Annotated in this window: 54 protein-coding genes and 2 pseudogenes (1 of these 56 running past the window's edge); 44 read left to right on the plus strand and 12 right to left on the minus strand. The window is 38.8% G+C overall.

Features of this window, described 5'->3' with window-relative positions:
• Window positions 1–116 precede the first annotated feature (116 nt).
• Together GVV20_RS04195 and GVV20_RS10625 are read left to right on the plus strand one after the other, a co-directional pair.
• Window positions 117–1,367 (plus strand): hypothetical protein, encoded by a 1,251-nt coding sequence (locus tag GVV20_RS04195; RefSeq protein ID WP_159740260.1) that lies wholly within the window; start codon window positions 117–119, stop codon window positions 1,365–1,367.
• Between the two features lie 55 nt (window positions 1,368–1,422).
• The gene (locus GVV20_RS10625) at window positions 1,423–1,545 is read left to right on the plus strand and encodes a hypothetical protein (protein ID WP_268891080.1); all 123 of its coding nucleotides are present in this window, start codon (window positions 1,423–1,425) and stop codon (window positions 1,543–1,545) included.
• 20 nt (window positions 1,546–1,565) lie between these two features.
• Here the strand turns inward: GVV20_RS10625 and GVV20_RS10675 are convergent.
• Window positions 1,566–2,006, minus strand: a pseudogene (locus GVV20_RS10675) (prepilin peptidase); the annotation flags it as partial.
• Between the two features lie 61 nt (window positions 2,007–2,067).
• The gene (locus GVV20_RS04200; protein ID WP_159740258.1) at window positions 2,068–3,312 is read right to left on the minus strand and encodes a hydroxymethylglutaryl-CoA reductase, degradative; all 1,245 of its coding nucleotides are present in this window, start codon (window positions 3,310–3,312) and stop codon (window positions 2,068–2,070) included.
• A gap of 111 nt (window positions 3,313–3,423) precedes the next feature.
• On the opposite strand from GVV20_RS04200, the gene GVV20_RS04205 reads away from it, so the two are divergent.
• The 4 genes from GVV20_RS04205 (at window position 3,424) to GVV20_RS04220 (ending at window position 9,016) form a co-directional block, all read left to right on the plus strand.
• Window positions 3,424–4,365 (plus strand): L-lactate dehydrogenase, encoded by a 942-nt coding sequence (locus tag GVV20_RS04205; RefSeq protein WP_159740257.1) that lies wholly within the window; start codon window positions 3,424–3,426, stop codon window positions 4,363–4,365.
• 213 nt (window positions 4,366–4,578) lie between these two features.
• Window positions 4,579–6,390 carry a translational GTPase TypA gene (typA, locus tag GVV20_RS04210; RefSeq protein WP_159740256.1) on the plus strand — a complete coding sequence of 604 codons (1,812 nt, stop codon included), beginning with the start codon at window positions 4,579–4,581 and terminating at the stop codon, window positions 6,388–6,390.
• A 22-nt stretch (window positions 6,391–6,412) separates the two neighbouring features.
• Window positions 6,413–7,567 carry a tRNA guanosine(34) transglycosylase Tgt gene (gene tgt / locus GVV20_RS04215; RefSeq protein ID WP_159634539.1) on the plus strand — a complete coding sequence of 385 codons (1,155 nt, stop codon included), beginning with the start codon at window positions 6,413–6,415 and terminating at the stop codon, window positions 7,565–7,567.
• A 141-nt stretch (window positions 7,568–7,708) separates the two neighbouring features.
• Entirely contained in the window at window positions 7,709–9,016 is a 1,308-nt protein-coding gene (locus GVV20_RS04220; protein WP_159740255.1) for a PTS sugar transporter subunit IIC, read from the plus strand.
• Window positions 9,017–9,070: 54 nt separating this feature from the next.
• Here the strand turns inward: GVV20_RS04220 and GVV20_RS04225 are convergent, their stop codons facing one another.
• Complete coding sequence (locus GVV20_RS04225; RefSeq protein ID WP_159740254.1) at window positions 9,071–11,254, minus strand: internalin N-terminal domain-containing protein; 2,184 nt, start codon at window positions 11,252–11,254, stop codon at window positions 9,071–9,073.
• Window positions 11,255–11,484: 230 nt separating this feature from the next.
• The gene (locus GVV20_RS04230) at window positions 11,485–12,294 is read right to left on the minus strand and encodes a MerR family transcriptional regulator (RefSeq protein ID WP_159740253.1); all 810 of its coding nucleotides are present in this window, start codon (window positions 12,292–12,294) and stop codon (window positions 11,485–11,487) included.
• 83 nt (window positions 12,295–12,377) lie between these two features.
• Here GVV20_RS04230 and GVV20_RS04235 point away from each other — a divergent pair, with 83 nt between their 5' ends.
• The 20 genes from GVV20_RS04235 (at window position 12,378) to GVV20_RS04330 (ending at window position 32,041) form a co-directional block, all read left to right on the plus strand.
• A complete protein-coding gene (locus GVV20_RS04235) occupies window positions 12,378–13,004 on the plus strand; it encodes a YitT family protein (protein ID WP_159740252.1) in 627 nt (208 codons plus the stop codon).
• Between the two features lie 76 nt (window positions 13,005–13,080).
• Entirely contained in the window at window positions 13,081–13,524 is a 444-nt protein-coding gene (locus tag GVV20_RS04240; RefSeq protein ID WP_159740251.1) for an NUDIX hydrolase, read from the plus strand.
• A gap of 95 nt (window positions 13,525–13,619) precedes the next feature.
• Entirely contained in the window at window positions 13,620–14,468 is an 849-nt protein-coding gene (locus GVV20_RS04245; RefSeq protein ID WP_159740250.1) for a PRD domain-containing protein, read from the plus strand.
• 109 nt (window positions 14,469–14,577) lie between these two features.
• Window positions 14,578–15,987, plus strand: coding sequence for a PTS system trehalose-specific EIIBC component (gene treP / locus GVV20_RS04250; protein WP_159740249.1), 1,410 nt, complete (start codon window positions 14,578–14,580; stop codon window positions 15,985–15,987).
• Window positions 15,977–17,602, plus strand: a complete 1,626-nt coding sequence (locus GVV20_RS04255) for an alpha,alpha-phosphotrehalase (protein ID WP_159740248.1) — start codon at window positions 15,977–15,979, stop codon at window positions 17,600–17,602. The genes treP and GVV20_RS04255 overlap by 11 nt, the downstream gene beginning before the upstream one ends.
• Window positions 17,603–17,764: 162 nt before the next feature.
• The gene (locus GVV20_RS04260; RefSeq protein WP_159740247.1) at window positions 17,765–18,244 is read left to right on the plus strand and encodes a PTS sugar transporter subunit IIA; all 480 of its coding nucleotides are present in this window, start codon (window positions 17,765–17,767) and stop codon (window positions 18,242–18,244) included.
• Window positions 18,245–18,302: 58 nt separating this feature from the next.
• Entirely contained in the window at window positions 18,303–18,698 is a 396-nt protein-coding gene (locus GVV20_RS04265; protein WP_201287522.1) for an NUDIX hydrolase, read from the plus strand.
• Window positions 18,699–18,797: 99 nt separating this feature from the next.
• On the plus strand, window positions 18,798–19,823 hold the full coding sequence (queA, locus tag GVV20_RS04270) for a tRNA preQ1(34) S-adenosylmethionine ribosyltransferase-isomerase QueA (RefSeq protein WP_159740246.1): 1,026 nt from the start codon (window positions 18,798–18,800) through the stop codon (window positions 19,821–19,823).
• A gap of 12 nt (window positions 19,824–19,835) precedes the next feature.
• Window positions 19,836–20,342 (plus strand): hypothetical protein, encoded by a 507-nt coding sequence (locus tag GVV20_RS04275; protein ID WP_159740245.1) that lies wholly within the window; start codon window positions 19,836–19,838, stop codon window positions 20,340–20,342.
• Window positions 20,339–20,677, plus strand: coding sequence for a hypothetical protein (locus tag GVV20_RS04280; protein WP_159634506.1), 339 nt, complete (start codon window positions 20,339–20,341; stop codon window positions 20,675–20,677). Before GVV20_RS04275 ends, GVV20_RS04280 begins: the two co-directional genes overlap by 4 nt.
• Window positions 20,678–20,740: 63 nt before the next feature.
• Entirely contained in the window at window positions 20,741–21,337 is a 597-nt protein-coding gene (locus GVV20_RS04285; protein WP_159740244.1) for an SGNH/GDSL hydrolase family protein, read from the plus strand.
• A complete protein-coding gene (locus tag GVV20_RS04290) occupies window positions 21,334–22,047 on the plus strand; it encodes a TrmH family RNA methyltransferase (RefSeq protein ID WP_159740243.1) in 714 nt (237 codons plus the stop codon). Before GVV20_RS04285 ends, GVV20_RS04290 begins: the two co-directional genes overlap by 4 nt.
• Window positions 22,044–23,798: an NAD(+) synthase gene (gene nadE / locus GVV20_RS04295; RefSeq protein ID WP_159740242.1), complete on the plus strand. Its 1,755-nt coding sequence runs from the start codon at window positions 22,044–22,046 to the stop codon at window positions 23,796–23,798. Before GVV20_RS04290 ends, nadE begins: the two co-directional genes overlap by 4 nt.
• Window positions 23,799–24,062: 264 nt before the next feature.
• A complete protein-coding gene (locus GVV20_RS04300) occupies window positions 24,063–24,779 on the plus strand; it encodes a CAP domain-containing protein (protein ID WP_159740241.1) in 717 nt (238 codons plus the stop codon).
• Between the two features lie 269 nt (window positions 24,780–25,048).
• The gene (locus tag GVV20_RS04305; protein WP_159740240.1) at window positions 25,049–27,205 is read left to right on the plus strand and encodes an ABC transporter ATP-binding protein; all 2,157 of its coding nucleotides are present in this window, start codon (window positions 25,049–25,051) and stop codon (window positions 27,203–27,205) included.
• Window positions 27,192–28,994 (plus strand): ABC transporter ATP-binding protein, encoded by a 1,803-nt coding sequence (locus tag GVV20_RS04310; RefSeq protein WP_159740239.1) that lies wholly within the window; start codon window positions 27,192–27,194, stop codon window positions 28,992–28,994. Before GVV20_RS04305 ends, GVV20_RS04310 begins: the two co-directional genes overlap by 14 nt.
• A gap of 103 nt (window positions 28,995–29,097) precedes the next feature.
• Window positions 29,098–29,781: a YjjG family noncanonical pyrimidine nucleotidase gene (locus GVV20_RS04315; RefSeq protein WP_159740238.1), complete on the plus strand. Its 684-nt coding sequence runs from the start codon at window positions 29,098–29,100 to the stop codon at window positions 29,779–29,781.
• An 8-nt stretch (window positions 29,782–29,789) separates the two neighbouring features.
• Window positions 29,790–29,996, plus strand: coding sequence for a hypothetical protein (locus tag GVV20_RS04320; RefSeq protein WP_159740237.1), 207 nt, complete (start codon window positions 29,790–29,792; stop codon window positions 29,994–29,996).
• Window positions 29,997–30,027: 31 nt separating this feature from the next.
• Window positions 30,028–31,701 carry a MutS-related protein gene (locus tag GVV20_RS04325; RefSeq protein WP_159740236.1) on the plus strand — a complete coding sequence of 558 codons (1,674 nt, stop codon included), beginning with the start codon at window positions 30,028–30,030 and terminating at the stop codon, window positions 31,699–31,701.
• Between the two features lie 109 nt (window positions 31,702–31,810).
• On the plus strand, window positions 31,811–32,041 hold the full coding sequence (locus GVV20_RS04330) for a hypothetical protein (RefSeq protein ID WP_159740235.1): 231 nt from the start codon (window positions 31,811–31,813) through the stop codon (window positions 32,039–32,041).
• A 121-nt stretch (window positions 32,042–32,162) separates the two neighbouring features.
• On the opposite strand, the gene GVV20_RS04335 is transcribed toward GVV20_RS04330, so the two are convergent.
• Both GVV20_RS04335 and GVV20_RS04340 read right to left on the minus strand, forming a co-directional pair.
• Window positions 32,163–32,402 carry a NifU family protein gene (locus GVV20_RS04335; protein ID WP_159740234.1) on the minus strand — a complete coding sequence of 80 codons (240 nt, stop codon included), beginning with the start codon at window positions 32,400–32,402 and terminating at the stop codon, window positions 32,163–32,165.
• 5 nt (window positions 32,403–32,407) lie between these two features.
• A complete protein-coding gene (locus GVV20_RS04340) occupies window positions 32,408–32,866 on the minus strand; it encodes a divergent PAP2 family protein (RefSeq protein ID WP_159634470.1) in 459 nt (152 codons plus the stop codon).
• A gap of 75 nt (window positions 32,867–32,941) precedes the next feature.
• Here GVV20_RS04340 and GVV20_RS04345 point away from each other — a divergent pair.
• Together GVV20_RS04345 and GVV20_RS04350 are read left to right on the plus strand one after the other, a co-directional pair.
• Window positions 32,942–33,112 (plus strand): annotated as a pseudogene (locus GVV20_RS04345) (S1 RNA-binding domain-containing protein); the annotation flags it as partial.
• 192 nt (window positions 33,113–33,304) lie between these two features.
• Window positions 33,305–34,573 (plus strand): glucose-6-phosphate isomerase, encoded by a 1,269-nt coding sequence (locus GVV20_RS04350; RefSeq protein ID WP_236261786.1) that lies wholly within the window; start codon window positions 33,305–33,307, stop codon window positions 34,571–34,573.
• A 380-nt stretch (window positions 34,574–34,953) separates the two neighbouring features.
• Here GVV20_RS04350 and msrA read toward each other — a convergent pair whose 3' ends face one another.
• Window positions 34,954–35,478 (minus strand): peptide-methionine (S)-S-oxide reductase MsrA, encoded by a 525-nt coding sequence (gene msrA, locus GVV20_RS04355; protein ID WP_349252233.1) that lies wholly within the window; start codon window positions 35,476–35,478, stop codon window positions 34,954–34,956.
• Between the two features lie 273 nt (window positions 35,479–35,751).
• Between msrA and GVV20_RS04360 the strand changes: the two genes are divergently transcribed.
• A complete protein-coding gene (locus GVV20_RS04360) occupies window positions 35,752–36,489 on the plus strand; it encodes a tyrosine-protein phosphatase (protein ID WP_159740231.1) in 738 nt (245 codons plus the stop codon).
• A gap of 50 nt (window positions 36,490–36,539) precedes the next feature.
• Here GVV20_RS04360 and nrdG read toward each other — a convergent pair whose 3' ends face one another.
• Window positions 36,540–37,085 (minus strand): anaerobic ribonucleoside-triphosphate reductase activating protein, encoded by a 546-nt coding sequence (gene nrdG, locus GVV20_RS04365; protein WP_159740230.1) that lies wholly within the window; start codon window positions 37,083–37,085, stop codon window positions 36,540–36,542.
• The gene (locus GVV20_RS04370) at window positions 37,082–39,409 is read right to left on the minus strand and encodes an anaerobic ribonucleoside triphosphate reductase (RefSeq protein WP_159740229.1); all 2,328 of its coding nucleotides are present in this window, start codon (window positions 39,407–39,409) and stop codon (window positions 37,082–37,084) included. Before GVV20_RS04370 ends, nrdG begins: the two co-directional genes overlap by 4 nt.
• Window positions 39,410–39,574: 165 nt before the next feature.
• Between GVV20_RS04370 and GVV20_RS04375 the strand changes: the two genes are divergently transcribed.
• Window positions 39,575–39,781 (plus strand): helix-turn-helix domain-containing protein, encoded by a 207-nt coding sequence (locus GVV20_RS04375; RefSeq protein ID WP_236261783.1) that lies wholly within the window; start codon window positions 39,575–39,577, stop codon window positions 39,779–39,781.
• On the opposite strand, the gene GVV20_RS04380 is transcribed toward GVV20_RS04375, so the two are convergent.
• Window positions 39,758–40,918 (minus strand): MalY/PatB family protein, encoded by a 1,161-nt coding sequence (locus GVV20_RS04380; protein WP_159740228.1) that lies wholly within the window; start codon window positions 40,916–40,918, stop codon window positions 39,758–39,760. The two genes, GVV20_RS04375 and GVV20_RS04380, sit on opposite strands and share 24 nt — an antisense overlap.
• Before the next feature lie 106 nt (window positions 40,919–41,024).
• On the opposite strand from GVV20_RS04380, the gene GVV20_RS04385 reads away from it, so the two are divergent.
• On the plus strand, window positions 41,025–41,411 hold the full coding sequence (locus GVV20_RS04385) for a VOC family protein (protein ID WP_159740227.1): 387 nt from the start codon (window positions 41,025–41,027) through the stop codon (window positions 41,409–41,411).
• 2 nt (window positions 41,412–41,413) lie between these two features.
• Here GVV20_RS04385 and GVV20_RS04390 read toward each other — a convergent pair whose 3' ends face one another.
• Both GVV20_RS04390 and GVV20_RS04395 read right to left on the minus strand, forming a co-directional pair.
• Window positions 41,414–41,716, minus strand: coding sequence for a hypothetical protein (locus GVV20_RS04390; RefSeq protein ID WP_159740226.1), 303 nt, complete (start codon window positions 41,714–41,716; stop codon window positions 41,414–41,416).
• The gene (locus GVV20_RS04395) at window positions 41,713–42,099 is read right to left on the minus strand and encodes a MerR family transcriptional regulator (protein ID WP_159740225.1); all 387 of its coding nucleotides are present in this window, start codon (window positions 42,097–42,099) and stop codon (window positions 41,713–41,715) included. The genes GVV20_RS04390 and GVV20_RS04395 overlap by 4 nt, the downstream gene beginning before the upstream one ends.
• A gap of 172 nt (window positions 42,100–42,271) precedes the next feature.
• Here GVV20_RS04395 and secG point away from each other — a divergent pair, with 172 nt between their 5' ends.
• From secG to GVV20_RS04460, 13 genes are all read left to right on the plus strand, one after another.
• Window positions 42,272–42,496: a preprotein translocase subunit SecG gene (gene secG, locus GVV20_RS04400; RefSeq protein ID WP_159634440.1), complete on the plus strand. Its 225-nt coding sequence runs from the start codon at window positions 42,272–42,274 to the stop codon at window positions 42,494–42,496.
• 40 nt (window positions 42,497–42,536) lie between these two features.
• A complete protein-coding gene (gene rnr / locus GVV20_RS04405) occupies window positions 42,537–44,651 on the plus strand; it encodes a ribonuclease R (protein WP_159812763.1) in 2,115 nt (704 codons plus the stop codon).
• Window positions 44,614–45,060 (plus strand): SsrA-binding protein SmpB, encoded by a 447-nt coding sequence (gene smpB, locus GVV20_RS04410; protein ID WP_159634434.1) that lies wholly within the window; start codon window positions 44,614–44,616, stop codon window positions 45,058–45,060. Before rnr ends, smpB begins: the two co-directional genes overlap by 38 nt.
• 83 nt (window positions 45,061–45,143) lie before the next feature.
• On the plus strand, window positions 45,144–45,698 hold the full coding sequence (locus GVV20_RS04415; RefSeq protein WP_159634431.1) for a LemA family protein: 555 nt from the start codon (window positions 45,144–45,146) through the stop codon (window positions 45,696–45,698).
• 42 nt (window positions 45,699–45,740) lie between these two features.
• Complete coding sequence (locus GVV20_RS04420) at window positions 45,741–47,615, plus strand: DUF2207 domain-containing protein (RefSeq protein ID WP_159741436.1); 1,875 nt, start codon at window positions 45,741–45,743, stop codon at window positions 47,613–47,615.
• A 77-nt stretch (window positions 47,616–47,692) separates the two neighbouring features.
• Entirely contained in the window at window positions 47,693–49,408 is a 1,716-nt protein-coding gene (locus GVV20_RS04425; protein ID WP_159741435.1) for an ABC transporter ATP-binding protein, read from the plus strand.
• On the plus strand, window positions 49,377–51,065 hold the full coding sequence (locus GVV20_RS04430) for an ABC transporter ATP-binding protein (protein WP_159741434.1): 1,689 nt from the start codon (window positions 49,377–49,379) through the stop codon (window positions 51,063–51,065). Before GVV20_RS04425 ends, GVV20_RS04430 begins: the two co-directional genes overlap by 32 nt.
• A gap of 109 nt (window positions 51,066–51,174) precedes the next feature.
• Window positions 51,175–52,608 (plus strand): diadenylate cyclase CdaA, encoded by a 1,434-nt coding sequence (cdaA, locus tag GVV20_RS04435; RefSeq protein ID WP_159812761.1) that lies wholly within the window; start codon window positions 51,175–51,177, stop codon window positions 52,606–52,608.
• Window positions 52,601–53,992 carry a CdaR family protein gene (locus GVV20_RS04440; protein ID WP_159812759.1) on the plus strand — a complete coding sequence of 464 codons (1,392 nt, stop codon included), beginning with the start codon at window positions 52,601–52,603 and terminating at the stop codon, window positions 53,990–53,992. Before cdaA ends, GVV20_RS04440 begins: the two co-directional genes overlap by 8 nt.
• 29 nt (window positions 53,993–54,021) lie before the next feature.
• Window positions 54,022–55,344, plus strand: coding sequence for a phosphoglucosamine mutase (gene glmM / locus GVV20_RS04445; RefSeq protein WP_159741249.1), 1,323 nt, complete (start codon window positions 54,022–54,024; stop codon window positions 55,342–55,344).
• 10 nt (window positions 55,345–55,354) lie between these two features.
• Window positions 55,355–56,011 carry a response regulator transcription factor gene (locus GVV20_RS04450; protein ID WP_159634410.1) on the plus strand — a complete coding sequence of 219 codons (657 nt, stop codon included), beginning with the start codon at window positions 55,355–55,357 and terminating at the stop codon, window positions 56,009–56,011.
• A complete protein-coding gene (locus tag GVV20_RS04455; protein ID WP_236261781.1) occupies window positions 56,011–57,330 on the plus strand; it encodes a sensor histidine kinase in 1,320 nt (439 codons plus the stop codon). Before GVV20_RS04450 ends, GVV20_RS04455 begins: the two co-directional genes overlap by 1 nt.
• A gap of 5 nt (window positions 57,331–57,335) precedes the next feature.
• Window positions 57,336–57,671: the 5' end (the start) of an NYN domain-containing protein gene (locus GVV20_RS04460; RefSeq protein WP_159741250.1), read on the plus strand. Its footprint extends 387 nt past the window's final position; only the first 336 of its 723 coding nucleotides appear in the window; its start codon is at window positions 57,336–57,338; the stop codon falls past the right edge of the window.

The raw sequence follows: 57,671 nt of genomic DNA on the forward strand, positions 1-57,671 counted from the left end.
TATGTATACAATATTTGAAAATTTATAAGAATATGAGAGTATGCACTGAAAATGTATATGCGATTTTCGACGACGAGGGTATCTTTCGATGATATAATAAAACAAAGAGGTATTGTATGAAACATGTGTTTTCACGGGAAGAAAAATCAGTTTTATGGATACAGATACTCATATCTGTAGTTTTAATCGTTATTGGGGTCCTTTTTATTTATCGTGATAACCTCATGTGGTCACTTATCTATCTCGCCATCCGGATTGCGTTGATTGCATCGTTTGTGGTTTCGATTTATCAAAGTATCCGAAATCGAAATGTCTTTAATGGGTTGATTGGATTAGGTGCATTGGGGCTTTTTATACTGCTGGGATTAACGGAGTATCTCTATATTGAGATTATTGCAATTATTTTTGGGATGTGGGCAATGTTTAATGCAGCAGTCCATGGACTTGAACTTTATGTAAAAATTAAGGACAACGAACCAGGGAAGTTTGGAAAGATTATTGCATTTCTAATTTCATTTGGGATGGGTTTATTACTGATTTTTAGTGGTGTTGAAAACCGTTTTATTATTAATTTACAAGTTGGATCATATATTATTTTATATGGCATAGTGGAAGGTTTCTCGGCAGTTCAAGTACTATTCCGCAATAAAATTAAGATTAGTTTTTCTTTACCTGTATTCTTTGCTGCATTAATTCCGAATTTTTTAATAAAGAGTATTAATCGTATTGAGTTGGAAAATCCAGGTAGTTTTTCTAGCGAAGTTGAACCATCAACGGGTACAATGTTATCAGTATACCTTTATGCAAAAGATGAAGGACATAGCCGAATTGGACACCTTGATATAGGATATCGCGGTAGTATTTATTCATATGGGGCTCATGATAACTTTAACCGTGCAAAATCAATGGCATATGGCGATGGTGTTATGATTATCGGGAGTGAAAAAGACTTTGTTCAATATGCAGTTGATACAGGTACAACAGTCTTTCGTTTCTTTATTCATCTAACACAAGAACAAGCGAGTCAAATAGAAGCACGAATTGACACAATTTTAGAAGATGCGTTTTACTATGATTACCCTTATCAGGAAGATCCTGAAGGTGAGAACTATTTAACGCGGCTACGCCAGGCCAATCTAAAAGTAGATTTCTACAAGTTTAAGCGCGGTAAGTTCAAGACATACAATGTATTTACGACCAATTGTGTACTTGTCGCGGATCAAATTATTGAATCGAGTGGAATGCGGCTAATACAAATAAGTGGTGTAGCAACTCCAGGTGCTTACTATGAATATCTTGAAAGCCAACTCAAGAAACCTGGTTCAGGTGTAATTCAGAAAAAAATATATACATCAAAGAGCTCGTAAGAGCTTTTTTTATTGAAAACCAAACCATATTGGTGCGTCAAAAAATAAGGTCATAATGAATCCTAAAGTGATAAATGGAACAAAGGGGATGCCATCACGCATTGAACGACGATGTAAGGCAATGAGTAATATAGAGCAACCGGTAGCACTCATTACTGCGATTACAAATGTGATGTAAAATGAAACTAAGTTTAGATAAAGTGAACAGATGAGTAGCAAAATAACATCACCAAAACCCATATACTTACTATTTTTTAATACGATTAATAATAAGGGGACAACACAGATTAAGAGGATGAAGTGGTTTGGGGATAAAGGGTTTATGGCACGCTGAAATAGTGATATCATGAAGCAAATGAGTAGATGTTGGTTCGATATACAACAGGTATAAGTATCAATTAAACTCATCAACACAAGGATAACTATAAACAAACCGTGGGCTATCCGAACAAACCATGGAATGTCCATTTCCATCAAACGACGGAAAAGCAAGAACAGGTTGAATGCTATGAAAATAAAGACTGAAAAATGTCGTTGAACCTGTAATCGGTTGTTGATTGCGTGGATTGTATGGAATCCCTGGCACCATACTAAAAATGTCAGGAATATGCAAAAAATAGAAGTTAATACAGATTGCATTGATTTCACCTCTATCTTATAAATAGCGGGAATTGCCAATAAATCCTAAAAAAAGCAGAGATTATTCTCTGCTTGCATACTTCATAACTATTTTGTTGGCTGCTTCCAGATTCATGGGTTGTGTTTGTGTCAGTTCGATCACGATTGCGTCAAGATATTCAGTCGGCGCACCGGCTTGAAGAGCGAGTGATCGTGCTTGAAGTGCCATGTGCCCTTTTTGAATGCCATCGGTCGTTAATGCATAGATGGCTGCGAAGTTTTGGGCAAGGCCGACACTCGCAATTATCATCATGAGTTCTTGAGCATTCTCAAATTTCATAATTTTGCGTGCTAATTGAGCTTTTGGATGAATACCCATCGAACCACCAACCGAACCAATTGGCATCGGTAAAGTTATAGAACCAAGGATATCACCATTTTCGGCTACAGACCATTTCGTTAAGGGTTGATATGTTCCTGAAAGTGAAGCGTAGCTGTGTACTGCAGCTTCGATTGCACGCCAATCATTGCCACTTGCCAAGACGACAGCATCAACGCCGTTCATAATACCCTTATTATGTGTTGCTGCTCGATATGGGTCTACCATCGCAAGATCGGATGCCTGTTTAATGCGTGAGGCAATCAGATTGGAATGTTTAAGTGTACCAGGATTTAAACGGACGGAAGCATGAACAATGGACTCCGTTGTAAGGTTTGATAAAATCCCCATTAAGGCATCTGTCTCAAATTTTTCGGCTAAGTAACCTTTTACGGCTTCCAACATTGTATTTATCATGTTTGCACCCATAGCTTCTTGAGTATCTACAATTAAATAAACAATTAAGAAGTGTGTTTTATCGGGATTCATCACATACTTGGACTCTATTTTGTGAAGTCCTCCGCCCCTTTTCACAATCGATGGGTAAGCAGTGTGGGCGATATGCTGTAATTCTGAGAAATTATTCTCAAGATAATGCATCATTTCGTGCGGGTTTTCGGGATTAGAAAATGCAATTTGCCCCCGCATGAACCGACTTTCTACATGACTCGTTATACCGCCATTACGTTGGAATATTTTTGCGGCATTACTAGCGGCGGCAATCACTGATGGTTCTTCTGTGACCATAGCCATCACAACATCTTTTCCATTGATTAGAAATCCAGGAGCAACTCCCATTGGAAGTTCATAGGTGGTAATTGCATTTTCAATCATATTGTCGTAAACGGATTCTGGTAAAGGCGTATCCAAGGTTACGTCGTAACGCTCGTCTTGAACAAGGACAGCTTTCCGAGCTGCAATATCTTTCTTATAAAATTTTGTATACATGTGAATCACCTCATAGATTAAGAATAACTTATCACGATGAAAATGCAAGCAAACTCTACCGCTTCTTAACGCAGTTTTGGTATGATGAAGACAGACAAAAGGAGAGATTCTATGAAAGCAAATAAAGTTTCAATAATTGGTGCAGGTTTTGTTGGTTCAACCACTGCATTTGCGTTAATGAATAGTAATGTCGTATCCGAAATTGTGATTGTTGATATCAACAAAGATAAAGCGAAAGGTGAAGCAATGGATCTGGATCAAGGTCAAGTATTTGTTTCTCCCGTAAAGGTTGTAGCTGGTGATTATCCGGAGACAGCAGGTTCTGATATCGTAATTATCACCGCAGGTTTGGCACAAAAACCTGGGGAAACACGAATTGATCTTGTAAATCGAAATATTGAAATCTATAAGCAGTTAATTCCAAGTATCGTTGAGTACAATCCCGATGCAATTCTCTTGGTTGTTTCGAATCCAGTTGATATTTTGGCACAAATAACCTACCAACTTTCAGGTTTCCCAGCGAATCGCGTTATTGGTTCAGGAACAGTTCTTGATACCGCGCGTTTCCAATCAATCTTAGCAAATAAGTTTGCTGTTGATCCTCGTAATATCCACGCGAACATTATTGGTGAACATGGTGACAGTGAGATTGCTACATGGTCACTCGCGACAATTGCAGGACTTACAATCGAGCAGTATTCACGCAATATGAACATCGAATTTAATGACGCAATGCGTGATCAAATTACACATGATGTCAAAACGGCTGCATACGAAATTATTGATCGTAAGGGATATACAAATTATGCAGTCGCACTTGCAGTAACACATATTGTGAAAGCAATCCTACGTGATGAAAAATCAATTCTAACCGTATCTACATTGCAAAGTGGTGATTACGGAATTGAAGATGTTTATATTTCAGTACCAACAGTCGTGGGTCGTCAAGGCGTTCTTAATACTGTCGAAGTTCCATACAGTACAAACGAAGTGTCAGCCCTTCGAGAATCTGCAGATATGCTTAAAGAAATTATCAACCAATCAAATCTATAAAGTATACGAATAGTCCGCCGTTATGGTGGGCTATTTTCGTAGTGAAGCACAGGTGCAAATCTTAACCAAGGGTGATGAACACGAGAAAAACAGAGCAAATTGCTTGAAAATGGAACTTTTTTCGTCTGTAAACGCACTCATGATTGCATTTTCTACACTTTTACTACGAATTCGTGTATAATAGACCAGTTGTAGAAAAGGAAAATGTAATATATGAAAAAAATAATAAACATAGCAGTTATTGCTCACGTTGACGCTGGTAAAAGTACACTCGTAGATGCGATGTTAAAGTCCGCAGGTGTATTTCATGAGAATCAAGTGGTCGTGGACCAAGTTATGGATAGTGATGATATCGAGCGTGAGCGTGGTATTACAATCTATTCCAAAAACTGTAGTGTCGAGTATGGCGACATTAAAATTAATATTGTGGACACTCCTGGCCATGCTGACTTCTCAAGTGAAGTTGAACGTATCATCAAAACAGTTGATACAGTTATCTTAATTGTTGATAGTGCAGAAGGACCAATGCCACAAACACGTTTTGTTCTAAACAAAGCGCTTGAAAATGGTTTAAAGCCAATCTTATTAATTAATAAAATTGATAAACAAGACCGTCGTGTTGAAGAAGTCATTGAAGAAGTTTACGAACTCTTTATGGATCTTGATGCAACCGATGAACAACTCGAATTCCCAATTCTTTACGGAATTACGAAGAAACAAATTGTTCAAAGATCATTAGATCAAGATGCTACAAACATCAAAGATCTCTTTGATACAATCGTTGAACACACACCACTTTATCCAGATTACGATAATGATCCACTTCAATTCCAAGTATCATCATTAGCTTATGATGAATATGTTGGACGTCTTGGAATCGGTCGTATTACTAAAGGACAAGTTAAAAAAGGACAACAAGTAGCAGTTGTTGACAATAATGGAAATGTTAAACGTCAATCAATTTCAAAAGTCTATGTCTACGAAGGTCTAAAACGTGTGGAAACACAAGTTGCATACGCAGGGGACATCGTAATGGTTGCTGGTGTTGATGACATCTCAATTGGTAACACATTGAATAATGTGGATCACATTGATCCATTGCCACCAATTATTATCGAAGAACCAACATTGTCCATGAACTTCATGGTTAATGCTTCACCATTCGCAGGTCGTGATGGAAAATACGTCACATCCCGAAACATTAAAGAACGTCTTGAAAAAGAACTTGAAGTTAACGTGGGATTACGTGTTGATGATACGGGATCAGCAGATTCATTTAAAGTTTCTGGTCGTGGAGAACTTCACTTATCAATCCTTATTGAAAACATGCGTCGTGAAGGATACGAGCTTGCAATTTCAAAACCACAAGTTATTACGCAAATCATTGATGGCAAGAAACATGAGCCAATCGAAACTGTAATTATTGAAGTACCAGAAGCATATTCAGGAACAATGATCAGCCAAATTAGCCTTCGTCAAGGAGAAATGACTGACATGACTGAAGACCGCGGTATGGTTAAACAATACTGGAGAGTTCCAACACGTGGTTTAATTGGTTTCCGTGGAGACTTTATTAACTCAACGCGTGGTGAAGGTACAATGGTTCGCCAATTCTTTGGTTACGAGCCATATAAAGGTGCTATCCAACAACGTCAAAACGGTTCGATGGTTTCAACAGAACAAGGTGTCTCAATGGCATACTCAATCTTTAACCTTCAAGAACGTGGTCAATTCTTTATTGGTGCACAAACAGATGTCTATGAAGGCATGATCGTCGGAATTGCCGCACGTGATACTGACATGGATGTTAATCCAACAAAAAACAAAAAACAAACAGCGATTCGTAGTTCAGGACGTGATGAAGCCATGAAACTTACACCACCAGTCCAACTAACACTTGAATATGCACTTGAGTTCATTCGTGATGATGAATTAGTCGAGGTCACACCTCTAAATATTCGTCTACGTAAACGTTTCCTAAAACCACACGAACGTAAAGCTGCAATCCGAAACGTACAAGAATAATTAATGAGAGAGGTGTCGTACTATGGCATTGGATAACCAACCACTAAAATATACGTTGCTGAAAACTGAAAAAGATACAGGTGCTCGACTCGCATCCATTGAAACGCCACACGGCGTTGTGCAAACGCCAATGTTTATGCCAGTTGGAACACTTGCAACTGTAAAATTCTTATCACCTGAAGATTTATACAATATCAATTCTCAAGTAATCTTGAGTAATACGTATCACTTATGGCTCCGTCCGGGATCAGATATTGTTAAAGAAGCAGGTGGATTGCATAAATTTATGAATTATGACGGACCAATCCTCACAGATAGTGGTGGATTCCAAGTCTTCTCTTTAGGGAAAATTCGTAAAATTGTTGAGGAAGGCGTTCACTTTAAAAACCATCTTAATGGAGATGCACTCTTCCTAACTCCAGAAATTTCAATTCAAGTCCAAAATGATTTAGGAGCAGACATCATCATGAGTTTTGATGAATGTCCTCCATATCCAGCAACTTATGAATACATGAAAGAAAGTATCGAGCGTACAGTTCGATGGGCAAAGCGTGGTCAAGAAGCACACCAACGCCCACATGATCAAGCACTCTTTGGAATTTGCCAAGGTGGAGAATTCTCGGATCTTCGAGAATGGCATGCCAAACAACTTGTTGATATGGACTTCCCAGGATACTCAATTGGAGGAACCAGTGTTGGTGAACCCAAAGATGTCATGTACAAAATGATTGAAGATACTATCAAACATTTGCCTGAAGACAAACCGCGATACCTGATGGGTGTTGGGAGTGTTGATGGATTGTTTGAAGGAGTATTACGTGGTGTTGACATGTTTGATTGTGTGTTACCAACACGTATTGCACGTCATGGTGCTGCGATGACAAGTGTCGGACGTATCAACATGAAGAGTGTAAAATATGAACGTGATTTCTCACCACTCGATGCAAATTGTGATTGTGAGGCATGTACAAAATACTCTAAAGCCTACTTACGTCATTTAATGCGTACGAACGAAGGTCTCGGAATGCGTTTACTATCAATCCATAACTTACGTTACTTATTAAAACTAATGGAAGATATTCGAGAAGCAATTAAAGATGATCGTCTCCTTGCACTTCGTGATGAAGTCTATGAAGCGTATGGAATTGCGGATGGAAGTAACACTTCTGGTTTCTAATTCAGCTAAGCTTTGACACAATGTGTCGAAGCTTTTTTATTGTTTAAAGAAGGGGGGGATAGTCACATAGTGAAAACGCATACATATATATTGAATCTAATGAATATAATGTTACAATGTTTATATATAGGAGGATTCACTATGAATGCATTAATGACTTTTTTGGAAGCTAAAATTATGCCCTATGCGACAAGAATTAGCGGACAGCGCCACATGTCCGCAATTCGTCATGGAATTATTGCTACGCTTCCATTAACGATTGTAGGATCGTTTTTTACAATTTTGCTGAATATTCCCGTACCCGAAATTGCTGCAGTCATCGAGCCGTACAAAGCAATGCTTGATATACCTTTCCGATTTACAGTTGGAACGATGTCACTGTATTGTACCTTTACCATTGCCCAACATTTAGCAGGTACTTATCAATTAGATAAGGTTTCAACGGGATTACTTGCTGTCTTGGCGTTTCTCATTTCGACAGTTGTACCAGTCCATGTTACACAAGCTGTCGATGGTGTAATTGGATCGGGCCGCTACATTAATATAGGTGCATTGGGTTCTTCATCGTTATTCGCAGCCATTGTCACATCGATAATCACTGTCGAGATTTTCCGTTATATGAAGGCAAAAGATTGGACAATAAAAATGCCAGATGGTGTTCCACCCGAAGTCGCAAATTCATTCATCGCGCTACTCCCAACTGCAGTGGTAATTCTATTCTTCTGGACGATTCGCTATCTCTTAGGGTTTGACATTAATGGTTTTCTCACCACAATCCTAATGCCATTGAAAGGCTTATTAACAGGAAACAGCCTCATTGGTGGATTACTCACAGTATTCTTAATCTGTATTTTCTGGGTAATGGGAATTCATGGCCCTGCAATTTTAGGTCCTATCATTCGTCCATTCTGGGATATGTCGATTGCGGAAAATATGGAAGCGTTCACTAATGGCGTACCTGCATCGCAATTACCCAATATATTTACAGAACAGTTTATTCAATGGTTTGTTTGGATTGGTGGATCAGGGGCAACGTTGGCTTTGGTCGTTCTCTTTATGTTCTCAAAATCTAAATATTTGAAGCAATTAGGAAAACTATCGATACTTCCAGGACTCTTCAATATTAACGAACCCATTATTTTTGGAGCCCCAATTGTCATGAATCCAATTCTCGCAATTCCATTCATTGTTGCGCCATTAGTTATGACGACAGTTTCATATATCTTTTTAAAACTTAATTTGATTCCTATGATGGTTGCGAAGTTACCATTTACCGTGCTTTCACCAATTGCGGCCTGGATTAGTACTGATTGGACAATCATGGCAGCAATCTTGGTAATCATAAACTTTGTAATCTCGTTAGTCATCTACTACCCATTCTTTAAAGTGTTCGAGAAACAACAGCTAGAACGTGAGCTTGAAGCGAATGGCGAGACGCCAGAGTTATAGAAAAAAAACCGCAATTTGCGGTTTTTTTCTTACTGTCCTTGTATGTATGTCGAGTTAATCATTGAATTTCTTCTTAACTATGAGAAGTGCACCACCAATTGTTAGTAGAACACCAACACTGATTGCTTTATAAGAAGTCGCGATTCCGGTCTTTGGAAGCGATCCACGGTTTTGCTCGGCTTTCGTTGCCGGTGTTTTCTTGTCGTCTTTTTTATCATCAACCTTACTATCTACAACAGTTACGTTGATCGTTGTCGTAGTTGATTCATGTTCGGAAACAAAGAGTGTAACTGGATACACTCCAACTTTATCAAAACTTGAAGACTTTGTATCAACAGCTGTTGGTGTATTTAAAGTTGTATTCATTCCAATCGCATGGGAACGTTTGATAATGTCTTGTGACGTCATTGTTCTTGCATCATCTAAACTAACCGTAAAATCAGAACCATTGATTGAGTAGTTGTTCACAACAACAGGTACATCAACGACTGTTATTATACTGTGTGATGTTACGCCATTTAAAGTATAATCGGCATCGTAAACACCAGCTACTAGTGGGTTTGGAACATTCGTTGTTACTGAGCCCCCTGCGGCCACAAACTCATCATAAGTAGTGTAGTGCGTGATTTCATTATTCGCGATGACGGTAGCACTTACAAATGCATCTCCAATATTCCATGTATCTGTAGTCTTTAATGTAAGATCTTTAGAATTCACAATGGTCGTATCTTCGAGTAAAACAGTAACTTTCCCAGAGAATTTGTAGTTTTCGTAAAGTGCTGAAATTCCTGTTGAAACACTCCAATCAAATCCGAACTCAGTTTGACCATCTTTTGGATTGAAAGTAATAGTGTTTGAAGTTGCATCATAAGTTCCGTTTTTTACAGTAGGCTTAATAGGATTACCTTCAATATCTTTTAGAGGGTTGTCCATCACAAATTTACCGTTAACGTATGGAACGACAAGAGTTTCAACTTGTCCTGTAGCGTCAACTGTCATTGTACGACTACCATCAATTCTATTAAACTGACTTAAGTCCAAAATTGCATTGTTTCTTAAGTCGATCTCGTTGAACTGTAGTGTATGTGCAGGGTTCTTCGAAATAACATCGACTTCAACATAATTTACTTTTGTATTACTTATTGTTAGGGCTGTTAAGTTATTCAATCCACTTAATCCAGTCACACTTCGAAGCGATTGATTATCTTTTATTTCTACAATTGGTAGTGATGTTAAATAATTGGGGTTAAAGGAGATGGTTTCTAAATTCTTGTTATTCATGACTGAAAAAACAACAAATCCCCCAAGCTCAAGACGTTGAGCGGATGTGAATTCAGTGATACTGTCATTATCCTCAATAATAATTGATCCAATTACAGAGACTAATGACTCTAGACCGTCGATGCGCTCTAAAGCATTGTTATTAGTAATATACAAGTCGTCACCGATTGTCTCAAGGTTTACGAGACCAAGTGTTATTAGACTAGGATTATTAGTGATGAAAATAGATCCATGAACTTGATGTAAGTTGCGCAATCCTTCAGTGTTTTGTAGAGACCTGTTATTGCTAATGTCAACATGACCAGCACTGTTAAGCCCGTAGAGTCCCTCAATATTTGTTAACTTATGGTTGCCGATAAGATCAAGGTAGGCGAGAGAGTCAAATTCACTCAACGCATCAACATTTGTGATGTCACTATATTTTATCGTAATCGTATCTAAATTCCTTAGGTATTGCAGACCATCGATGGATTTCATTGCTGGCCGGAATGGATCCTCGACACTACCGTCATAGATAAATGTTGTTATTGTATCCAACTCGTCTTGAGATACGGTATCTTCAACACCATCCTTTGACAGTTCCATTGCAATTATTTCAGCAATATACGGATCCGTAAAAATATCTTTTATGACAAATGTGTTAGGCACAACATTATCAAAGCCATCAATAATTTCAAAATCATCTCGCTCTGATAATTCAAAGGATTCATCAATAGAATCTGCATCTTCATTCTCTGGGATGGTTGTTACACTTGCGTCATCGCTATTCTCAACATCCTCAGGGTTAAGGGTTGAATTTGTGCTTGGCTCAGATTCAGTATTATTTGCAGTCTCCTGTAGTAGAGATTTATTATCTTGTCCCTCTGCTTGGATTCCATAAACGGAAACACTGCCGACGAGTAAACCGACGATGAGTACAGAAAGTCCTAGTTTTTTTGAAATTTTTGTGTTCTTCATAATAGTGCCTCTTTTCTAATAATCAAAGTTTACATTAAGATTTCAAGGGCGCTATCAATATGTAATTAAACTAGACATACATGTCATGAATCGGAAAAACACTAAAAATATTCACAAGCTTCACATGAAATATTAAGAAACATCATCGATGATTTTGAGAAAAGGCACCAAGACGGCTTTGAGTAGATAACTAAAGCACAAAATTTACTAAGAAGTCGTAATTCGCGGTTTTATTTATTATTTAGTTTTAATTGTACTTCTGTTAGAAATTCCAATTCATTCCGTGTATATCGGTTGTCGATACGATAGATTTCAAAGGGGCGATTGTCAGATGTGTAGCCGTGATCATGTGCAACACTAATAATTTTCTTCAAATTTGAAACACTCTTTTTATACGACCCTCGATAATATAACGAGATATACGTTCCGGCTGGCAGGATAAAGTCATAATCGTCGGTCTCTTCATCACCAATAAAAAAAACAGATTGCATAGTGTTTAGGATTCCTTGATTTGCATCATCATAAGAAGGAATGGCGCCAATGTCTAAATCTCCTAATTCATCCAATTCTTCTTGGTGTTTCCTGTGTAGTTGTTTAATCACAAAGTCAGTTTCTTCATCGCTTCGCATTTGTGATTCGAGCTCATAACCGTAACGAATGGGATATTTCTTAATTGTAATTGTTGAAACATCAAAGTGACGGTAGTAACGAAGCATATTACTTCGATAGGTTAGCGAATCGTTGATTTCTTTAAGTTTAGATATTTCTGTCTGAACACGTGTTTTCTCCGTATCATAAAGTGAAATCGTATGGTTGAGTGACAATGAATCCAGGTACTCTTTTATCTGCTCGGTGGAAAAATCTAAGGCCAAGAGATCACGAATGATGTTGAGGATGAAAATATCATTAAGAGAATAATAACGGTAATTGTTGTCGCCACGTTGCGGTGTAATCAATCCTTTAGTTTCATAATAACGAATGGAATCTACTCCAATACCGTATAACTTCGAAATTTCTTTGATCGTATAAAGTTGCTTCATGGGTATCCTCCAAAGTTCTCTATTTGACTCTAGTATAGTACTAGGGTTTAAAATGGTCAATATATAGAAAAAGGAGAAATACAATGTTTCGCAATAAAGAAAATAGGAAGACTGTTGGGGCAATTTTACTCGGATCTCTGATCCTATCATTCGGTCTTTATAATATTCACCAACCCCTACAAATCACCGAAGGTGGTGTTATTGGTGGGATTATACTCATCAACCACTGGACAGGGATTAATGCTTCTTACATTTCCTTTGCATTGGATCTATTGTGTTATGCCTTTGCATTCAAATTCTTAGGTCTCGATTTCATTAAAAAATCAGTGATTACATCATTTTTTGTTGCTGCGTTTTTAAGAATGTGGGAACTTCAACCTCCATTAATTACCCATCTATTTACGAATCAGTTCATTGCGGCAATTGCTGCGGGGATATTTGTTGGTGTTGGGGTCGGAATTATTGTTCGGAGTGGTGGTTCAAGCGGTGGAGATGATGCACTTGCACTCATTATCTCTGAACGTACCGGCTGGAAGCTTGCGAAAGCGTATATGATTACCGACTTTTCGGTGCTGATTCTGTCGTTATCGTATATACCGATGTCGCGAATAGTTTACTCTTTAATCACGGTAACAGTATCATCGGTCTTGATAGATATGATTAGTACTTACCGTGTTCAACCAATCAAAACAACAATTCCCCAAACTTAGTGAGATTGTGTGTTAGCACATATTTCGCTCAATTTACACATAAATAATGCATAATGGGGTTACGGAGGTGGTAACGATGTCAAAAAAATTCAGACAAACGCAGACCCCAAAAGTAGTGCCAATTGCAACGTTATTGGCCGTAGATAAAGAAGGAAATGTCCTTCTCGCAAAAAACGAACGAGGGGTATATTCGCTACCCAATATAGAATTAAAACAAAAGCAAACATTGGAAAATTCAGTCCGTATGGACATGAAAGAAGTACATGATTTAGAAGTAGGAACTTTATCACTAATGAATGTGTATTCAGATTCCGAGTTTAGCCCAAGTAAGTGGCTCGTAGAAGTTCATACGATTTACTATACTGAAGATTTTGAACCAAATGGCAGCCAGACCTTTTATCCAATGTATGATGTTCCTGAAAACATTGATGCTTTTTCAAAACGTGTTATTTGCAAGTATTATGACGATGTACAAAAATCATTCATGGACTATATTCGAGTCCATGGCGACTTATACTAAATCCAAAAGCTCGAGGTTCATGAACCTCGAGCTTTCTTTTATTAAAGATTTGACAATAAATTCATTTAAACGATACAATGCACACAGGAGAACACATGATGGAAAGAACGTACCGAATAAAAAAAATACTCAACAATAACGTTGTGAGTGCCATGAGTGGACTCCAAGAAGTTATTATCGTTGGGATGGGGGTTGGCTTTCAGGGGAAAGTTCATGCCAAAGTTGATAACCGAAAAATTGAAAAAGTCTTCGAACTCAAACAAGAAGACGTTTTAAAGACGTCTCAGCTTGTTCGGGATATTCCGGAAAGTATGTTCTATGACATGTATCGTCTGATTGATAATGTATCGAAGCAAACTCGAATTAATTTAGATGCTCATGCATATGTAACGTTGATTGATCATATTAATTTTGCGATGGAACGTCATCGAAGTGGTCAAGATATTAAAAACTTGATGAACTATGATCTTCAAATTTTATATGGTGATGAGTTTCAATTTGGCACTCGATTGCTAGAATTGGTTAACACGAAGTACCAAATAGAGATGCCCGACGATGAAATTGGATTCCTTACAATGCATATTGTGAATGGTGCCCATGCGGATATTAAAAACCAATCTTCGATTCTAACGGACACGGTTCTCAACTGTTTGAATATCGTTAGAGATTACTATTTAATTTCGTTAAAACTTGAAGAAGCAGCAACACAGCGTATTACAATTCACATAAAAATGCTCGTCCAACGGGCACTGAGCGACACACAAATTGACTTCGAAGAAAATATCTTGTACAATGTTATTGAAGAATTTGATAGTGCTTACAAATGTTCGCTACAAATTCAGGAATACATTGAAAATCGTTTAAAGAAAAAACTAAACCCACAAGAACTTGTCTATCTGACAATTCATCTCAATCGTTTGGAGATGATGAATAAAGGCAAGTGAGGATTTGTTACCGGAATTATGGGCAAGCCTCTCAAGTGCGTCTTTTATGACGTCTTGGGAGGCTTTTTATGTTTTCTTCTTTAAACCCCATTCCAAAGGAGGAGAGAAGATGGGAAAATATCAAAATGACGCACGTGATTTACTCAAACACGTGGGTGGCAAGGATAATATTGGGGCTGTAACACACTGTGTTACACGTATGCGCTTTGTGCTAAATCATCCTGATCAAGCTGAGATTGAGGCAATCGAGAAGATTCCGGCAGTTAAAGGAACCTTTACACAAGCGGGTCAATTTCAGGTTATCATTGGTAATGATGTCGATCTTTTCTACAATGATTTTGTAGAGATATCAGGAGTTGAAGGAACCACAAAAGAAGGTATCAAAACATTAGCCAAAACCAACCAGGGTAAAGTTCAACAACTCATGAGTAACTTAGCAGAAATTTTTGCACCACTTATTCCTGCATTGATTATTGGGGGATTAATTCTAGGGTTTAGAAATATTCTTGAGGGTGTTACCTGGGGCGAGTGGGGTAGAATTGTTGATAACTCGCAGTTTTGGGCAGGAATTAACCATTTCTTATGGCTAATTGGAGAAGCAATCTTCCAATTCCTTCCAGTAGGAATCACATGGTCAATTTCCCGGAAGATGGGAACAACCCAAATTCTAGGAATTATTTTAGGGATTACCTTAGTTTCACCACAATTGATGAATGCTTATGAAGTAGCTGGAGCAACCTCAATTCCATTCTGGGATTTTGGGTTTGCACAAGTTCAAATGATTGGGTACCAAGCCCAAGTTATTCCTGCAATGCTTGCTGGATTCACCTTGGTCTATCTAGAACGCTTCTGGAAGAGAATCATTCCAAGTGCTGTTTCGATGATTTTTGTACCACTCTTCGCATTAGTACCTGCGGTCTTAATTGCACACGTTGTTTTAGGTCCTATTGGTTGGACAATCGGTTCATGGATTTCGAATGTCGTATACTCAGGTCTCACATCATCATTTAGAATTCTCTTTGCAGGAATTTTTGGTTTCTTCTACGCACCCCTAGTCTTAACAGGATTACATCACATGAGTAATGCCATCGATATGCAGCTCGTTAATGACTTTGGTGGAACACTCTTATGGCCAATGATTGCGTTTAGTAATATTGCTCAAGGTAGTGCGGTTCTTGGAATTTGGTGGCTTCACAGAGGAAATACTGAAGAAGAACAAGTGTCGATTCCTTCGATCATTTCAGCATATCTAGGTGTTACTGAACCTGCAATGTTCGGAATAAACTTGAAGTATAACTATCCATTTATTGCAGCAATGATTGGATCATCAATTGCAGCTGTGATTTCAGTTGGGTTTGGATTAATGGCAAACTCAATTGGTGTTGGAGGATTACCAGGATTCTTGTCATTTAACATTGATCGTTGGCCATTGTTCTTCATAATTGCCCTCGTTGTCATTGTTGTTCCATTTGTTATTACTGTCGCATACGGCAGAAAGGTTGAGGGCAATGCAAAATAAGTTACCCGTAGTTTATCAAATTTATCCAAAGTCATTTTATGATACGAATGGTGACGGTATCGGTGATGTCCAAGGGATTATTGAAAAGTTAGATTATCTGCAGCATTTAGGTATCGATATGATTTGGCTTACACCTATCTTTACCTCGCCACAGCGAGACAATGGATACGATGTCGCAGACTATCTTGCAATTGATCCTGTATTCGGGACCATGGAATCTGTTGAAGTATTGATCGAAGAAGCGAAACGTCGTAACATTGGAATCATGTTTGATATGGTTTTAAACCATACATCAACGGAGCATGCGTGGTTCAAACGAGCACTTGAAGATCCGCAATATCGAGAGTTCTATTTCTTCCGTGACAAGCCAACAAATTGGGAATCAAAATTTGGCGGAAATGCGTGGGAGTACGTTGAATCACTCAATCTGTATTACTTACACCTCTTTGATGTGACCCAGGCGGATTTGAATTGGGAACACGAACCTGTTTTCCAAGCCCTCGTTGATGTTGTGAATTTCTGGTTGGACAAAGGTATCCAAGGGCTTCGTTTTGATGTTATAAATCTTGTATCAAAACCAGATCCAGATTCATTTGAGGATGACCATGAAGGCGATGGACGTCGGTTCTATACCGATGGTCCGCGTATTCACGAACACCTCCACCGTTTGAATCAAGAAACTTTTGGAAAATACCCTAACATCACCACTGTCGGTGAACTCTCATCGACTGATGTTCACAATGGTGTTGCCTATGCTGCACCAAAGAACCAAGAGTTATCCACAATCTTTAATTTTCATCATCTAAAAGTGGACTACAAAGATGGAAAAAAATGGGAGCTAATGCCATTTGATTTCTTACAGTTTAAGACATTGATGAAGACATGGCAGGATGCGATGGCAGCAAGCAATGCAAACATGTCATTGTTCTTAAACAATCATGATCAACCGCGCTCGGTGTCGCGTTTTGGAAATGATCGTGAATACCCTTTCGAATCTGCAACCGCGTTAGCAACAGCGATGCAATTAATGCGAGGAATGCCTTACATTTTTCAAGGTGAAGAAATTGGGTTGCCAAACGCATACTTTGATACAATCGATGATTATCGCGATGTAGAATCGATTAATTACTATGAAATTCTCAAAGCATCAATGACCGAGTCTGATGCACTTGAAATATTAAGACAACGGTCACGTGATAACTCGCGAACACCGATTCCTTGGGATGATACAAGGCACCATGGTTTTACGACAGGAACACCGTGGTTGGGATTAACCAAGTATCCAAAGGTTCAAACAGTAGCGGATAACCTTGATAATCCGAATTCAGTCTTCCATTATTACCGCAAACTGATTGCGTTACGAAAGGCTTCACAAACTATTGAATCTGGAACGATAACATTTGAAGCGATGGACCATCCCGAGCTTATGATCTATACCCGCGAATACAACGGTGAAACAATCGTGGTGGTCATTAATTTCTATGGCAATACGGTTGCATATCAACCTAAAGAAAACGTCAAAGAAATATTACTTTCCAATGTGGGGCGGACGACTTTAGCTACACCCTGTGAATTGAAACCGTATGAGGCATGTGTCTACACGCTTGTAGCATAATGTTAGGTATCAATTGATACATCGCAAAATGTCATTGTAATTTCATAATAATTAGTCGTTAACGTATCTATTGGGCGTGAATAAATGATAAAATAGATACACGAGCGGAAACAATCAATTTAAATGACTTGATGCGGCGTAGCGCCATTTGGAGGTATATATATGTTTTTTAAACGTAAAAAGAAAGCGACAGATGAATCTTATGGAGCATTTGGAACTGGAACTGTTTTATCATTAGAACAAGTTCCCGATCCAGTCTTTGCCCAAAAAATGATGGGTGACGGTTATGCCATCGAATTAACCGACGGAACAATTGTTGCACCTTCTGAAGGTGAAGTAACGGTTGTGTTCCCAACGGGTCATGCCTATGGGATTGTCAGAGAAGATGGTGTCGAAATTCTTGTACACTTAGGAATTGATACAGTACAACTTGAAGGAAAAGGGTTTGTATCACATGTTAAAGTCGGTGATAAAGTATCACGCGGTGATAAACTTGCGACCATGGATCTTGAACTCATCAAGGAAGCTGGGAAATCAATTATTAGTCCAATGATAATAACATCAGGGCAAGCAATCACATTACATCGTGATGGTGAAACAGTAACACCAACAACTGAGGATATCTTCTCAGTAAACGCATAATTTAAAGCTTAGGGTATCCTAAGCTTTTTTGTATCGCCATTTATGAAAGGAGATATCTATGGAATACTACAAATACTTACGACAATTTGTTGGGCATCGTCCAATTATATTGCCAGGTTCAGTTGTACTTGTTTTTGATAGTGCTGGAGCAGTTCTTTTGGAGCAGCGTATTTCCGGTCACTTTGGACTTCCAGGAGGAATGATGGATCTTGGAGAAAGTTTCGAAACAGTTGCTATCCGCGAAGTTAAAGAAGAAACCAACTTGACGATTCGAACACTGGAGTTTTTTAAAAATTACTCAGGACCGTCGCATCATGTAGTTCTCGAAAATGGGGATGAAATGTATGTCGTAACTGCTGTTTTCTATACAACAGATTATGAGGGTGATTTGCAACATAATCCTGATGAATCCCTACGTGTTCAGTTTTTTCACTGGATCAATTACCGGAATTAATGGTTCCCGTTCATTTGCGAATGATTCGAGAATTTCAAGAGTTCGCAATCACAAAAGAGAATGTGTTAAAATAGTAAAGAACTTTTTAGGAGAACACTTATGAACGTAAATGATTTTGATTTTTACCTTCCAGAGTCACTGATAGCACAAACACCTGCAGCCAAACGCAGTGAGTCGCGCTTATTGGTTGTGGACGGTATGAATCTTGAAGATAAACACTTCTACAATATAACCGACTACTTGCATGAAGGGGACGTTTTAGTGGTCAATAACACACGAGTTATTGCTGCTCGTCTTTTTGGAGAGAAACCGGAAACCGGCGCACATGTCGAGTTGTTGATTCTTAAATTTGAAGGAAAAACAGCAGAATGTCTTGTTGGAAACGCTAAGGTTGTAAAATTGGGAACTGAACTAAGCTTTGGTGGTGGGAAACTGAAGGCAATCTGTACAAAAATTGGCGAAGAAGGAATTCGTTTCTTTGACCTTATTTTTGATGGAATATTCTTAGAAGTGCTGGATGAACTTGGGCAAATGCCTTTGCCACCGTACATCCATGAGCGCCTCGAAGATAAAGAACGCTATCAAACAGTTTATTCGGAAGTTGCGGGAAGTGCTGCAGCACCAACTGCTGGATTACACTTTACGGAAGAAATCCTTGACCAATTGAAAGCAAAAGGTGTTATGATTGTTCCTGTAACATTACATGTTGGATTGGGAACGTTCCGACCTGTCAAAGTGGATAATATTTTTGAACATACAATGCATGCTGAATCATACTTCATGACCCAAGAAACTGCGGATGTTCTAAATCAAGCACGTGCTGAAGGGCGTCGTATTGTGGCTGTTGGAACGACATCAGTACGAACTTTGGAAACCATTATGACCGAACACGGAACATTTTTGGAAACTGAAGGCGAAAGTAAAATATTCATCTATCCAGGATATGAATGGAAAGCAGTGGACGCAATCATTACGAACTTCCACTTGCCAAAATCTACACTCATTATGCTTGTCAGCGCCTTTGCTGGTAAAGCTGAAATTGACCACGCGTATGCCCATGCAGTTGAGACAGAATATCGTTTCTTCTCCTTTGGGGATAGCATGATCTTGACCCATAAAATATAAAAAAGGAGTCTTATGAAAATCAATAAAAATCCAGAGCGGTTAAAAATGATTCTAATAGTGATAGGAATTCAGTTCATTGTCGCAACAGTAACGCTCTTAATGTATGGAAACGGTCATCCTCTAATTCAATATATTAGAAGCATTCATGTCGGTTTCCAAGTGATTATAATTAGTATTGTAGGATTTATCATTTATGCAATTCCAGGTTATTTGTTAGTTATTTCAAAATCTAATAAACGTAACCTTATCGAAACGATTGATTCAGCAGTTCTCGTTCTAACGGGGATTTTGCTTGCAACGTTTTTGATTATTTTTGTATATAGTTACCTGCTACACTTAAAAACGCCATGGTTATTCTATAGTCTCATAAACCCAATTTTTGGGAACTTAATGTACGACACGATGCAGATTCGATCTTTTATGAATCTTGTCTGGTTGCCATCAACTATTATTCCAGGACTCGGAATATTGTTTGGTGCGTTTGTACGCCTTAAACAAGAAGGAGTTGTGAAAGTTTGAAACGTCATTGGACCGCATTACTGGCGATTGTTGCATCCGCAATAATCTACAGTCTGCTTTTAAAATTTATACCTGGAACCTTTACATGGTTTCTGACATTTATTTGGATGGTTATGCTACTGGTAATTGGACACTTCATGTCTCCACACAGCAAAGCAAATAACCGTTGGTTAGGAAAAGTTGTCATCGCAATTATCGTTGTCTTTATCTTTGGATTCCAACTGAATATTCTTCAAGTACCAGAGTTTCGGCAATTACTTGGAACCGTCGGAATAACCGGTGGGTTCTTAGATTTGCTCTTATTGTACTGTGGATGGGCATTTTTCCAAGTTTAAAAGAGTTTTCGAACTCTTTTTTTCGTTGAAACATGTATAATAAAATATATGGGGTGACTGAATATGAGATTAAAGAAAAATGCGAGCATCGTGCTACTGGGTGATAATACGTTGGTAAGTACATCGTTAACACGATCACTGACAAAAGCGTTGCCAAATTATAACGTTCATAACAGTGCTCAGAAGCACTATCTAACCGAAGATGTGTTAAACAATTTTCAATCGGACTGTACAACACTGAAACCAAGCGTTGTTTTTGTGTTCCTTGGTAATGAAGATAGTTTGAGCTTGCGCCGAGACATCTTGTCTGGAACAACTGCTTCCATGCTTAACTTTGAAAACCAATATCATGAACTCGCTCGTAAATTGGATGCATTGACACTCAAACGTGTTGTCTTGATTGAGCCTTTCTATGTCTCAAGATATGCAATCCGTGATCACGTTCGTTATGATATTCAGGATAAAATATACATTACCCGTAAAATTGCGAAGTCGTATGGGTTTGAATTAATTACATTGGATGGATTGTTGAATCAAGCGGCATTCGATACCGGAGCTTATAATATCGTCAAACCAAATGGTTTACAGTTAAAAAAACCAGGTGTTCGTATTCTAGAAACAGCGATCTTGGATAAATTTAAAGAGTGGAGTATTCTATGATTGTATCAGGTAAAATAAGTGTTAAAGCAATTCTAAAAGAGCGAAAACGAGAAATTAGTGCGGTCTACATTCTTGATAAGCATCATGACCGTGAGTCGCGTTATGTTTTGGGAATCGCACAGGGTTTACCAATTGAACGGTTAGACCGTGAGGCTATGGATCAATTGGCCGGGAATACGAGTCATGGCGGATACTTGGTTGCATGTGGCCCCAGACTATCGGATGGTTTCGACACGCTAAAACAAGGATCGCTTGCACTCATGTGTATTGAAGGGGTAACTGATCCTTTTAACCTTGGTGAGATTTGTCGTACAGTAGCATCTTTGGGTTTTGATGGGATTGTGACTCCAAACTATGATTTTTATGATAATGAAGCAAAACTGATTCGTGCGAGTGCCGGTGCAAGTGAATCGTTATGGTGGTTAAAATCTGACGACTTAGCGCATGATATGGCGAGTATAAAAGAACGCGATGTTCGCATTGTTGCCGCTTATCGAGGTGATGAGAGTGTTGCGCTTCATCACTATCAAATGCCAAACCGTGTATGTATTGCTTTGGGTGGCGCACTTCGTGGCCTTTCACGTGCACTTCTTGATTTAAGTGATGATCATGTTCGTATTGATTATGATGCACGAGTCTCATTGAGTACTGTTGGTGCAGCGACATCCTTTGCCTATGAACACTATCGTCAAAAAGGAGTATCCGAATGAAACTAGCAATTATACAACAACGTATTTTCTCAAATAATCCCCAACGAAACTTTGAAGTCATGAAAGCAGCGATTCAAGCGCATAAGAATCAAGTCGATATCATTGTTTTTCCAGAGATGGCCGTGGGTGGCTACATGTTGGGCGATAAATATAATAATCTGGATACGATTCATGATTTCATGTACTATAACGACCAATTAAAGGCGCTCTCTGAGGGAACCGCAGTCATTTGGGGGAATGTTCATCATGATGGAAAACATTTATATAATGCTGCGTATTTTGCGGTTGATGGCGATTGGGCTCACCGTGCTTCGCAAACCGATGCGGGAATTTATCTAAAACATTTATTGCCTAACTATACATTCTTTGATGATAAACGTTACTTCCATGCGGGTTATGGAAATTTTGAACCGTTTGAATTTAAAGGGCAAAAAGTAGCGATTCAAATCTGCGAAGATATGTGGGATGAAACGCATGATATGTCACCTACGACACAAATGAAAGCCTATAATCCTGATGTAATGATTAATATTTCTGCATCACCATGGGTTAAAGGCAAAGAGACATCACGCCTCGATACAATTCGTCGTCACAATTTATCGATGCCATTTGTTTATGTGAATGCCACGGGTATGCAAAACAATGGTAAGAATGTCGTCGTTTTTGATGGTGGGTCATTGGTTGTAACACCAACGACGATTCACGAGTTACCGCAAAACTTCGAACAATCGGAAACAGTGATTGATTTGGCGACTCTCGAAGCGCATCAAAATCCTGTGGAGCATAAACTTTATGAAGCACTCATCCACGCAATTCGTTATTTTGATGAGGAAACACTTGCATACGGTCCAAAATGGGTTGTGGGTGTATCGGGTGGTCTTGATAGCAGCGTAACGGTATCGCTCTTAGTTAAAGCATTGGGCGCAGAACGTGTATTGGGTGTTACGATGCCAAGCAAATTCACACGTGACATTACCAAGAGTAATGCCTATCATCTCAGTGAGAAACTTAACTTCAAATTATTGGAAATTCCGATTGCCTCAATGGTTGATGCGACACTTGAAAGTTTGAGCCATGGTGGTTACGACACTGTAGAAGGATTGTCCTACGAAAACATTCAAGCGCGTCTACGAGGCCATACATTAATGAGTGTATCGAGCCTGGAAAATGCAGTTGTTTCAAATAATGGAAACAAAATTGAGGTTGCGTTGGGTTATGCGACACTTTATGGTGATGCAATTGGTGCGCTTGCGATACTGGGAGATCTTACCAAAATGGAAGTGGGAAAAGTCGCGCAATCGCTGAACGAAATTGCTCAGGCGGAAATCGTCCCACAAAATCTGATCCCGCTTGATGAAGCAACACATGTCTCTTGGGAATTTGCACCAAGTGCAGAATTAAAGGATGATCAATTTGATCCCATGAAATGGGGTTATCATGATGCACTCATTGAATTCTTACAGAAAGATTCTTTGGAAGATTTGCTTGCGTCATATTTAGACGGTACTATATACAATACCAAGCTCGGTAGTTATCTTTATGCCTATCAATTAGATAAGCCCGAAGCGTTTATTGAAGATTTGAAATGGGTCATTCGAACGATGAATGTCGCCGTTTATAAACGCATTCAAATGCCACCGATTGTTTCAGTGAGTGACTATGCGTATGGCATGACGTACCGTGAGAGCCAACTTCCACAGACTTATACACAGAAACAACGTGCACTTATAGAATCCATTCTTAAAATGTAAAAAGATAACCTCGGTTATCTTTTTTTATGTTTGATTCTAAATCTTAACTCATCAGTCACAAGAAAAACACAAAACAATTGAAAAATAGTTACCAAATAATCACTAAATACAGCATGTTAGTCAATATACAACGAACATGATTTAATAATTGTGCGATAAACCTTATAATGTGTCAGACACAATGGTATTATAATCCTATGTTCATGATAGGATGCCGTGTTGTATAAAACAACCCTTAGTAATTTTTTTTGAAGGGGTGATTATGTGGAGAAAATACTACTGATACTTATAGTAGTTTTACTTATCACGGGTTGTGCCTCAAATCAGCAACTGGGCATGGTGATGACTGGTGACAAAGTGGCCAGTTATTCCAAAGTAATTGATGAGCGGATTGAACCTATCTACTATGAAACAATTGAAAGATCTTCAGGATTATTGTTTGTTGGTGATTCGCGAATTGTTGAATCGGGAGCGGATGGGTATTATCGTTATGAAATCATTCAGTTAGAACATAATGGTGACATAACGACATATGAAAATCTTGCAGAGACAGTTCCTGCAACAGCAGAAATTATAGAAGTTGGGGTTAAAACCTTGGAAAGTGTGACACAAGGTGTTTATGATGATGTTCTTGCAAGTGCATTATTCGAATCAATTAATCAATCCCGACGGGATGTTTATTTATCAGAGCTAACGTGGTCAAATGAATTATCGCAAGCTGCTAAAACAAGGGCTAAGGAACTTCTTATTACATTTGATCATAAACGTCCAGATGGACGCTTATGGGATACTGTGAGTAGCCATGTCTATGCTGAAAATATAGCATACGGGCAAAAGACCTCTGAAGAAGCACAAGCAGGCTTCATGCAATCTGAATCACATCGTGACAATATTCTCTATGGAGATTTTGGGACGGTTGGAACTGCTGTAATTCGAGATGTTCGAGGTATGTATTACTACGTACAACTGTTTGGTTATTAGTAATGCCCTTGAACCGAAATAAAATACCGTACTGTGTGGGGACCAGTGCGGTATTTTATTTATGACATAACTATAGTGAAGAGAAAAAAGTTTATATACAAATTCATGAAAGTTGTTATCCGTGATAACAACTTTTTCTATGAGAACGTGAAGATTTGTTAAAATCGAACCATTAAAATTGTCATGACTGAAAATTTGTAATATAATAGTAAATGAACATGGTTCATTTTATGAAATTTATGTGAAGATTACGAGAGAGAGGTACATGAATGAAACGTATTCTGAAGAATATGAAACCATTCATACTCTTAGTTCTGGTAGCAATTTCACTCTTGTTTGTTCAGGCGTGGGCCGACTTAAAACTTCCGAATTATATGTCGGATATTGTAAACGTCGGAATCCAACAGTCGGGGATTGAACATGCAAGTCCAGAAATAATGAGTAAGAATGGCTACGATTTAATCGCTGCTGTACTTCCAGAAACACAATCAAATGCATTTAAAGATGCATATACAGTATCTGGTAATGAAGCAGTCATCAAGGATGATGTAGATCGAAAAGAAATCGATGTGTTAGTGGGAGAATCCATTTGGACATTGATGAACTACGAAATTCCCGGAACCGAGCCGATGAACGGTCAAATGTCCGAAGATTTCAATATCACAGATCTTTACCCTGCAATTCCACTCTTTGAGTCCTTAGACAATTCAATCAAAGAAGCGGCATTTGCAAAGGCTGAAGAAACTCAAGATTCTTTAAAAGCACAAACCGGCGTCATGGTCGCAAAAATGCTTTATGAAGAACAAGGAACGGATATATCAACGTTACAACGTGACTATATCTTTAAAACCGGATTACAAATGCTAGGAATAACATTTGTTGGGGTTATTGCTGCCGTGTTAGTTGGTTTATCCGCAACACGTACAGGGGCAGGATTCTCCCGCAATCTACGTCGTGAAGTCTTTGAAAAAATTCAGGGCTTCTCAAGTGCAGAGTTTAATAAATTCTCACAATCATCAATGGTTGTTCGATCAGCCAATGATGTGACACAAGTACAAATGATGATCATGATGTCTATACGAATCTTCTTCTATGCGCCAATTATGGCGATAGGTGGAATTGTCATGATTCAAAATAAAGCCGATTCCATGACGTGGTTAATTGGTGCAGCATGCGCCGCTCTCTTCGTTGTTCTTCTCTTTATTTATTTTGTTGCAATGCCAAAATTTAAAATTCGACAATCACTCGTCGACCGTCTAAACCTAGTTTTCCGCGAAAACTTAAGTGGTGTCATGGTTATGCGAGCATTTGGAAATACAGATTTTGAAAATAAACGTTTTGGAAAAGCAAACGTTGATGTTGCTGACCTGACATTGTTTGTAAACCGTGTCATGTCGATTATGATGCCAATCATGATGTTAATTATGAACATGACAGTTGTGGGTATTATTTGGTTTGGTGCGGGTGAAGTGTCAAATGGAATTATTCAAATTGGAGACATGATGGCATTTATGCAATATGCAATGCAAATCATTATGGCCTTCCTTATGATTTCAATGATGTTTATTTTCATTCCACGTGCAATGGTCTCATTGAACCGTATTAACGAAATTCTTGAAACCGAAAATTCAATTGAGGATCCACAAACAAGCCTTTCATTGGATGATACAAAACGTGGTGTTGTTGAGTTTGATAATGTTTCATTCAAATATGACGGTGCGGATGAATATGTCCTCAAAGATATTAGTTTCACTGCACGACCAGGACAAACAACCGCATTTATTGGGTCAACCGGATCTGGTAAATCAACCTTAATCAACCTGATTCCACGCTTTTACGATGCTAGTGAAGGTGTTGTGCGTGTTGATGGTGTTGATGTGCGAGATGTTGATCAGAAAACGCTTCGTGAAGACATCGGCTATATTCCTCAAAAGGGAATTCTATTGTCTGGAACGGTTGAAGAAAACCTGAAATATGGAAATCAAGGGGCAAGTGATGAACAAGTCCTTAAAGCATTAGAAATTGCACAGGGAAACTTTATTCTTGATAAAGAAGAAGGCCTTCAATATCGTATTGCACAAGGTGGAACAAACGTTTCTGGAGGACAACGCCAGCGACTCAGTATTGCCCGTGCTTTAGTACGTGATGCGTCGATCTATATCTTTGATGATAGTTTCTCAGCCTTAGACTTCAAAACAGATCAACTTTTACGAAAAGCAATTCATGAAAACTATGAAGATGCAACATTGATGATTGTTGCACAACGTGTTAATACAATTATCGATGCAGACCAAATCATCGTATTGGACGAAGGAAAAATGGTAGGAATTGGTACTCACCAAGAACTCCTCAAATCAAGCGCCACATACTATGAAATTGCTGCGTCACAATTATCAGAGGAGGAATTGAATTATGGCAAGAAATAACAGTTCAGCTCCATCTGGAAAAGCAAAAGATATGAAACAAACAATTCGCAAGCTTGCGGGATTGATTAAACCACATTTGACTAAATTTATCTTTGTCTTGATTGCGGCACTCATCTCGACGGTATTAGCAATTATCGGACCGAAGATTCTAGGACAAGCAACAACCGTTCTGTTTGAAGGATTGGTGTCACGTGTTCAAGGTCTTGGAGGTGTAGACTTTGAGAAGATTGGACGAATTCTTATCTTCCTCTCAGCAATTTACGGATTTAGTTTCTTATTTAGCTATATTCAAGGGTTTGTGATGGCGCGAATTTCTCGTGATATTACCTTTAAACTGCGTAAAGATATGCAAGTTAAAATTGACCGTTTGCCCCTTAGCTATTTTGACAAAACAACAGTTGGAGATACACTTTCAATTGTAACGAACGATATTGATGTTATTGATACAAACTTGACCAATAGTATTACACAAATTCTTACATCAGTAACAACGATTGTTGGGGTCTTATATATGATGATTACGATTAACTGGCAAATGACGCTTGCGGCATTGCTCGTTATGCCGATATCATTCGGAATTATGGTCTTTATCTTTAGTCGTTCACAAAAATTCTTCCAAGCCCAACAAGACAACTTGGGAGAGTTGAACAGTCATATTGAAGAAATGTACGGAAGCCAAATTGTTGTGAAAGCATACAATGCGGAAGACATTTCATTAGCAAAACATGATGAAATCAACAACCGTCTCTACGATTCAACATGGAAGAGTAACTTCTTCTCAGGTTTAGCACAACCAATGATGAACTTTATTGGGAATGCTGGTTATGTTGTAATTAGTATTCTTGGTGGTTGGTATGCAACGCAAGGAATGATCAGTGTTGGGGATATTCAGTCCTTTATCCAATATATGCGTAACTTCTTGAACCCGATTGCACAATTGGGAAGTATTTCCGCACAATTCCAACAATCAATCGCAGCTGCAGAACGTGTCTTTGAGTTCTTAGAAGAAGATGAAGAACCAGCAGAAACACCTGTTGACTACGATTTGGAAACACTGCAAAGTTCTGTTATGTTTGAGAATGTAAACTTTGGTTACCTTCCAGGACAAACAATTATCAATGACTTTAGTACCTATGTTAAACCAGGTCAAAAAGTTGCGATTGTTGGTCCAACAGGTGCTGGTAAAACAACCATTGTTAAACTCTTAATGCGTTTCTACGATGTTACTTCCGGATCAATTATGATTGACGGTATTGATATCCGAAACTTCAAACGTGAAGATTTACGTTCGACCATTGGTATGGTTCTTCAAGATACATGGTTATACAGTGGATCCATTAAAGAAAACATTCGTTACGGTAATCTCGATGCAACGGACGAAGAGGTTTACACCGCTGCTCAAGAAGCACAAGTTGATCACTTTGTTCGAACCTTAGCGGATGGTTATGATACAGTTCTTAATGAAGAAACATCGAATGTCTCTCAAGGTCAAAAACAATTATTAACGATTGCGCGTGCAATTCTCGCTGATCCCAAAATTATGATTCTTGATGAAGCAACAAGCTCAGTAGATACCCGTACTGAAGTACTTATCCAACAAGCGTTGGATAAATTGATGGAAGGACGTACAAGCTTTATTATTGCACACCGTCTTTCAACGATTCGTAACGCAGACATGATTCTCGTTATGGATAAAGGTGATATTATTGAAGTGGGTAATCATGAAGAGCTCATCGCCAAAGATGGCTTCTATGCAACCCTCTACAACAGTCAATTTTCTGAAGACTAGTTTGAAAGTTCGTGAGCTTAGCTCACGGACTTTTTTTTAAGTATGCGATACAAAACGTCTAGAATGTTGTATTATTAGAAGTATGAAATAAGCGGGGTTTAAGATGAAGTATAAAACAATATTACTAGATATCGATAATACACTACTCGATTTCACAGCATCACAAGACATTGCTTTTGGAAAATTGCTCAACGATCTGGGCATTCCTTACAGCGATGCCCTCAAAGAGAAGTATTTAACCATCAATCATCAATTATGGCACGACCATGAAGCAGGCCATATTCCGAAAGAGACCATCATGGAACAGCGGTTTGCGCGCTCATTTGAAGACTATGAAGTCAATATGAGTGGGTATGAAATGGATGATAAATTCCGACAACATGTGGAAAACCATCCAATATTAATGCCCAATGCGAAGGAATTACTTGCAAAAATTACAGATAAGTATACACTAGCAATAGTGACTAACGGTATTAGTCGAACACAACATAAACGCTTGCATAACGTTGGTATTCATGATATTTTCGAAGCCATTGTCATCTCGAGTGATGTTGGAGCGACAAAACCAAGTCCTGTTTTCTTTGATTACACATTCAAACAATTACCGCATGCGGATAAAACGACAACGTTGATTATCGGTGACTCGTTGAGTGCAGATATTCAAGGGGGTAATCGTGCGGGAATAACGACCGTCTGGTACAATCCAAAACAAATCGAAAACACCAGTAACATTATTCCGGATTATGAAATTACGGATTTAATGGAACTACTCAGTATTGTGGAATAGGAGGATCTATGGCACAGAAGAGTAAAGATAAATCGACATATACAAGTATTGTAGGATTAGGAATACTTGTTACCTTAATGTGGATTTCAGATCGCATCTTATATCCTTTTGGCGGATGGCCAATGCTACGTATTATTAATTATATATTAATGATTGCGGCAGTCGTGCTTATCATCCAAAAGTTTATAAAATTAACGAAACAAGCCAATAAATAGTGCTTGTTTCTTTTTCTATGAGGAGGAAATTATGGGCGTTATAGTCGTAGGAGTTAGTGTCGTAGTAAGTGTGCTGGTCATTATCTTTTTGATTGCGAAATTTCAAAGAGAACAAACAATTCAAATGATCAAACAGCAGTATGGGGAGAAACCAGAGTTCGATTCACGTTTTTTTGAAATGGCGAATGCACGGTATTATTTTGATCGTTTTACACCCGAACAGGCAATTGATGAGACAACTTTCCAAGACCTGGACATGGAGGCATTGTTTCATCGTATGAATGTAACGCAGTCCGCGCTCGGAGAAAGCATGCTTTATTATCGCCTACGGGATATGCGCAAGCATAATCGTGATGATTTCGAATTAAAGGTCACAGCAATGGAAGATGAAACAACACGGTTAAAAGTGCTGCTGCCACTCAATCGCATCGGAAAACCACGTGAGAAGATGATGCAGGCATACTTTGATGGCTATGAGCCCATTGATCATAACTTTAATATAATACTTATATTAGCGAGAGCCTTCGCGATTGGATCAATTCTTATGCTTTTCATTGATCTAACAGCAGGTATATTAGGGGTTACCTTTTCATTCATTGCCATGTTTGCTCTTAATGAAAAAGTTACGGATCAAATTAAAGCGAACATAAGCAGTGCATCCTATTTTACGGATGTTATTAAATGTGGTCACAAAATTACGAAATTTGAACATGAATCCTTTGAAACAGAAATGGAGCATTTACTAGCATCATTAAAACCATTTAATGGTGTCTCCGCGATCCTTAGCTTTGCAATGCCAACCAATCAAAGTGATGTAATGGGCCTCAGTTTCTTTACAAGTATCTTATCTACTTATTTTTTGATAACTCCGCTAGCCTATGGTCGCGTCATCAAAATATATAATTCGAATCAAGAAGCCATGCGCGATGTAGTCGAAATCATGGGCATGCTTGAGGTCTATATTGCGACAGCTTCTTATCGCGAATCGTTGCGAAACTATTCACTCCCAATTGAGTCCAATCGTTCAGCTCCTAAATTTACGAACATCGTCCATCCATTGATTGAAGATGCGGCCATCGCGAATACAGCCGAACTGGACCAAAGATGTCTAATAACAGGATCAAATGCGAGTGGGAAATCAACCTTTGTCCGTGCGTTAGCATTAAATACAATTTTAGGGCAAAACTTCAATACATGTACTGCAGATTCATTTGAGTTACGACATGCTCACGTCATTACATCGATGGCAATGCGCGACAACATTGAATCGGGTGACAGTTATTTTGTGACCGAGACAAAATCGATAAAACGAATATTGGATGCCGTAAAGCATGAAACATTTACACTTGTTTTTATTGATGAAATTCTAAAAGGAACCAATACAATCGAGCGGATTGCAGCATCTGCATCAGTGCTTTCGGCTCTTTCCCATGAATCGTGCTTCGTAGCTGCAGCAACGCATGATATTGAACTGACAGAGATGTTAGGTACTATCTATACGAATTATCATTTCCGCGAAACGATCACCCATGATGGTATTGAGTTTGATTATCAACTTCGACAAGGACCATCCAACACAACCAATGCAATTCGATTGCTTGAGCACTATGGATATGAACCAAAACTTGTTGCTGTTGCAGATGCACTGGCATCACAGTTTAGAGAGACCCGTTCGTGGCCTAATGTAACCTTAAACGATAAGTAAGCTTATCGTTTTTTTTATACAAGATAAACACTAAAATAGACCACCTAAACCAAGAAACCTGTAGCTAACTTCATGGATTGCTATACTTGAACTAATGTGGGGTATATCTATGAAGAAAAAACAATCCAGTCTTGTTCTAAGTATTATTGTCGCAACAATCGCATGCTATATGGGATTTAAAGTAATCCTCTTTTTGATTATCAAAAATATGGATGCAGCAGCCACCCAACACCTTGATTTTATGAGCTTTATGACAGTTGATATTGTCGTGACTTTTATCGTTATTATGGTGATTGCGATTATCGCATGGCTGGTTAAAAATACCCATCCCAAACCATAAAAATGATGCAGGACTAAAAAGCATCCTCTATTCGTACCCTTGTGCTAAGACAAGATACAAATAGAAGATGCTTTTTTTACTGTTTTTAATAGACTTGGATTAATACTAAATCGTATTGCGATTATAAATCGTAATCTTCGGCAATGACACCGGTGACTTCTTCGATTTCATCCATGAGCAGTGCCTCAACACCACCACGAAGCGTGTAGTCAATCAGTCCACACCCAATGCAAGCTCCAAGTAGTCGGACTGTTACAACGCCTTGGTCGTTGACACTTACGAATTCCATGTCACCGCCATCACGTTGAATATATGGTCTGATTTTATCTAACGATTGAATAATACGTTCTTCTAATGTCATGTTAATCACCCCTGAAAGAAATACAGAACAGATGCTGTGATTAATCCCAATAGGAAACCACCAATTACTTCAACCCATTTATGACCTAAAACATCTTTAATCTTTTCGCGATACACAGGATTTTCCAATGTAGTTTGTGTCAAGATTTCGATATCCTGGATGAGTTGTTTGGTCATCTTAATGTTTTGACCCGCATAATAGCGAACATTCGCAGCATCATAAATAACAGTTAATGAAAATACCAATGAAATAAAGAAATACTGTGATTGGAACCCTGAGAGATACCCATACGACATCGTAAGCCCAACAACCAAGGAAGTATGCGAACTTGGGAAACCACCACTTTCGAAGATCGAACTTAAGTCTTTCTCGCCAGTTCTTAAATAGTAAAACAATGGCTTCAAGAGCTGTGCGAGCACATTCGCCAAGATTGCTGAAATGATTGGATAAAAATTTGAACTCATAGGATCCACCTCTTACTTTTATTATATCATACAAAAAAGGATGTGTTATAATATATAAGATATTGAGGTATGAAAATGAAACATAAGTATACAAATGGACAGATAGTTGAAGGTGTCATAACCGGAATCCAACCGTACGGTGCTTTTGTTGTCTTAGATGAAGAGACCACTGGTCTTATCCATATCTCAGAAGTTTCGGATGATTTTGTACGTGATATTCGTCAATATATAACACAAGGGGAACATATTATTGCGAAGATTATTGATGTGAGTGAAGGTCCTAGTCAATTGCGCTTATCATTGAAAGCATTGAACTATTCTTCACGAAAAGATCGCACCGATAAAGACAATAAACGACCTTTAGTACCGGACGCTGAGTTGGGTTTTGAAACACTTGAGACAATAATGCCTCGATGGTTGACGCAAAAGGAGAAAGATATGGTTAAAGTAGATTTAAGTCACGCACTATTAGAAGGTAATGTATTAGATTATCAAGAAGACGTGAATCGTATTCATGAAATGTTACATGCAGGTACTGGAAAAGGAAGCGATTATACCGGTTGGTTAGATTGGGCAAATCGCTACGATAAAGATGAATTTGCACGTATCAAAGCTGCTGCTAAACGCATTCAAGAACAAGCTGATGTTCTCTTAGTATGTGGAATCGGTGGATCATACTTAGGCGCTCGTGCAGCAATTGAAATGCTGCAAGGACCTTATGCACAATCAGACTTAGAAATAATTTATGTGGGAAATACATTCTCATCAACGGCAATTGTTCGTATCTTGAACTATATTAAAGGGAAACGTGTTGCAGTGAATGTCATCTCCAAATCTGGAACAACAACAGAGACAGCACTCGCATTTCGTATGATTCGTCAGCACATGGAAGCTGTCTATGGTGAAGAAGCAGCACAACGCATCTATGCTACAACTGATGCAAAGAATGGTCTTTTAAAACCACTAGCCGACGCCAAAGGGTATGAAACATTTGTGATTCCTGATGATATTGGTGGTCGCTTCTCGGTTATTACGCCGGTAGGACTTTTACCAATTGCGGCTGCTGGGATTGATATTGATGCACTAATGCAAGGTGTCAAAGACGCTACATTTGAATTTAATACTCCTGACCTTACCGCAAACCCTGCTTACACTTATGCAGTAGCACGCCGTATGCTTGAAAAACAAGGGAAGGTTACAGAGATGTTCGTGAGCTACGAAACACACATGCTCTTTGTTGCTGAATGGTGGAAACAACTCTTCGGCGAATCTGAAGGAAAAGAAGGAAAAGGTATTTTACCTGCAAGTGTCAACTTCTCAACAGACTTGCATTCAATGGGGCAACACATCCAAGACGGAACCAAAAATATATTTGAAACGGTCGTACTCATCGATAATCCAATCGAAGATATGTTAGTACCTGAAGAATTAAATGATCTTGACCAAATGAACTATCTAGCAGGCAAGAGCCTACACTGGATAAACCAAAAAGCATTTGAAGGAACGCTTGAAGCGCATGAAGTTACAGGCGGTGTTCCTAACATCTTAATTTCAATTGAGAAAGCAGATGCCTATACATTTGGCTATATGGTCTATTTCTTCTTTACGGCACTGGCAATGTCAGTTTACATGCTGGATGTGAATCCATTTGATCAACCTGGCGTTGAAGTTTACAAAAAGAACATGTTCCGCTTACTGGGAAAATAAGTCAAAACAAAACCCTCTATTGATGATAGAGGGTTTTTTGTGTGTGAGATGACATAAAAAAAAGGAGTTCGACTCCTTGCTTTTATAGTTAGTCTACCAATAGAGATTGATATGAAGAAGATAGACTAAACGGAAGTTCAATTGGAGATTGATTCTATTATGCATGTAATGGCACTTACATGGATATTATTATAAGACTTCCGAAAGTTATTGTTCTAACGCCTACCAAAACATTAGAAACGATTTAACTTACAAGATTATTATACACAATATTTGAGAGAAAACATAACAAATGACTGTGCTTTGATAATAATTTATTAAAAGTGATCTAAAATAATAAAAAAAGCAACGTTTCAACGTTACTTTGTGAAAAATATACTTTACTTTGTATAATTATCTTTCAATTCATCGGCATTTGCGACACTAAAGTCAACATGGCAGTACCCACCAGGGTTCACATTTAGATAAAGCTGATGCTCATCTTCTGCGATTGTAAAGTTTTCAAGAGCCTGAACTTCCACAGCAAGTGGACCATCAATTGATGATGCAAGTATCGCAATGGTCGCCTCGATAATGGTTCGGTCATTATCATCAGTATAGTAAATACCGGTTCGATATTGGGTACCAATGTCGTTGCCTTGGCGGTTTAGGGATGTGGGATCAATAATTCGGAAGAGGTGATCAATGATTGCCTCCAATGATAACACGACAGGATCATAAACGAGTTCAACCGTTTCTGTGTGACCCGTCGTACCTGAACAAACGTCGCGATACGATACACCATCACGGATACCATTGGCGTACCCAACTTTGGTATTCACTGTACCTTTGAGGCGTCTGAAGTATTCTTCTACACCCCAGAAGCAACCACCAGCTAAATAGATTTTTCGTGTTGTATTGGACATCATGTATCCTCCTTTTCAAAAATTGTAGCACAAAGCTAACCATTTCATGGACATTTCGCTCATAAAAAAAGAGGTCGTAATGACCTCGATGAGGGCTCAGTGGTCTAGGCTGGCCGTTCTCAAATACCAGTGATGGAGATCCTAGGTACTTGCCGAGCATGCGCTCTTGGTATTATACTATCCTTTAAGTATCTAGTTTTCGTCAATGATACGTTAAATTTAGGTTAATTTGGATAAATTATGATACAATTTGAAACAACTTGGAGGTTTTCTATGAAAAGTGAATTAATCAATTTTAGAGATTTTGGTGGGTATCCGACACAGGATGGCCGTTTTATTAAAGAAGCAATCTTTTTCCGTTGTGGATCATATCGTGATCTTACAGAGGAAGATCGTGACTACATTCGTTCGTTAAACATTCAAAACTTATGTGATTACCGAGAAGTGAGTGAGCTTGATCGAGACGAACTTCGCGAAACGTTTGCGAAGAAAGTTTATACTATTTCAGCATCTGAACATCTCGGAGGCTTTGAAGATGATAAGAACCTTCCATACACAGCCTTGTCATCAGAAGATATGGAAGTTTTCTATACTAAATTAGTATTTGATAATCCGGCATACATCAATGTCTTCCAAATACTACAAGAAGAGAATTCAGTTCCTTATCTTCATAACTGTACAGCAGGTAAAGATCGGACCGGTGTTGGTACGGCACTCATTCAGTTAGCGCTTGGAATGAGCGAAGAAGATGTTCTCTTTGATTTCTTGAAATCAATTCAAGCCTTTGATGCGATCGTGGAAAACGAAGTTCGTCGCTTGAAATATGGTCGTAGTATTGAAACCTTATATCACAAAATGCCAGGACTAATTGTGAAACCTTCGTACTTAAATGCGGCACTGGATACGATTAAAGCCAAACATGGAACATATGATGCATACTTCGAAGCAGAGTATGGATTAACAGCAGATAAAATCGCGGCACTTCGTGACCGTTTCACAGAAACACGTTAAAAGACATCTTCGGATGTCTTTTCTTATATAAAAACACTCCCGAGGGAGTGTTAAATAAAGATATCATGGTCTCGGTCTGATTCATCCTCAACGGGATCAACAAAGACAGTAGAGACAACAACTTTTCCAGCTGCAAGAGATTGTGGGACATCAATAATTCGTTGATTTGACGAGCCCCGAAAGAGTGCTGCCATGCTTTTCTTACGAATCATAAACCGCCCATCAATTAAAATATCCAAACAGCCTAAGAATTTTTGAACATAAGGATCTTGATGTCGCATAAGGGCTTCATATTTAAAACCTGTGTAGGACCAAAGGTTGTACCCTTCTTCTTTGAGTCTTTTAGCAATTAGATATAATGCCTCTGCTTGAATAAACGGTTCACCACCAGAAAATGTTACTTTACCGAGATTAGCATCTAAAACTTGAGTAATCACATCGTCAACTGCGATAAGTTCACCACCATCGTACGGTATCGATTTTTGATTGTGGCAACCAGGGCAATTATGTGGACATCCTTGTGTGAAAATTACGGATCGGATGCCTTCTCCATCCACTATTGAATCTGAAATGAAGGATGAAAGTCTTATGTTCATAGACTATGTTTTACACGTTCACTTTCTTCTGAACGTTTTGCATCGTTAAAGCGGTCCAGTGTTCCAACGAGGTACCCGGTGATACGACGGATGCGTTCAAAACCGTAATCTCCCTCAGATTCGTGACGGCCACAGCTTGGACATTCGTCATTAATAATTCCAGTATAACCACATGCTGGATCACGATCTACTGGGTGGTTAATCGCACCATATCCGATTTCAGAATCGTGCATCATACGTACGACTTCTTCGAATGCTTCAAGGTTTTGTGTCGTATCGCCATCGAGTTCCACATAACTGATATGACCACCGTTTGTGAGTGCGTGATACGGTGCTTCGATTGCGAGTTTGTCTTTAATTGAAATGTCATAATAAACGGGTACATGGAATGAATTGGTGTAGAAGGAGCGATCTGTTACATCCTCGATACTTCCAAAAATCGAACGATCAATACTTACGAAGCGTCCGGATAAACCTTCAGCAGGTGTTGCAATTAATGAGAAATTGAGGTGTGTTTCTTCCGTAAAGGCATCAGCACGATCACGCATGTGTTGAATAATTTCTAATCCAAGACGCTGTGCTTCTTCACTTTCACCGTGATGTTGACCAATTAATGCTTTCAAACATTCAGCAAGGCCGATGAATCCAAATGCCAAAGAACCGTGTTTCAATACTTTATGCAAGTTGTCTTTTGGTTTCAGTGATTTTGAGTTCTTCCAAACGCCTTGACCTAATAAGAACTTAAAGTTTGCGACCGATTTTCCACATTGGATACGGTAACGTTCAAGAAGTTGGTACTTCGTCAGATCAATGAGGTGATCTAATTCTTCATAGAAACCTTCAATGTCTGGGGTTTCATGCGTAAGAATTCCGTGTTTGATTCCTAAGCGAACAAGGTTAATTGAGGTAAAGCTAAGGTTACCACGCCCAATTACTTCTTCGTTTTCGGGGTCATTGATATCACTCATGACTCGAGTACGACATCCCATATAGGTAATCTCTGTTTCATAGCGGCCTTCTTTATAATATTGTTTATTGAAGGGACTATCGATGAAGGAGAAGTTAGGGAAAAGACGCTTAGCTGAAACTTTAATAGCAAGTTTGAAGAGATCATAGTTAATATCTTCAGGGAAGTAGTTAATACCTTCTTTTACTTTGAAAATCGCAATTGGGAAAATTGGTGTTTCCCCTTTTCCAAGACCTTTGTCGAGTGCTTTAAGATAATTCTCGACAACCATCCGACCTTCAGGAGTAATATCTGTACCAAAGTTTATCGAACTAAATGGTACTTGCGCACCTGCACGTGAATGCATGGTATTTAAATTGTGGATAAATGCTTCCATAGCTTGGAAGGTGATACGGTCTGTAACACGTAGCGCTTTATCATACGCTTTATCAATAATCTGGAGAGACTTTTCGTCATCTTTAACGAATTTACCAAAATCTTTGGTATCAATGGTTAGTGAATCTAATTTGTCGATATGTTTGATGATGCCTTTAATATCGGCAGCTTCAAGTAAATCGGCAATTTCAAGGAAGTCATAAACACGTTGTTTGAGTTGTTTCTTGAAAGTGAGTAGTACGCCAGGCGCCATGTAATGATCAAAGGCAGGGATACTTTGTCCACCATGTTGATCGTTTTGGTTTGATTGAATCGCAATAGCAGCAAGTGCGGTATACGACATAATGTCTCGTGGAGAACGGAGATGACCGTGTCCTGTTGAGAATCCATTTTCAAAAAGTTGTTCGAGATTGATTTGGTTGCAAGTAGTTGTTCCCATTGGAAGGAAGTCCATATCATGAATATGAATTTGACCAGAGTCATGGGCTTCATAAAAATCTTCATCCATTTGATAGGCTTTCGCAAATTCTTTAGAAATGGTCGAACCAAATTGGAGCATCATACCCATTGGACTGTTTCCATCAACGTTGGCATTTTCGCGTTTATCGTCATTATCAATGGCTTCTTTTTGGTTCAATTTTTCAATCGCTTTGAGGAATTTGTGTTGTTTTGAAATAAAAATCTTACGGGATTCGTTACGACGGTTTCGATAGGACGCAAAGGACTCGTAAACATCCGTAAAGTTTTGACGCAGTAATTCACGCTCAATTAAATCCTGTATGTGTTCAATCGAGATATACTCTTCACGTTTGGATAGTTCTTCGATTTGTGTCAATACAGCATTATAGACGTGGTTGACATCATCGCCGCTATACTTGTCAGACTCTAATGAGTCAAAGCCTTTTTTGATTGCGACCGCAATCTTTTCACCATTAAATTTGGCCTTTTGGTTGTCACGTTTTAAGATAATTATGTTAGTCATGTAGTGCGACCCTCCCTAATGTATCTATCATAAATAATTAAAAATAAAAAGGCTATCAAATCTCGGGTGTAAATCGATAGTACATCATTTCACAAACTTTAAAGTTAAATATTTAACGATAAAAATTAAACTTATGCTATACTTTGTTAAAGAGGAGGGGTTTTTATGATTATTGTTAGGTTAGATCGGGTCATGGCGGATCGTAAAATGACACTGCGGGAACTCTCGGAGCGAACGCAAATTTCTGAGGTCAATCTCTCGAAATTAAAAAATTCAAAGGTGAAGGCAATTCGCTTCACGACTTTGAATTCGATTTGTACAGAATTAAAATGTCAGCCTCGAGACATCTTAGAGTTTGTTTACGATCTCTAAGACACGGTCACATGCTTCGACGATGTATCGTTGTGGGCCTGCAAGGTTCATCCGTAGGAAACCAGCACCGTTGGCACCAAATGCCTCACCATCGCTTGCAAAGAAATACGCTTCAGACTCGAGTCGTTGTAATAACGCAGGGTCTTTTTTTATGACTTCTCGGAAATCCATCCAAATAAGATATGTTGCTTCAAGGGGAGAAACGATAATATCAGTTGCGGCAAAACGCTCGGTAACGATTGCGGCATTCGCTTCAATTTCCTGAAGGGCTTGATCTAACCACGGTTGTCCCTTTCGATATGCAACTTCAGCAGCTTGAATCGCAAGCGCATTTGCACCAAGGGTTCCGTATCGTTCGCCATGATTGACGAATTGGTGGCGAAGTCGTTCATCTTTTATAATAATATTAGAAATTTTTAATCCTGCGAGATTAAAAGTCTTGCTGACCGATGTACAGATGATAGCCTGTGGGTCAAGGGTCCCATAACTCACATGTTGGTGTCCAGAGAGTGTTAAGTCGGCATGAATCTCATCAGAAATTACAGGGACATTATATTGAAGACTCAGTGCGTGGATGCGCTCAAGCTCATCACGTGTCCAAACACGGCCAATTGGATTATGAGGATGACACATAATCATGACAGTATTTGCAGGGTCTTTAAACTTCGCCTCAAGATCTTCAAAATCAATACTGTATATACCGTTCTGATTGATAAGATCCGATGTAGCTGGAACTCGGTGAACTGCTTCCAACATTTTGAAAAAAGAATGGTAGACAGGCGTCAATAAAATAACCCCATCACCTTCAGTTGTCATAACCTCTAAAGCCATTTTGATTGCAGTAATGACACCAGGTGTCGTGATAATATCATCACAGTGAATATCGAGGTGGTAGTGATTGTGCATCCATTGGCATACAGCTTTAGTATACGTTTTAGACGCTTTCGTATATCCTAATATATCTTCAGCTAGGTAAGTCTGTAGGGTATGCGTAATGATGGGGTCTGTTTGCCACTCCATTTCCGCAACCGTAAAGGGCATGATGTCCATTGCTTCAGTTTCTGGAAAAGCTTCTAACATTGCATCCCACTTGTAACTACGCCCAAAGCGTTTAATCGCATTATGATTAAAGTTCATTGTTATCGATCCTCCATAATAGTTTAATCATAACAAATATCATCGAGAAATCGTAAGAATTCGCTTAACATGTTATACTCGAAATATTAAGGCTACGGAGGAACGTATGATTCATCATCTTGAAATATATGTAAAAGATTTAAAGCGGACACGGTTATTTTATGAACGGTTGTTTGCCCTTTTGGACTATGAATTATACCAAGAATGGGAAAAGGGCTTCAGCTATCGGAAGCATGAAACGTATCTAGTCTTTGTGCAAGTGGAAAAGGCATACGAAAGCGCGGGCTATCATCGCAAGCAAATTGGGCTGAACCACCTTGCTTTTGGGGTCACCACACCACACGATGTTGATTGTATTCGCCAAGCACTCAGTGGGTTTGTCGATGAACTGTATGCTGATGCTTACCCCCATGCAGGAGGACAGGATGTGTACACTTACTTTTTTGAAGATCCAGATCGGATTAAATTGGAAGTTGTTGCACTGGAATCCTAATTTTATCTGCTGATCAGAAGTGGAAGGATTGCAAGTCCACACAAAATCACCCGAATTGCATGGTGAGGCCAGTTAATTTGCCCTTGCTTATAACCGTTGTAGATTGCGCTATCTATAATGAGAACAAGTCCACTGAGTACCAACCACCATTGGGTAGTTTCACGGTGTATGCCTTGGTAGATACCTCCAAGAATCAATAGAGATCCAAGCAGCATCGTCCATGGTCCGATGTGTTTCAGTCGCAGATTTACAAGTGCAGTCAATCCATGTAAGGTCGCGATGATGAGTAAAGGCGCATAGTTCATAGTTCAAAGGTTTCCTTTGATGCCATTATTTCCAATTTTGTCAAAATGTTTGAAAGTCGTTGTTCTGCAATGTCGATATGGTGTCGTTGAATGCGTAAAGCAGACTGTTTCGCTTCGAAAAAGTCTATATATGCAGCCAAATTCTCATGATTCACACGTGTGCCATCGAGTAAAGCCTCGCTCGCATCAAACACATATCGGATATCGCGAATCGAAAACCCCAAACTCCGAAGTAATTGAATATGTTCAGCAAGCACGATTTGGTCATCGCTAAAATCCCAAAAATGATGTGCATGCGTATATGTTAAGAGTTTTTCTTTGGTATAGAAACGAAGTGTGTCTACACTAATGCCAGTTCGTTTTGATAATTCGCCAATTTTCATAATGGTCACCTCTATCTTGATTCTATGATATAGAGTGCACTCCATGTCAAGTCGATAATTCCAACATCGAAACACAAATGAAAGTCTCGCAACAACAAACATTGTGTTTTATCCGATACTTTGATAAAATGTTGAGTGAATATAAACAGAAAAATAGAAAAGGTGCGATATTATGGAAAGAATATTATTACTTATTGTATCCGCGGTTATTATTATTTTATCTCTATTACAAAGTGGAAAAACAGAAGGATTCACAGGGGCATTCTCAGGAAGCAAAGGGTTAGATTTATTTTCAAACTCTAAAGAGCGTGGCGCAGAGAAAGTTCTCTCAAACGCAACATTTGTTTCAGGTGCATTATTTATTGTACTTGTGATCGTTACACTTTTAAATCAGTAAGAGGATAAGAAACCGCGATAAGCGGTTTTTATTTCGTTAGATGACACATTACGATAAAATACGCGAAGGCTTAATTAAAGGAAAAGAACCGAGAACGTTGGAAGTTTTAATAGAGAGCTTCAAAACAATGTTCAATTTAAGCGAAAAAGAGATTAATAAAGAATTAGAAGCAATGATAGAAGCACAAGAAATTGTGTTGGATGAGGGCGTCGTCTTTGTCATTGATAATATCCATTATGCGATTGGAACGTTTAAAGCGGTCCGTGATACATTTGGATTCGTAGAAAATGAAGCAGTTTCGATTTATGTCGGAAGTGCTGATTTTAAAGATGCCTTGGATTCCGATACAGTGCTCGTTGAGATTAAGAGTGCTGAAAAACAATATGGAATTATTCGCAAGACCCTCCAACGCAACAGAACTGTCCTTCTTGGTACAATGAAACAAAAAGGGAAACGTATTTTCTTTGTCCCCTATGATAATAAGATTTCAAAATTGGTGGATTATGATGCGAATGGCCATAACCTTGAGGCTAACCAACGGGTTATTGGCGATATTACAGCAATTGATGATCGCATTCATGTAAAGATTTCATCAGTGTTGGGTCAAGCAGATGAGCCTGGAATGGATGTGCGTTCGGTCCTTTTTGTGTATGGCATTGATGTGCCTTTTGATGATGAAGTCATTGAAGCAGCAAAAGCTGTACCAGAAAGTATTGATCAAAACGAAACGAAGGGACGTATGGATCATCGTGATCAGTTCGTCATCACCATTGATGGTGAAGATGCTAAAGACTTAGATGATGCAATCTATATGGAAACACTTGCGAATGGTTATCGCTTATATGTACACATTGCCGATGTTGCACATTATGTGCCTGAAGGAAGTGCAATTGCGATAAGTGCCTACAACCGTAGTTCATCCGTTTATATGGTGGATCGTGTTGTACCAATGTTACCAAAAGTACTGTCAAATGGAATCTGCTCCCTCCATCCCAATGTTGATCGTCTAACCATGACAACCCAAATTGATATTGGGTTCAACGGAGAAATTCTTGACTATAATATTTATGAATCTGTCATTCATTCCAAACGACGTATGAGCTATCAAGAAGTTAACTCTGGTCAAGATTTGGGAAGTGTGCAGCCGATGATTGATTTAATGATGGAATGCGCACGCCGTCTTAAATACAAACGCGAACAAGCAGGTTCGATTGGTTTTGATTCAGACGAAAGTAAGTTTGTGATTGATAATGATGGCAAGGTCTTGGATATTTACCGTCGCCAAACTGGTGAAGCCGAGGAAATGATTGAAATGTTTATGGTTACAGCGAATGAAGTTGTAGCACAACAAGCCCGTTATGCCTTCATTCCTGTTTTATACCGTGTCCATGAACACCCATCAAAAGAAAAGATGCAGGATTTATCCCACACACTGCGTATCTTAGGATATGTCATGAAAGGGAATCTAGAAGAAATTCATCCCAAGACACTTCAAAAAGCCCTTGAGTATTTTGAAGGAAAACCGGAAATGCCAGTTGTATCCAAGTTAATGTTACGTTCGATGAGTAAAGCGAAGTATAGTGAGGAACCGTTGGGCCATTTTGGACTAGCATTGGAAGACTACACACACTTTACATCGCCAATTCGCCGTTACCCGGATTTACTCTTGCACCAACGTTTGAAAAAGTATCTCGTACATCAAGATCGTCGTCACGAAGCGAAAGACGAACAATTCACAATCGAAGCTGGGAAACATGCATCATCCAAAGAACGATCCATTCTTGAAGCTGAACGTCAAGTTGAGAAAATTAAGAAGGCACAATTTATGGAAGATAAAGTTGGGGAAGTCTATATGGGTTACATCAGCGGTGTCTCCAATTTCGGAATATTTGTCGAACTTCCAAATACAGTTGAAGGACTGGTTCATGTTCGTAATCTTAAAGATGATTTCTATCAATACGATGCAACTGCACAGAAAATGATTGGTGAGCGCACCAAGAAAACCTATGCAATTGGACAGAAAGTCAAAGTAAAACTTATGAGCGTTGACATGTTGGAGCATGTTGTGAACTTTGAGTTTATAGAACCACGAGTACGAAAGGGGCGTCGAAAACCGAATGAGCGTCGTCGCAAAAAATCGAAAAGCATATCATGATTACTTTATCGAAGATGAATTTGAGGCTGGAATGGTTCTACTTGGAACCGAAATCAAATCCATCCGTGACGGTAAAGTACAATTAAAAGAAGCGTTTATATCCATCAAAGATGGAGAAGCGTGGATAAAGGGCATGCACATTGGTTTGTATGAACAAGGGAATCGTTTTAATCACGACGAACTTCGAGATCGCAAACTACTCTTGCATAGCCATGAAATTGAAAAATTACAAAAGGGGCAAACCCTACAAGGGTACACCATTGTGCCGTTGAACATTCACCTCAGTAAAGGCCGCGCAAAATTACAAATAGCCTTAGCGAAGGGAAAACATCTCTATGACAAACGTCAAACAGAGAAAGAACGCAGCCAGAAAAGAGACATCCAAAAGGCCATGAAAGGTCAGTACTAGAGCCCGCGAAAGCGGCTCTTTTCCTTTAATTGACAATCAAATGCGAACGATGTACTATTAAAGTAATACAGGAGGTATCCGATATGATTGGATTATACGTATTAATAGGAATTGTTGTTATTGTGGCATTCTATGCAATTGCGCAATACAATGGCTTTGTAAAACTTAGAAATCTTGTGGAAGAAGCATTCTCGACAATGGATGTCTACCTCAAAAAACGATATGACTTAATTCCTAACTTAGTGGAAACAGTCAAAGGCTATGCAGCACACGAATCAGAAACATTAGAAGGTGTTATTGCAGCTCGTAATGCCGCAGGACATGCGTCAACTCCAGAAGCACGTATGCAAGCAGAAGGTGACCTTAGTCAAGTAATGGGAAGACTCTTCGCATTAACAGAGAGCTACCCAGACTTAAAAGCGAACACAAACTTCATGGATCTACAGGGACAATTGAAGACCATTGAAACAGAAATTGCACAATCACGTAAGTACTACAATGGTACCGTACGTCAATACAATACGAAACGTGAATCATTCCCATCAAATATTATTGCTGGAATGTTTAACTTTACAGCGAAACCACTTTATGAAGTAACAAACGTGGAAGAGCGCGAAAACGTTAAAGTTCAGTTTTAAGAAAAGGGAGATTCTCCCTTTTTTTAACATAAGGAGAATGCTATGAAACATTTTAAACGCATGCTCGTCATGATGGTTGTACTCTTGGGGCTATGGAGTACACCGGTCCATGCAGCTCAAGATCCAAATATTATAGAAGATATGCATGTGGAGATAAACGTTAAGGATAATGGTGTTTTAGAAATTGAAGAAACCATTAGAATGAATTTTAAAGAGCCGCGTCAAGGAATCTATATAAACATTCCCCAGGAAATGGAAATGGATTTTGATGGCAATCGTAATACTTATTTCTTCCCCATGAAAAACTTCAAAATGATTAGCGATGATGAATATTCTACCGATGAAAGTCGTGAAGGTGTCGTGATTCGTGTTGGGACAAAAGGTGAGTATATCAGTGGTGCCAAAGAATACAAATATTCCTATGAAGTACATACGCGTGCACTTAAAGGTGTAGACCGTCAAATTCTTTACTGGAATATTATTGGTCGTGGTTGGGATTTCCCAATTGAACATACATCATTCAAAGTGACCATGCCAAAACCATTTGAGCTCGAACCACAATTGTATGCGACAACACAAAAATTTCCGGTTGACTATACAGTCGACGGGAATGTCATCACGGGATCCTATGATAAAACCTTGAATCAGCAAGGCTTGTCAATTTGGTTGGAAGTTCCAAACGGTTATTTTACATACCCTGTTTTTGACTATACAATCTATCCAACGATTGCGGCGGTTGTATTAGCACTTCTTGCTATTGCAATCTATTTCAAATTTGGGGTTGAACACCCTGTTGTTGACTCGGTAGAATTTGGTGCACCGCAGGGATTATCCAGTGGTGAAATAGGTTATATTTATCGTGGTTCAAGTAACAATAAAGATATCATTTCTTTGATAATCTATTGGGCTTCTAAAGGCTATCTTATTATTGAAGAACTGGATCCTAATGGGGATAATATTCGCCTTACTAAAATTAGGAAACTAGAATCGGAAAATGAAGAAGAACGCCGCTTGTTTGGTGCATTATTTGCAGGCCGTGAAGAAGTTACAACAAATGAGCTGAACGAAACCTTTGGAGCAACTGTTGCACAGGCCGTTGGCAATATCAGTGGGCGCTTCAAATACAACCCAGAGATGAAAGTCTATGAAACTAAATCTAGCTTTATGAAATTCATTGTCGGGTTATGCGCAGTCATTTTGATGGCCGCAAGCTACGGAACCTTTGCAATTATGGACTCTGGATATTCGATGGATTTCATTTTAGCAGCTGTCATTGGTGGCGTTATCACGATGGTACTCACAGCTGGAGGTTTCTACCTCTTAGCATTTGATGGCATTAATGGTAGTCAAAAGAAAGGTGTATCGTTCATCTTTCCACTAGGTGTCATTGTTCTCGCGTTGAGTTCCATTAGTATTTTAGGGCTCAGTGCTAAAACCTTAGGGTTCATGGTTATCATTTTTGTGAGTTATACAATTACTGTCTATTGTGGTGCAAATACAGGTCGACGTACGCCACAAGGGGCACGTTGGTATGGCCAAATTAAAGGACTCGAACGCTTCATCAAAGTTGCGGAAGAAGAACGTATTAAAGCATTAGCGATGGAATCTCCAGAAATATTCTACGATGTGCTACCTTATGCTTATGTCCTTGGAATTACCGATACGTGGATTAAAAAATTCGAGAAAATCGCAATCCCACAACCGGATTGGTATGTATCGACAAACCCATCGACCTTCACATCACTTTACTTATGGAGTACGTTAAGTCGCTCGATGAATACGATTAATAGCGCTATGGTCAGTGTTCCTGCACCGAAAGGATCTTCGGGTGGTGGTAGCTTTGGCGGTGGTGGCTTCGGAAGTGGCGGCGGCTTTGGCGGCGGTGGCTTTGGCGGAAGCGGTGGCGGAAGCTGGTAATTCAAACTCTATCTAAATGGATGGAGTTTTTTTAACGTCCGAAGTGGTGTATAATTGTGAAAGAAACAGGGTGACTTATGGATTATTTTAAAGGTTATAAATTTAAATCAGTTGCAGCTGTAACTGCAAAACTTGTGGAAGCGATATTTGAACTTATCTTACCGCTACTCATGGCAACACTGGTTGACCAGGGGATTAAAGGTCAAGATATGAACATCGTGTATCGCATGGTTATTTGGATGTTTGTACTTACATTATTTGGGTACATTTCATCATTAGTATGTCAGTACTTGGCATCCCACGTATCGCAGCGTGTTGGTGGTCGAATTCGGACGGCAGTTTTTGCGAAAATCATGGGATTCTCCAAAGAGTCGTATGATTTATACCCCAGTGCAACACTTGCCAATCGAATTACGACGGACATTAACTTGATTCAAGATATGATTGCTCGTGTTATCCGTTTGGGTGTTCGTGCCCCAATTTTGATGATTGGAAGTCTTGTCGCACTTTCGGCGATTAGTGGCAAACTATCGTTACTCTTACTAGCATCATTTCCCCTCTTTGTACTTGTCGTTGTAGGCTTCATGTTTATGTCGATGTTTGGTCATAAAAAAGCAGCTTCTCAACTTGATCGATTGGTGTCAAAAGTTAGTGAATCGTTAAGTGGTGTCCGAATTATTCGTGCATTCTCAAAACAAGACGATTCTAAGAAAACATTTGATCAAGAAAATGAACTGTTAGAAAAATATCAACGTAAGGTGGGTGTGATTACAACGTTATCAAGCCCCGTGACGACTTTAATTATGAATCTCGTACTGGTTGTCCTTATTTATGTTGGGGCCATGGAAATCCAGGTTGGGACGATGACGCAAGGGGAAATTATTGCGGTTATTAATTACTGTACGCAACTTGTCTTAACGTTGATTGTAACCATGAATATTATGATGATTTTCTCCAGAGGTTATACATCCTCAATTCGTGTTCGTGACATTATGCAAACGGAAGTTGTTGTTAGTGATACTGGAACCGAAACAATTAAAGATACAATGACATTACAGTTTGATGACGTTTCTTATCATTACCCTGAAGAAAAACGAAATGTCATTCAAGCTATTAATTTTGAACTGAAACCTGGTGAAGTCATGGGAATTGTAGGATTAACGGGGAGTGGAAAATCAACACTGCTTAAATTAATTCCACGATTTGCGGATGCAACGCAGGGAACGGTCCGTATTAATAACCAACCAATACAAGATTATCAACTGAAAAATTTACGTGATAATATCGGATTTGTATCACAGAGTGCACAATTTATTAAGGGAACACTCGAATATAACATTTTGTTAGGTGGCGCAGGCGATGCATCACAAGCGCTCATTGATGCTCAAGGGGCAGATATCCTTAATAAAGGGTTGGATAGTATTATCGAAATGGAAGGTAAGAACCTATCAGGTGGTCAACGCCAGCGGGTCAGTATTGCGCGGGCACTCGCTAAAAAACCGAAAATTCTTGTCTTTGACGATAGCTTTTCCGCTTTGGACTTTCTCACCGATCGCAATCTGCGGGATAGTTTAGCGAAAAACTATACGTCAATGTCGCAAATCATAGTAAGTCAGCGCACAACGTCAGTGATGGATGCCAACAAAATCCTTGTATTAGATGATGGAAAAATTGTTGCATCAGGAACTCACGATGAGCTCATGCAAACGAGTGAATTGTATGCGACAATTCACCGTATTCAAACTGAAGGAGGTCAGACCAATGAAAAAAACGAAAGTCTATCTCTTACTTAGCATCACGATTGTTTGTTCGCTTTTGGCAGCAATTACGCTCGTACTAACACCATTTTACCTAGGAAAAGCAATTGATTTTATGATTGGAAAAGACAATGTCGATATGGTCGGTGTTGTGGAAATGTTGAAGATTGCTCTGATGCTCTATGCCTCTAACTTTATACTGACATGGCTCGTTTCGCTTTTCGCAAACCAAGTTTCAGTTGGCATCGTTGGAAGTCTTCGTGAAAAACTCTTTGCACATATCAACAAACTTCCTGTCGGATATTTGGATACTCATTCTCATGGTGATATTCAATCGCGCTTTGCAATGGATAGTGAGTTGATTCTTGACGGTATGTATCAACTGATTACCCAACTTATTGGAGGGATATTTGTTGTTGTTATATCAGCCTATTTCATGTTCTCAATCAATGTGATGATGACAGTAATTGTAATTGCACTTGTACCCCTTATGTACATAACATCGCGATTAGTCGCAAAACACTCGTTGCAACTTTATAAAAAACAACAAGCCATTGCCGGTGAAATAAGTGGAACAGTGAACGAATATTTTGCCAATAACACGCTATTACTTGCATACAATCATCAAGAAGACGCCATTGCTAAATTTGAAGCCCTGAATGCAGCGTTGAATGATGTCGGCGAACGGGCACAGTTTATTTCGGCAATTACCAATCCAACAACACGCGTCGTCAACAATATTAGTTATCTCTTGATTGGTTTGGTTGGTGCCTTTGCAGTTCGTGAATGGGGATTGACTGTCGGGTTATTAACAAGTTTTATTAGTTACTCAATGATGTTCTCTAAACCTTTTAACGAATTTAGCGCTGTCGTAGCACAAGTTATGGCGGGACGTGCATCGTTAGAGCGAATTAACGCGATTCTTGAAGAGCCGCTTGAGAGCAACAACGCTCATGAACAAAAACTAGACGGTAAGGTTGTTTCCTTTGAAGATGTCCAATTTTCATATGTTGAAGGAAAACCCTTGATTAAAAACTTAAGTCTCGAAATTAAACCACTTTCAAAAGTGGCGATAGTTGGTCCAACAGGTGCTGGGAAATCAACATTGATCAACCTCTTAATGCGCTTCTACGACATTGATTCAGGAAGTATTAAAATTGATGGCGTTGATTTACAATCGGTGAGCAAACAATCGATTCGCGATACAATGGGAATCGTACTTCAAGACCCATGGCTCTTTGAAGGAACGATTCGAGACAATATTAAATACGGTAAAGTGGATGCCAGTGATGAAGCAATGTTTGAAGTTTCGAAACAAGCAGGATGCCATGATTACATTATGAGTCTCGACAAACAATATGACACGAGGATCGCGTTAGAGTCCAAGAACATCTCGTTGGGGCAACGTCAGATGATTACAATTGCACGAGCACTGCTCGTCGATGCACCAATAATTATTCTTGATGAAGCAACAAGTAGTTTGGACGTCGTTACCGAACAGCATATTCAAAGTGTCTTTGTTAAAATTATGGAAAAACGAACCAGTTTCTTTGTAGCACACCGCCTTTCAACGGTGATTGACTCAGATGTCATTCTTGTCATGAAAGACGGACAATTGATTGAACAAGGAAACCATGAAGAATTAATGGCTCGAGAGGGCTTCTACCACAAGCTCTATATGAGCCAGTTCTAAATGATAATGTCATGAAAAAATCACATATTGTTTGTGAAATATGATATTCTATAAGACGTACATATACAAATTACGAAAGTGATATAATAAAAAGACCAGGGAGGTACTTATGGAGTTTACCCTACAAACATTACAAACGATTATTCAACAATTAAAAGTCGTTGCAGACTTCTTAATTATATGGGTTCTCGTGTATTACGTACTCAAAATTGTTCGTAATAACTCAAGAACAGTACAGATATTTAAAGGAATAATCCTTATTGTTGTTATGCACTTCATCGCAACGAAGATGAACCTAACAACAACTGCATCCTTATTAGGCATTGCGTTACAATATGGACTGCTTGCATTCGTGGTTATTTTCCAACCGGAAATCCGCAACATGCTCGAGCGTCTTGGAAAGACATCAGTTTTCTCAACATTGCATTCACTTTCAGGAAATGAAAAAGAACGCCTTGTTGATGAACTTGTCGAAGCAACACGAATCCTGTCACAACGTAAGACAGGTGCTTTAATTACGATTGAACAAGGTCACTCACTTACAGACTATATTAAAACAGGTAAAGTTTTAAACTCAGCAGTCACAAGTGATCTTTTAACTTCGATATTTGTAACTTCAACACCACTTCATGATGGTGCGGTAATTATTCAAGGAGACCGTATCGCAGCTGCATCTGCATACTTCCCACCAACAACGGTTGATTTACCTACAAAATATGGTGCACGTCACCGTGCTGCGATTGGTATCTCAGAAATGACAGACTCAATCACAATTGTTGTTTCAGAAGAAACGGGAACAATCTCAATTGCGGAAGGTGGGCGTCTTCGTGAAATGGATGAAACCAGCTTGCGTGACTACTTAAACCTTGTCATCCAAAACATGGAAAAAGAAGTGAGCCATGCCGTTTCAACACGCCGTGCACGCCGCTTAAACTTGTCAAAACTCAACATTGATCCAATTAAGATTGAAAAAATCAATGCTGATGATATCATGATTAAAGATTTTGATGAAGCGCAAGAAGATGATATGGACGTATCACGCCTCATGAATATCTTCAAACGTAAGCCTAAAGAACCAAAAGTTAAGAAGGCTACAGAAGAAACACCTAAGGCATCAGAATCGGCAAAGAAACCAACCGAAGAAAAACCAAAGGCACCGGATGAGTCCATTCGAAAACTCTTCAAGAAACACAAAGTTGAAGACGAAGTAACAGCTACTCCAGATACTACACCAGAAATGCCTGCCGAAACAGCAGTTGAAGCGCCAATCGAAACAATCGTTGAAGAGACAATTGAAGAAACGCCAACAAAAGTAAAAGCAAGCAAGAAAAAAGCATCAACAACGAAAAAAGATGATGTCGCTGTTGAAAAAACAGAAGAAACAACACTCGATGTAGCAGGTGATGTTGCGAAAACAACGAAAACCAAAAGCACAAAAACAAAAAAAGTAACCGACACAAAGACTGTCGTTAAAGAAGTCAAAGAAGAGGCATCCGAAACCGTAATCCCTTCAGAAACGGAAGGAGGTAATGACAATGAGTAACAATAACAAAAAAGATGAAAAAAAGCCGATTGAATCTTCAGAAGAAAAAGTCGAAATTGCGCAGTATATCGCTGATAAGTCGCAGAAAATTTCAAAACGAACAGAAGCATTAGCGAATGGAACAATGCGTGTTCTCCGTTGGATGAGTGACTGGTTTGACCGTTTCCTATTTAACCCACGCCACAGTAAACTTGTCGCATTTGCCGTTGCCCTTGTCGTATACCTCGGATTCAACTCCCAAGGTATTATGACCGCACCACTTGAATATACAAAACCAGATGTTGTTGTGCCAGTATCTGTCACATACAATGCCGAAATGTATGAACTAAAAGGTGTGGACGAAGAAGTTAAAGTAACCTTTATTGGATCACAAAGTGATATTGGTCTGTTGAATGTCAACAGTGCTCTCAAAGTAGAACTTGATTTAAGTGGTTTAACAGAAGGGACGCACCAAGTTAAATATAAAATTGATGGTGTTTCTCCACGTATTAAGACGATGATTGAACCATCCACAGCAAATGTCAAAATTATGACAAAAGAAGCTGAGAAGAAAGAACTATCATCAGACTTTATTAATATGGACAAACTCAATCCAAAATATGTATTGGGTGAACCAGAACTCGAACTTCGTGAAGTTTCAATTCGTGGATCACGTGAAACATTGGATCAAGTAGCCTTCGTAAAAGCATTAATCGATGTAAGTGGTCAAACACAAAACTTTGAAACCGATGCACAAATTGTCGCTTATAACCAAAAAGGTGAAAAACTCGATAAAGTCGATATTATTCCTCAAACAGTTAAGGCGAAAGTAGCCGTAAACGAAACATACAAATCCGTTCCGATTCGTCCAATCTTTGAAGGTGACATGCCAGCAGGTAAAGCTGTAAGCCAATGGAAGATGGATGCGGAGTCAATTACGATTTATGCACCAAAAGAAATTCTCGATAACATCGATGAAGTTCGTGTTCCGATTCCAACATCGGCACTGACATCCGACACCAACAAGTTGTCACAAACTGTAAGTTTACCAGCAGGTGTTCGTCACGGTACGGTAACTAAAGTTAACATTGAAGTTCAACTCGGGCCAGTGGTCTCACAAAAAGTTGATAATGTAGAAATTCTCTTTACTTCAAATGTGAACGATCTGAAACCAAGTGTAAATGGACTTGATCAGGCCGTGATTTCACTCGAAGTCTTCTCAACAGAAGAAAATATTAAAGAATTCAAGCGCGAGAATTTAAGAGTATATATTGATTTACGCAATGCAGTCGTGGGTGATGGCCAACAATTACCATTATTCATTGAATACAACTATCCAAAATCAGGAGTTGTTTACCGCATCGTACCAGAAAAAGAAACAATTACAGTAGATATTATCAAGTAGTACTTAAGTCATAAATGAAGGAGATTAAAATGGGAAAATATTTTGGAACAGATGGAATTCGTGGTAATGCGAATGAGAAACTCGATGTCGCGATCGCGATGAAAGTCGGCGCATATCTCGGACACCTTCATAGAGGAAAAAACATTGTTGTAGGACAAGACACACGCTTGTCCTCCACCATGTTTGCAAGTGCCATCGCAGCTGGAGCAACTTCAACTGGGGCCCACGTGTACATGTTAGGTGTATGTGCAACGCCTGCATTAGCCTATACAGTCAGCAAAGGTGATTTTGAAGGTGGTGTCATGATTTCCGCAAGCCATAACCCATTTAATGACAATGGTCTCAAGGTTTTTGCATCGAATGGTATGAAAATTCCAAACGAGTTAGAACTAGAAATCGAATCCTACATTGATGGTGAAATCGCTATTGATGTCGCAACAGGTGCTGAGATTGGCCAAGTTATTGAGTACCATGAGGGGCTTGAAAAATACTTGAGCTACGCTGAAGGGCTTATTGACGCACGCTTTGATGGATTAAATATTGTACTTGATCTTGCGAATGGATCTGCGACATCATCTGCCGAACGTGCATTCAAAGAATTAGGTGCAAATGTTACCGTGATGCATGGAAATCCAGATGGTATTAATATCAATACCAACTGTGGCTCAACGCATCCAGAATCTCTCATCGAAAAAGTTAAAGAACTGAACGCTGATATGGGATTTGCTTTCGATGGCGATGCTGATCGCTGTTTAGCAGTTAACGAACACGGTAAACTTGTTGATGGTGATGAAATTCTCTATATCTTGGGACAATATCTACGGGATAAAGGTATGCTTAAAGAGGATACAGTGGTCTCAACGGTCATGGCTAACCTTGGCTTTATGAAGTGCTGTGAAAAGATTGGACTAAACATTATCACGACTGATGTTGGGGATAAAAATGTCTTTGCTGAGATGGTCAAAAATGACTACAAACTCGGTGGTGAACAATCTGGACACATCATTCTTAAAGATTATGCAACAACCGGTGACGGCGTTTTAACAGCTCTTGTCATTGCGGAAGTTGTAGCGAAAGCTCAACAGTCACTTGGAACCCTTGGAAAAGACTTTGTCCAATTCCCACAACTCCTTGAAAACCTAAAAATTGAAGATAAAAATGTTATTATGAATCATCCTGATGTCCAATCAGCAATTGAACGTATTACAAATGAACTTGGTGATGCAGGCCGTATCTTAGTACGCCCATCCGGAACTGAACAACTGATTCGTGTAATGGTTGAAGCAGAAACAAACGAATTGTGTAATCATTACGTGAATGATATGATGAATGTAATCAAAACTATTCAATAGAGGTGATCCTATGAAACATGTTATTAACATTGTTGAAGATGAAAAAGATTTGAATGAACTTGTAAAAAGCTATTTAGAAAATGCTGGATACGAAGTGCGCTCATATTTTACCTACGAAGAAGCGCGTATTCATGCGCAAGATGATGATGTCCATCTGTGGATATTAGATATTATGTTGGACGATAAGAGTGGTTATGACCTCATTGAGCTCGTAAAATCTCACGATCCATCCACTCCTGTCATTTTCATGTCAGCAAGAGATAAAGAGTTTGACCGCATTATCGGGCTTGAAAAAGGAAGTGATGACTATATCACAAAACCTTTCTCGCCAAAAGAACTTGTTTTAAGAGTTAATAATATAATCAAACGTGTCTATAGCCAAGATATTCAAACAGAAGTTGACGGCTATGTCATCGATGAAAAACAACGAAAAGCATCCAAAGATAACTATGAATTAGAATTAACAACCAAGGAGTTTGATCTCCTCATGCTGTTTGTCAAAAATAGAGGTGTTGCCTTTACCCGCGAACAAATCCTTGTTCACGTGTGGGAAACCAACTATTTCGGATCAGACCGTGTTGTTGATGATACACTCCGCCGTCTTCGAAAGAAGATGCCAGATCTTAATATCCAAACAATTTATGGCTTTGGATACCGACTCGGATAGTGAAAAAATTCGGGCAGTATATAAGAAAGTTATCGTTGACGCAGCAATTAGTATTGATTGTTGTTTTGACGATGACTTTCTTTTTATTCTTTATCTTTGGAACGATATCGAAGAACATGGATGTTCTCGTTGATTATCAAATATATGATGTGATTAAACTTAAACAACAAGATGTCATTTACAATTATACAAATGATATCGAAGACCCGTACTTATTTGGTGCTCCCAATCCAAATATGATACATATTATTAGTACTCCAGATGGAAAGTATTTGTCCAATGGCATGGAAACCCTTGATAAACGTTTGTTAAGACAAATCGAAATCCAAATGGACAATAATCAATATGGTGACTCTGTAAATTATATTTACTCCGATTCAAGATTGTATACAATAACCAACATCCCTTCAAAAAATGCATCAATTGCGACGATAATATCTCGTGACTATAACGATGCATTTAAAGACATGATGTTGAATAGTGTTGTTAATATCTTAATGGTATTAATTGCATTGGTATTTATGACACTCTTAATTTGGGTATCGTCGATTATTCACCCCCTTAATGTAATCAGAAACTATATTGAAAAAGTGAAACGAAATGAAGATGCGACGCTGATTATTAATCGTGAGGATGAAATCGGTCAGTTGGCAGAAGTTTTGGTTGAAATGAATGATGTTATCAGACATCAAGAAAAAGTTAAAGAAGAGATGATTCAGAATATTTCTCATGATTTAAAAACGCCAATCGCAACCATTAAATCATATGGTGAAGCAATTAAAGATGGCGTATATCCGTATGAAACGCTTGAAAAAAGTGTGGATGTTATTATCGAACATGCTGATCGTTTGGAGAAAAAGGTATACAACCTATTAACATTAAACCGTATGGACTATTTAACATCTGAACAAATTGATCAAAATCACGAATTTGAAGTAAAGGAAATCATCGAGCAAGTAATTGTATCATCGAATCAGTTACGTCAGGATGTCAGCATTGTGGTTGTTGGTGATAATAGTTTAATTTATGGATCTGAAGAGCCATGGCGTGTCGTGATTGAAAATTTATTGGATAATGCATTGCGGTATGCACAAACTGAAATAGTGATTGAAACTGATGATCACATGATTTCTGTATACAATGACGGAAGTCATTTAGCAGAAGGCAAGATTGAGCAGTTATTCAAAGCATATGAAATGGGTGAAGGTGGCCAATTTGGCTTGGGCTTATCAATTGTCCACAAAGTTACATCGAATTATGGTTACCACGTATCCGCAGTCAATACAGAACATGGCGTTATCTTTAAAATAGAGAGGTAGAACCTATGCAAACAAAAAATGATAAACGAATTGCGGTATTAATCGATGCCGATAATATCCCGTATAGTAACATTGGTGGTGTTTTACGCGAAGTCGCACGTTATGGAACACCAACCATTAAAAGAATTTATGGAGACTGGACCCGTCAAACTGCATCAGGATGGAAAAGTCATTTGCTATCGCATGCTATTACACCGATCCAACAGTATTCCTATACAACCGGTAAAAATGCAACAGATTCAGCACTGATTATCGATGCGATGGACATACTCTATGAAGGCAATGTGGAACGCTTCTGTCTTGTATCTAGCGATTCAGACTTTACCCGTCTTGCGGTACGT

The organism is Erysipelothrix aquatica (assembly GCF_009828775.2).
In the GTDB taxonomy this organism is placed as follows: Bacteria; Bacillota_I; Bacilli_A; order Erysipelotrichales; family Erysipelotrichaceae; genus Erysipelothrix; species Erysipelothrix aquatica.

Excerpts from the sequence above, each read along its gene's own strand:
- GVV20_RS04195 (WP_159740260.1), top strand. The coding sequence starts at position 117 with ATGAAACATGTGTTTTCACGGGAAGAAAAATCAGTTTTATGGATACAG.
- GVV20_RS10625 (WP_268891080.1), top strand. The coding sequence starts at position 1,423 with ATGAATCCTAAAGTGATAAATGGAACAAAGGGGATGCCATCACGCATT.
- GVV20_RS04200 (WP_159740258.1), bottom strand. The coding sequence starts at position 3,312 with ATGTATACAAAATTTTATAAGAAAGATATTGCAGCTCGGAAAGCTGTC.
- GVV20_RS04205 (WP_159740257.1), top strand. The coding sequence starts at position 3,424 with ATGAAAGCAAATAAAGTTTCAATAATTGGTGCAGGTTTTGTTGGTTCA.
- typA (WP_159740256.1), top strand. The coding sequence starts at position 4,579 with ATGAAAAAAATAATAAACATAGCAGTTATTGCTCACGTTGACGCTGGT.
- tgt (WP_159634539.1), top strand. The coding sequence starts at position 6,413 with ATGGCATTGGATAACCAACCACTAAAATATACGTTGCTGAAAACTGAA.
- GVV20_RS04220 (WP_159740255.1), top strand. The coding sequence starts at position 7,709 with ATGAATGCATTAATGACTTTTTTGGAAGCTAAAATTATGCCCTATGCG.
- GVV20_RS04225 (WP_159740254.1), bottom strand. The coding sequence starts at position 11,254 with ATGAAGAACACAAAAATTTCAAAAAAACTAGGACTTTCTGTACTCATC.
- GVV20_RS04230 (WP_159740253.1), bottom strand. The coding sequence starts at position 12,294 with ATGAAGCAACTTTATACGATCAAAGAAATTTCGAAGTTATACGGTATT.
- GVV20_RS04235 (WP_159740252.1), top strand. The coding sequence starts at position 12,378 with ATGTTTCGCAATAAAGAAAATAGGAAGACTGTTGGGGCAATTTTACTC.
- GVV20_RS04240 (WP_159740251.1), top strand. The coding sequence starts at position 13,081 with ATGTCAAAAAAATTCAGACAAACGCAGACCCCAAAAGTAGTGCCAATT.
- GVV20_RS04245 (WP_159740250.1), top strand. The coding sequence starts at position 13,620 with ATGATGGAAAGAACGTACCGAATAAAAAAAATACTCAACAATAACGTT.
- treP (WP_159740249.1), top strand. The coding sequence starts at position 14,578 with ATGGGAAAATATCAAAATGACGCACGTGATTTACTCAAACACGTGGGT.
- GVV20_RS04255 (WP_159740248.1), top strand. The coding sequence starts at position 15,977 with ATGCAAAATAAGTTACCCGTAGTTTATCAAATTTATCCAAAGTCATTT.
- GVV20_RS04260 (WP_159740247.1), top strand. The coding sequence starts at position 17,765 with ATGTTTTTTAAACGTAAAAAGAAAGCGACAGATGAATCTTATGGAGCA.
- GVV20_RS04265 (WP_201287522.1), top strand. The coding sequence starts at position 18,303 with ATGGAATACTACAAATACTTACGACAATTTGTTGGGCATCGTCCAATT.
- queA (WP_159740246.1), top strand. The coding sequence starts at position 18,798 with ATGAACGTAAATGATTTTGATTTTTACCTTCCAGAGTCACTGATAGCA.
- GVV20_RS04275 (WP_159740245.1), top strand. The coding sequence starts at position 19,836 with ATGAAAATCAATAAAAATCCAGAGCGGTTAAAAATGATTCTAATAGTG.
- GVV20_RS04285 (WP_159740244.1), top strand. The coding sequence starts at position 20,741 with ATGAGATTAAAGAAAAATGCGAGCATCGTGCTACTGGGTGATAATACG.
- GVV20_RS04290 (WP_159740243.1), top strand. The coding sequence starts at position 21,334 with ATGATTGTATCAGGTAAAATAAGTGTTAAAGCAATTCTAAAAGAGCGA.
- nadE (WP_159740242.1), top strand. The coding sequence starts at position 22,044 with ATGAAACTAGCAATTATACAACAACGTATTTTCTCAAATAATCCCCAA.
- GVV20_RS04305 (WP_159740240.1), top strand. The coding sequence starts at position 25,049 with ATGAAACGTATTCTGAAGAATATGAAACCATTCATACTCTTAGTTCTG.
- GVV20_RS04310 (WP_159740239.1), top strand. The coding sequence starts at position 27,192 with ATGGCAAGAAATAACAGTTCAGCTCCATCTGGAAAAGCAAAAGATATG.
- GVV20_RS04315 (WP_159740238.1), top strand. The coding sequence starts at position 29,098 with ATGAAGTATAAAACAATATTACTAGATATCGATAATACACTACTCGAT.
- GVV20_RS04320 (WP_159740237.1), top strand. The coding sequence starts at position 29,790 with ATGGCACAGAAGAGTAAAGATAAATCGACATATACAAGTATTGTAGGA.
- GVV20_RS04325 (WP_159740236.1), top strand. The coding sequence starts at position 30,028 with ATGGGCGTTATAGTCGTAGGAGTTAGTGTCGTAGTAAGTGTGCTGGTC.
- GVV20_RS04330 (WP_159740235.1), top strand. The coding sequence starts at position 31,811 with ATGAAGAAAAAACAATCCAGTCTTGTTCTAAGTATTATTGTCGCAACA.
- GVV20_RS04335 (WP_159740234.1), bottom strand. The coding sequence starts at position 32,402 with ATGACATTAGAAGAACGTATTATTCAATCGTTAGATAAAATCAGACCA.
- GVV20_RS04340 (WP_159634470.1), bottom strand. The coding sequence starts at position 32,866 with ATGAGTTCAAATTTTTATCCAATCATTTCAGCAATCTTGGCGAATGTG.
- GVV20_RS04350 (WP_236261786.1), top strand. The coding sequence starts at position 33,305 with ATGGTTAAAGTAGATTTAAGTCACGCACTATTAGAAGGTAATGTATTA.
- msrA (WP_349252233.1), bottom strand. The coding sequence starts at position 35,478 with ATGTCCAATACAACACGAAAAATCTATTTAGCTGGTGGTTGCTTCTGG.
- GVV20_RS04360 (WP_159740231.1), top strand. The coding sequence starts at position 35,752 with ATGAAAAGTGAATTAATCAATTTTAGAGATTTTGGTGGGTATCCGACA.
- nrdG (WP_159740230.1), bottom strand. The coding sequence starts at position 37,085 with ATGAACATAAGACTTTCATCCTTCATTTCAGATTCAATAGTGGATGGA.
- GVV20_RS04370 (WP_159740229.1), bottom strand. The coding sequence starts at position 39,409 with ATGACTAACATAATTATCTTAAAACGTGACAACCAAAAGGCCAAATTT.
- GVV20_RS04375 (WP_236261783.1), top strand. The coding sequence starts at position 39,575 with ATGATTATTGTTAGGTTAGATCGGGTCATGGCGGATCGTAAAATGACA.
- GVV20_RS04380 (WP_159740228.1), bottom strand. The coding sequence starts at position 40,918 with ATGAACTTTAATCATAATGCGATTAAACGCTTTGGGCGTAGTTACAAG.
- GVV20_RS04385 (WP_159740227.1), top strand. The coding sequence starts at position 41,025 with ATGATTCATCATCTTGAAATATATGTAAAAGATTTAAAGCGGACACGG.
- GVV20_RS04390 (WP_159740226.1), bottom strand. The coding sequence starts at position 41,716 with ATGAACTATGCGCCTTTACTCATCATCGCGACCTTACATGGATTGACT.
- GVV20_RS04395 (WP_159740225.1), bottom strand. The coding sequence starts at position 42,099 with ATGAAAATTGGCGAATTATCAAAACGAACTGGCATTAGTGTAGACACA.
- secG (WP_159634440.1), top strand. The coding sequence starts at position 42,272 with ATGGAAAGAATATTATTACTTATTGTATCCGCGGTTATTATTATTTTA.
- rnr (WP_159812763.1), top strand. The coding sequence starts at position 42,537 with ATGACACATTACGATAAAATACGCGAAGGCTTAATTAAAGGAAAAGAA.
- smpB (WP_159634434.1), top strand. The coding sequence starts at position 44,614 with ATGAGCGTCGTCGCAAAAAATCGAAAAGCATATCATGATTACTTTATC.
- GVV20_RS04415 (WP_159634431.1), top strand. The coding sequence starts at position 45,144 with ATGATTGGATTATACGTATTAATAGGAATTGTTGTTATTGTGGCATTC.
- GVV20_RS04420 (WP_159741436.1), top strand. The coding sequence starts at position 45,741 with ATGAAACATTTTAAACGCATGCTCGTCATGATGGTTGTACTCTTGGGG.
- GVV20_RS04425 (WP_159741435.1), top strand. The coding sequence starts at position 47,693 with ATGGATTATTTTAAAGGTTATAAATTTAAATCAGTTGCAGCTGTAACT.
- GVV20_RS04430 (WP_159741434.1), top strand. The coding sequence starts at position 49,377 with ATGAAAAAAACGAAAGTCTATCTCTTACTTAGCATCACGATTGTTTGT.
- cdaA (WP_159812761.1), top strand. The coding sequence starts at position 51,175 with ATGGAGTTTACCCTACAAACATTACAAACGATTATTCAACAATTAAAA.
- GVV20_RS04440 (WP_159812759.1), top strand. The coding sequence starts at position 52,601 with ATGAGTAACAATAACAAAAAAGATGAAAAAAAGCCGATTGAATCTTCA.
- glmM (WP_159741249.1), top strand. The coding sequence starts at position 54,022 with ATGGGAAAATATTTTGGAACAGATGGAATTCGTGGTAATGCGAATGAG.
- GVV20_RS04450 (WP_159634410.1), top strand. The coding sequence starts at position 55,355 with ATGAAACATGTTATTAACATTGTTGAAGATGAAAAAGATTTGAATGAA.